We start from the raw sequence: 56373 nt of genomic DNA on the forward strand, positions 1-56373 counted from the left end.
TGGACGTGGCCAAGGTGCGCGACAGCCTGTCCGGCCACGCTGCGGTACTGGACGTGCATGACCTGCATGTGTGGGCGCTGGCCTCCAGCACCCCGGCGCTGACCGCGCACATCGTGATGCGCGACGGCACCGATGCCGATGCGCTGCGTCGTGATCTGGGCGGGCGCCTGCACGATGACTTCGGCATCGAGCACGTGACACTGCAGATCGAAGCGGACCACTGCGGCGAAGCCTGTGGTGAGCCGGCGCCGGCCAAGGCCGGCGAGCACGAGGGCCATGAAGGCCATGACCACGGCGAGGACGCGCAGGGCCATCGCGGCCACGTGCATCGCTGATCGAGGATGGCGACCGCGCCGGGTGATGCCCGGTGCGGTCATTCGTCCCGTCGCGAGGCCAGCCGGTCTGCCAGCCGCGTCGGCTCCGGCAGCCGGTAACCGCGCAGCGTGCGCTGCACCCAGTCCAGCGCGGTATCCGCACTGACCCGATGGCCACCGGCCACGAACAGCGGCTTGCAGCGAATCTTGCTGCGCAGCACCCAACCCAGTTGCTCATCGCCGTCCAGCAGCGGCGTATGCGCACCGGCCTCGGCACCCGGTTCGACGAACCGGCCCACCAGTTTCGACTTGGCGACGCCGATGCTTGGCAGGTCGGTGACCACACCGAGGTGAGCGGCCACCCCCAGCCGGCGCGGGTGGCTGATGCCATGGCCATCGACGAACACCAGGTCCGGCGTGCGCGGCAGCAGCGCCAGCGCGGCCAGCAGTGCCGGCAGCTCGCGGAAGCTGAGCAGGCCGGGGATATAGGGCATCACAGTGGGGATGCGCGCGATCTCCTGCGCCACGGGCTGCAGCGTCTCTGCGTCCAGCAGTACCGCCGCGGCGCGGGTGATGGCGCCATCGTCCTCGAAGCCGACATCCAGCCCGGCCAGCCAGCGCACGTTGCGTGGCAGGCGGTCCTGGCGCTCCACGCGGCCGGCCAGCTGGAGCTGCTGCGCGCGTGCAGCGGCGACGCTGCCTTCCCAGCGCCCGGGGTCGATCACCGTATTCATTGGTCACAGCATCGCATGCGCGGTGCCACGGCCCGGTGAGCGGCGCCCGGGGCTACAATGGCGGCCTGCCTTTCCTCGCGTTGGAGACCCTGCAGTGACCCGTAAACTCGTACTGTTGCGCCATGGCCAGAGCCAGTGGAACCTGGACAACCGCTTCACCGGCTGGGTCGATGTCGACCTGACCGAGCAGGGGCGCCGGGAAGCGGCCGCTGCGGGTCGCCTGATGCGCGAGGAAGGCCTGCAGTTCGACGTCGCCCACACTTCCGTGCTCAAGCGCGCCATCCACACCCTGCAGGGTGCACTGGCCGAGCTGGAACAGGACTGGCTGCCGGTGAACAAGTCCTGGCGCCTCAACGAACGCCATTACGGCGGCCTGCAGGGCCTGGACAAGGCCGAGACCGCCGCCAAGCACGGCGAGGACCAGGTCAAGGTGTGGCGTCGTTCGTACGATATCCCGCCGCCGGCCATGGACCTGGAGGATCCGGGCCACCCGATCCATGACCGCCGCTACGCTGGCCTGGACCGCAACGCGCTGCCGGGCACCGAATCGCTGGCCACCACGCTGGACCGCGTGCTGCCGTACTGGCACGACGCCATCGCGCCGCAGCTGAAGGACGGCAAGACCGTGCTGGTCACCGCCCACGGCAATTCGCTGCGCGCGCTGTACAAGTACCTCAACAACGTCTCGCGCGAGGAAATCCTCGAGCTGAACATCCCGACCGGCATCCCGCTGCTGTTCGAACTGAACGACGACCTGACGGTGAAGTCGTTCCGCTACCTGGGCGACCCGGAAGCAGCGCGCAAGGCCGCTGAAGCCGTGGCCAACCAGGGCAAGGCGAAATAAAACAGAAGGCCGGCGCAAGCCGGCCTTCGCTTTTTGTAGAGTCGAGCCATGCTCGACTGCTGTTGGCCTCTTGCCGCAAGGACAATAAACCCGGAACGGAGAGCAGTCGAGCATGGCTCGACTCTACATAAGCGCGTCCTGTGACCTTTGGCCGGTCCCACCGCAGGCCTCCCCGGCTACCCTGTGAAATTACCCGCAGGAGAGCCTCATGAACGTCCGCAACCTGGTCCCGCTGGGCCTGACCATCGCCATCGCTGCCTCGCTGGCGGCCTGTGGCAAGAATGAAACCGCGCCGGCGGCCAGCGCCGACGCCAAGCCGGCCTTCGACCTGTCGCAGATCAAGACGCCGCTGATCTCGCTCAACAGCGCCGACCTGGATCCGGCCATTTCGGCCTGTACCGACCTCAATGGCTTCGTCAACAGCAAGTGGCTGAAGGCCAACCCGGTGCCGGGCGACCAGACCACCTGGGGCAGCTTCGAGATCCTGCGCGAGCGCTCGTTGGAAGTGCAGCACGCACTGGTGCAGCAGGCCGCGGCCAGCCAGGCCAAGGCCGGCTCGGTGGAAGCCAAGATCGGCGACATCTGGAAGACCGGCAACGATGAAGCCAAGATCGAAGCCGCCGGCCTGGCGCCGCTGCAGCCGCAGCTGGACAAGATCACCGCGCTGAACGATACCGCCGCCATCACCCAGTACCTGCGCGACAGCCAGGCCGAGGGCAAGGGCGTGCTGTTCTCGCTGTTCGCCAATGCCGACTACAAGGATTCGGCCAACGTCATCGCCTATGTCGGCCAGGGCGGCCTGGGCCTGCCGGAGAAGGGCTACTACTTCGATGACGCGCAGGCCAAGATCCGCGACGCCTACGTGGCCTACATCGCGCAGGTGCTGACGCTGTCCGGCGTGGACGCGGCGCAGGCTGCCGAGCAGGCCAAGGCCGTGATGGCCTTCGAAACCCGTCTGGCCAAGGCCTCGATGTCGCGCATCGAAATGCGTGACCCGGCCAAGCGCTACAACCCGCTCAGCGCGGCTGACGCCGATAAGCTGACCCCGAACTTCAGCTGGACCGCGCTGTTCGACACCCTGAAGGTGCCGGCCGCGCAGAAGTTCTCGCTGGCGCAGCCGGGCTTCTTCGGTGAAATGGACAAGATGCTCGCCGATGTGCCGGCCAGCACCTGGCAGGCCTACCTGCGCTTCCACACCATCGACGACGCCTCGCCGTACCTGAGCAGCCAGTTCGAGAAGGCCAACTTCGAGTTCTATGGCAAGACCCTGCGCGGCCAGCAGGAAATGCAGCCGCGCTGGAAGCGCGTGCTGGAGTCGGTCAACGGTGGCATGGGTGAAGCCCTGGGCCAGCTGTACGTTGACGCCGTGTTCCCGGCCGAATCCAAGGTGGCCATGCAGCACCTGGTGGAGAACCTCTCGGTGGCGCTGAAGGCGCGCCTGGAGCAGCTGCCGTGGATGGGCGAAGAAACCAAGAAGAAGGCGCTGGAAAAGTGGGCCAGCTTCACCCCGAAGATCGGTTACCCGGACAAGTGGCGCGAGTGGACCGGCCTGCAGACCAACGGTGACAGCTACCTGGGCAACATGCAGGCGGCACGTGCGTTCAATTACCGCTACATGCTGGACAAGATCGGCAAGCCGGTGGACAAGACCGAGTGGGGCATGACCCCGCAGACCGTCAACGCGTACTACAACGCCACCAAGAACGAGATCGTGTTCCCGGCGGCGATCCTGCAGGCGCCGTTCTTCGACGCCAAGGCCGATCCGGCGCTGAACTACGGCGGCATCGGTGCGGTCATCGGCCACGAGATGATGCACGGCTACGATGACTCGGGCAGCCAGTTTGCCGCCAACGGCAACTTCGACAACTGGTGGACCGACGCCGACCGCAAGGCCTTCACCGAACGTACCGACCAGCTGGTCGCGCAGTTCGATGGCTATGAATCGGTGCCAGGCGTGTTCGTGAAGGGCAAGCTGACCCTGGGTGAGAACATCGGCGACCTGGGCGGCCTGACCGTGGCCTACGACGCGCTGCAGATGGCGCTGAAGGAAGATCCGAAGGCGAATGTCGAAGTCGATGGTCACAGCCAGGACCAGCGCTTCTTCATGAACTGGGCCACCGTGTGGCGCCGCAACTTCACCGACGGTGAGCTGCGCGTCCGCTTGAACACCGACCCGCACGCGCCGGCCAACTTCCGTGCCAACGGTGCGCCGTCGAACATGCCGTCGTATGCCGCTGCGTTCCAGTGCAAGGCCGGCGACGCGATGGTGCGTGCCGACGACAAGCGCGTAGTGATCTGGTAATCGATCATCCGTGATGCGTGAAGCGAAAGGCCCGGCGAACGCCGGGCCTTTCGTCTGTCCGCTCGGAGGCGCCGGGACGTGCCCGGCGGATCTCAGGCCAGCGCAGGCTCCTGCGCCAGCATGCGATGGAAGCGCTGCAGCACATAGGGATCGATCAGGCCGCCGGACTGCTCGTCGATGATGCGCAACGCGGTCTCGCGTTCCATCGCTGCGCGGTAGGGGCGCACGCTGGTCATGGCATCGTAGGCATCAGCAACGGTGACGATGCGTGAGCCCAGCGGAATGCTCTCGCCACGCAGGCCGTCGGGATAGCCGCTGCCATCGAAGGCTTCGTGATGGGCGCGGATCAGTCGCGCGACCGGTGCTGCATCGCTGCGGCCGGTGGCCAGGAAGATGTGTTCGCCGCGCACCGGATGCTCGCGCATGATCGCGCGTTCCTCGTCGGTATGCCGACGCGGTGTCAGCAGTACATCGTCGGGGATGCCGATCTTGCCGATGTCATGGAAGCGCGCGGCCAGGCCGATCTGCGAGCAGGCATCGTCATCGAGATCGCAGTGCGTGGCCAGGCGCTGCGCGAGCAGTCCGACGCGGTCGCAGTGGTGGCGGGTGTAGGCGTCGCGCATCTGCAGCGACATCGAGAGGGCATCGATCAGGCAGGCCTGCGCGTGCAGCAGGTCGGGGGCGGGTACGGCGTCAGGAAACATGGTCATCCGCCCGCACCGGGTGGGGACCGGTGCGGGGTGTTCGGGGGGGCGATCAACCCGGGGCGAGGGTGGTCAGAAGGGCGCGGGCCGCATTGAAGCGGTCTTCCGGCAACGGCAGCGGGTGCTTGATGCGCAGCTTGTCAGGCCCTTCCATGGCGTAGAGATTGGGTTGTTTCTGGATCAGCTGGATCACCGCCATCGGGTCGATGTTCGGCTTGGACTCGAACACGATGCGGCCACCGTTCTCGCCCAGGTCCAGCTTGCGGATGCCCAGCGTATTGGCCTTCAGCTTCAGCTCGGCGATGGCGAACAGGTGCTTGGCCGCATCCGGCAGCAGGCCGAAGCGGTCGATCATCTCCACCTGCAGTTCGCGCAGCGCATCACTGTCGCGCGCGCTGGAAATGCGCTTGTACAGGGTCAGGCGGGTGTGCACGTCCGGCAGGTAGTCTTCCGGAATCAGCGCCGGCACATGCAGCTCGACCTCGGCACCGCGCACTTCCTCGCCGGCATCCAGGTCGGGCAGTTTGCCCTGCTTGATGCTGCGCACCGCGCGCTCCAGCAGCTCGGTGTAGAGGCTGAAGCCGACCTCGGCCATCTGCCCGCTCTGGTCCTCGCCCAGCAGTTCACCGGCACCGCGGATTTCCAGATCGTGCGTGGCCAGGGTGAAGCCGGCACCGAGCTCGTCCATCGACGCGATCGCTTCCAGGCGCTTTTCCGCATCCGGGGTGATCGAGCGGCGGTCGGGCGCCACCAGGTAGGCGTAGGCGCGGTGGTGCGAACGACCGACGCGGCCACGCAGCTGGTGCAGCTGGGCCAGGCCGAAGCGATCGGCGCGGTTGATGATGATGGTATTGGCGTTGGGGATGTCGATGCCCGATTCGATGATCGTGGTCGACAGCAGTACGTTGAAGCGCTGCTTCTGGAAATCAAGCATCACCTTTTCCAGCTCGCGCTCCGGCATCTGCCCGTGGGCGATGCCGATGCGCGCCTCCGGCACCAGCTCGGACAGCTCGCGCTGCATGCGGCCGATGCTTTCCACGTCGTTGTGCAGGAAGTACAGCTGGCCACCACGCGCCAGCTCGCGCTGGAAGGCTTCGCGCAGCAGCGCATTGTCCCACTGGGTGATGAAGGTCTGCACCGCCAGCCGGTTCGGCGGCGGCGTGGCGATGATCGACAGGTCGCGCAGGCCGGCCATGGCCATGTTCAGCGTGCGCGGGATCGGCGTGGCGGTCAGGGTCAGCAGGTGCACGTTGGCGCGCAGCGCCTTCAGCGCTTCCTTCTGGCGCACGCCGAAGCGCTGTTCCTCGTCGACGATGACCATGCCCAGGTCCTTGAACTTCACGTCCGGCTGCAGCAGGCGATGGGTACCGACGATGACGTCGATGGTGCCGGCGGCGACCTTTTCCAGCTCGGCCTTGATTTCCTTGGTGGTCTTGAAGCGCGACAGCACCTCGACCTTCAGCGGGTAATCGGCGAAGCGATCGCGGAAGTTGCGGTAATGCTGTTCGGCCAGCAGCGTGGTCGGCACCAGCACGGCCACCTGCTTGCCGGCACTGGCGGCGGCGAATGCCGCACGCACCGCCACCTCGGTCTTGCCGAAGCCTACGTCGCCGCAGACCACGCGGTCCATCGGCTGGCTGCTGGCCAGGTCGCGCAGGGTGGCGTCGATCGCGGCCAGCTGGTCCGGGGTTTCCTCGAACGGGAAACCGGCCGCGAACGGTTCGTACATCGCGCGGTCTACCTGCAGCGCCAGGCCAGCACGGGCCTGACGGCGGGCTTGGATCTCCAGCAGCTCTGCAGCCACGTCGCGCACCTTCTCAGCGGCCTTGCGCTTGGCCTTGCTCCACTGTTCGCCGCCCAGCGAATGCAGCGGCGCGGTTTCCGCCGAAGCACCGGAGTAGCGGCTGATCAGGTGCAGCTGGGCGACCGGCACATACAGGCGGTCGCCCTTGGCATATTCGATTTCCAGGAACTCGCCGGGCATGCCGCCGACGTCCATCGCAATCAGGCCGCGGTAGCGACCGACGCCATGGTCCTCGTGCACGATCGGCGCACCCTCGGTCAGTTCACCGAGGTCGCGGATGATCGCTTCCGGCTCGCGGCCGGCACGGCGCGTGCGGCGGGTGCTGCCGGCGCGCTCGGGGAACAGCTGGCGCTCGGTCAGCACCGCGATGCGCGGATCGTCCAGTGCGAAGCCATCCTCCAGCGGCGCCACCGCGATCGCGAAGCGCGCATCGTCGGCGAGGAAGCTGGGCAGGTCGGCCACCACCGGCGGCTTCAGCTCGGCGGCCTGCAACACTTCCAGCAGCGCCTCGCGACGCCCGGGCGAATCGGCGGCAATCAGCACCCGGCCCGGATAATGGCCGAGGAAGGATTTCAGCGCGTCGCCAGCGGGGGCCTCGCGCGCGGCCACCGGCAGCGGCGGCAGCGGCTGGTCGCCCAACGCATGGGCATCGGCGATGCGCGCGTGGTCAGCCGACCACACTTCGATGCGCGGGGCATCGTTCAGACGCTCGCGCAGCAGCTCCGGCGACAGGTACAGCGCCGACGGCGGCAGCAGCGGCCGTTCCACATCGTGGCGGCGCTGTTCATAGCGCTCGCCGGTCTGCGCCCAGAACGCCTCGGCGGCTTCGCCGGCCCCGGCGCAGACCACCGGCAGGCTGCCGTCGGGCAGGTAGTCGAACAGGGTCGCGGTGCGTTCGAAGAACAGCGGCAGGTAGTACTCGACGCCGGCCGGGGCCAGCCCGGACTTCAGATCCTGGTACAGCGCGCTGCGCCGGGTATCGACATCGAAGCGTTCGCGCAGCGTGGCCAGCACGCGGGCGATGCTGGCATCGTCCATCGGCACTTCGCGGCCGGGCAGCATGTGCACCGACTCGACCTTGTCCAGCGAGCGCTGGCTTTCCGGGTCGAACGCACGAATCGAATCAATGTCCTCGTCCAGCAGTTCCACCCGCAGCGGCTCGTCGGCGCCCATCGGGAACACGTCGAGCAGGCCACCACGCACGGCGAAATCGCCCGGGTCCATCACCTGCGGCACGTTGCGGTAGCCGGCGCTTTCCAGACGGCGCTTCTCGGCTTCCAGGTCCAGGCGCTGGCCGACCTTCAGGTCGAAACTGCCACCGATCACGTAGCTGCGCGGGGCCAGCTGCTGCAGCAGGGTCTGCACCGGCACGATCACCAGGCCGCGCTTCAGCGTGGGCAGGCGGTGCAGGGCGGACAGGCGCTGCGAAATGATGTCCGGATGCGGGCTGAAGCGGTCGTAGGGCAGGGTTTCCCAGTCCGGGAAGGCCACCACCGGCAGGGCCGGATCGCCGCCGAGCAGGGTCTGCAGGTCGGCTTCGAGCTGGTTGGCACCGTGGTTGTCACGGGCGATCACCAGCAGCGGGGCGTCGTGCGCACGCGCGGCCTGGGCCAGATACCAGGCCAGGGCGGTCGGCGATGCGGGGGCGCGCCACCAGGCGCGGAGCTGGCCGGCGCGCGGCAGCGGCGGGGCGGGGTATGAGGTACGCGACATGGACCCCGGATTTTAGCAGAAGCCCGATCGAAGCCCGGTGAGTCGTGCCGGCCGCTGGCCGGCCGCCTCATGTGCCGTTGGGGTAGCGCAATGCCGGCCAGCGGCCGGCACTACCGGGAGGCATCGCCGGGCAGAGCCCGGCGCATCCGTCAGTTGTCCAGCTCCAGCACCATCCGCACCAGGCCTTCGGCACCGGTCGGGTGCGGCACCGGCTTGAAGCCCAGCGAGGCGGCCAGCTGCTTCATCGGCTCGTTCTCGGCGGCAACGTCGCCGTACAGACGGTCCAGGTACTTGCCGCGGCCCCACTTCACCAGCTTGCGCATCAGCTGCCGGCCCAGGCCCTGGCCAATGAGGAAGCGGCTGATCAGGATCGCGTACTCGGCTTCACGGGTACCGGGGATGATCGAGGCCCGGGCGACCGCGCCGACCACCGCCTCACCGGCGGGCAGGGATTCGGCAGCGACCAGGGTGATCTCGGTCTTGGGATTCGGGTGGGTCAGGCGCTGGGTGGTTTCCGGCGACAGCTCGGTCACCGCCTGCAGGAAACGATCACGGATTTCTTCCGGCCCGAACAGGCTGAACGCCGCTTGCAGCGGTGCGCCATCTTCCGGGCGGATGGGGCGGATCAGCAGCTCGTGGCCGCTGGGAGCCTTGAAGATCTCATGCCAGGGCGGCATGCGGTTGCGAGTGGCCATACCGGGTGATTCCTTGGTGGTCCATCGATTGTGGCATCACCGGGGCTGCATTCCGTGAACGAAAGGCTCACGGCGGTACAGCCTCGTGAAGGCCGTTATTCGGGTGCTTTGAGCCAATCCAGGCGGGTGCTGGCCCCGGGTTCACCCAGGTGCTGGCGCAGCGCCGGCAGGGCCGGGCCGACCACCCGGTCGAACTGCCAGGGCGGGTTGAGCAGCAGCATGCCGCTGCCGTTGAGGCGCAGCGGTGAGTCGTCCGGGCGCACCAGGAACTCGATCGTCATCGCCGATTTCACCGGCAGGGCGGTGGCCTTGCGCAGGAAATGCAGGATGGTGCGGCGCTGCTTGATCGGGAACCAGACGGCACACGTGGCCTGCGGCCAGCGCGCCAGGGTCTCGCCCAGCGCGGCCAGGACCGCCTGGTATTCGGCGTCCTGGGCCTCGTAGGGCGGGTCGATCAGCACCAGGCCACGGCCGATCTTGCTGCCGTTGAACTTCGGCGGCAGCAGCGAACGCAGCAGCGCATAGCCATCGCCCGCCCGCACGTCGACGCGGCTGTCATGGGCGAACAGGGCCTTCAGCGTGGCCGTTTCGGCTTCCTGCAGCTCACAGACCGCCATGCGGTCCTGCGCACGCATCGCCTGCGCGCTCAACAGCGGCGAGCCGGGGTAGTTGGTCAGCGCGCCGACCGGATTGTCGGCCTGCACCGCCTTCAGGTAGCGCTCGACCACCTCGGGCAGCTTGGGCTGGGCCATCAAGCGCATGATCCCGGACTCGGCCTCCAGGGTCTTGCGGCTCTCTTCGCTGGCCAGCAGGTAGCGGCCGGCACCGCCGTGGGTGTCGAGCACGAAGAACGGGCTGTCCTTGCGCTTGAAGCTGTCGATCAGGGCCAGCTGCACGATGTGCTTGAGCACATCGGCGTGGTTGCCGGCATGGAAGGCGTGGCGATAGTTCATGGGCGGCAGTGTACGGGGCGGCGGCCGCAGCGGCTATGCTGCGCGCCATGACAGCTCCTGTTGCCCATGTCCTGGTGGTCGAGGACGAAGCCGCCATCGCCGAAACCGTGCTCTATGCGCTGCGCAGCGAGGGCTATGCCGCCAGTCACTGCCTGTTGGGCGGTGAGGCCCTGCAGCGGCTGCAGGCCGGCGATATCGATGTGCTGGTGCTGGACGTGGGCCTGCCCGATCTCGGCGGCTTCGAGGTCTGCCGGCGGCTGCGTGCACAGCCGGGGCCGGCGGCGCAGCTGCCGGTGATCTTCCTGACCGCGCGCAACGACGAAGTGGACCGCGTGCTCGGCCTGGAGCTGGGCGCCGACGACTACATGACCAAGCCGTTCTCGCCGCGCGAGCTGGTGGCACGGGTGCGTGCACGCCTGCGCCGTGCGGCGCCGGTCGTCGCAGCGCCCAGCGCCGATGCGGGCTGGCAGGAACATGGCGCGTTCGCCATCGACCGCGAAGGCCGGCGCATCCGCTTCCGCGGACAGGCGCTGGACCTCACCCGCTACGAGTACGCACTGCTGGAAGCATTGCTGCAGCGCCCGGGTGCCATCCTCAGCCGCGCGCAGTTGATGGACCGGGGCTGGGACAGCAGTGCCGACAGTGCTGACCGCACCGTCGACACCCATGTAAAGACGCTGCGCGCCAAGCTGCGAGCGGCGGGGGCCAGCGACGATCCTATCCGCACCCACCGTGGCCTCGGCTACGCGCTGGAGGTCTAGCCGATGCGCCTGGTGCTGAAGCTGTTCCTCGGCTTCTTCCTGATCACCGGCATCGCGGCCTTCTTCGTGATGCGCGTGTTCGTCAACGAAGTGAAGCCGGGTGTGCGCCAGGCGATGGAATCGACCCTGGTCGACGCGGCCAACGTGCTGGCCGAGATGGCCGCCGCCGACGTCAAGGACGGCACCATCCGCAGCGGCAGCTTCACCCGCAACCTGGCCAAGGCACGGCAGCGCGACCTGAAGGCGATGGTCTGGCGTTTTCCCAAGCGCTCGCTGGATTACCGGGTGACCATCACCGATGCCAAGGGCATCGTCATCTACGACTCGCTGGGCCGTGACCTGGGGCGCGACAATTCGCGCTGGAACGATGTCTACCGCACCCTGCGTGGCGAGTACGGTGCCCGTTCCAGCCCCGAGATTCCGGGCGAGGACGGCGATACGGTGATGCATGTGGCGGCGCCGGTGTACGACCCGGCCGACGGCCGCACGCTGATCGGCGTGCTCAGCCTGGCCCAGCCGAACCGCAGCATCGATCCGTTCATCGCCGCCAGCCAGCGCGCCATCATCGAGCGCGGTGCGTGGCTGATCGGGCTGTCGGCGCTGGTCGGCGTGCTGGTGACGATGTGGCTGACCACCGGCCTCGGCCAGCTCAGCCGCTATGCACGCGCGGTCAGCGCGGGCGAACCGGTGCCACCACCACGGCGCCGCCGCGATGAGATCGGCGATCTCGGCCAGGCGCTGGAAACGATGCGCCAGAAGCTCGAAGGCAAGGCCTACGTCGAGCAGTACGTGCAGTCGCTGACGCACGAGATGAAGAGTCCGCTGGCGGCGATCCGCGGTGCCGCCGAACTGCTGCAGGAGCCATTGCCGGAGGCCGATCGCGTGCATTTCGCCCGCAGCATCGTCGACCAGCAGGAGCGGCTGACCGAGACCATCGACAAGCTGCTGGCGCTGGCCGAAGTGGAACAGCACGGCTGGCTGCAGACGCGTGACCCGATCGCGCTGCCGGCATTGCTGGCCGATGCGGCGGCGGCCGCGCAGGTGCGCGCGCAGGCGGCCGGCGTGCAGGTCCGCATCGGCAGCGTGCCCGACCTGCGGGTGCAGGGCGACGCCTACCTGCTGCGGCAGGCACTGCACAACCTGATCGACAACGCGATTGCCTTCTCGCCGGCCGGCGCGGAGATCGCGCTGCAGGCCGAGGTGGACGGGCAGGGCGTGCGCCTGCAGGTGGCCGACCGTGGCGCCGGCATTCCCGACTACGCGCGTGAGCGGGTGTTCGAGCGCTTCTATTCGCTGGCCCGCCCCGGCAGCGGGCGGCGCAGCTCCGGCCTGGGCCTGCCGTTCGTGCAGGAGGTCGCGCGCCTGCATGATGGGCGCGCCAGCGTGGATATCCGCGAGGGCGGCGGCACCGTGGCCAGCCTGTGGCTGCCTTTGGGTGTGCCAGGCCAGCGCCCGCGCCGCTGACTTCACACTCGCTTCAAATTCGCCACAAACCCTGCTCACCGCGGCGGTCCATCCTGCAGCCCTCTCCAACGAGGATGGACCATGAAATCCCTGAAGATGCTGCTGCGGTTCGCCATTGTCGGCGGGCTGATCCTGCTGCTGCTGGTGCCGCTGACCATGATCCGCGGGGTCATCAACGAACGCAGCGCGTACCGCGACGAGGCCTTCTCGCGGGTGGCCGACAGCCGCGCCGGTGCACAGCAGCTGGTGGGCCCGGTGCGGGTGGTGCCGTGGGTGGAACGCAAGCAGGTTGAACTGGTCGACCCGCTGGGCGTCAAGAAGACCGAGGTGCAGGTCACCGAGGGGCACTGGCTGCAGATGCCAGCGTCGCTGGAGGTGGGCGGCGAGATGCTGCCGAGCCAGCGTGAGGTCGGCCTGTTCAAGGTGCCGGTATACAGCTGGAACGGCCAGATGAAGGCGACGTTCGCTGCAGACGACTATCCGGTGAAGGCCGGCCGCAGCTACGGCCAGCCGTATGTGGCGGTGGGCATTTCCGATGTGCGTGGCCTGGTCGGTACGCCGAACCTGCGCGTGGATGGCAAGCAACTGCGCCTGCTGCCGGGGGTTGGTGCGGCCAGCGAGGTGGGCCGCGGTCTGCATGCACCGGTGGCCGGATTCGCCGAAGACCATGGCGGCACGCTGGCTGCCAGCACCGTCGAACTCGAGCTGCGCCTGGATGGCAGCCGCATGCTGTCGGTGGTGCCGGTGGGCGATGACACCAAGATCGCACTGCGTTCGAGCTGGCCGCATCCGTCATTCAGCGGTGCGTTCCTGCCCAACGAGCGTCGCGTCGACGCACAGGGCTTCGATGCGCGCTGGGCGGTGTCTTCGCTGGCCTCCGATGCACAGCGACAGCTGCGCAATGATGGTGCGGTCGAGTCGCAGGCGGTGACGGTGTCGCTGGTTGATCCGGTCGATGCCTACACCCAGGCCGACCGTGCCTCGAAATACGGCGTGCTGTTCGTGCTGCTCACCTTCGTCGGCTTCATCCTGTTCGAGCTGATCAGGTCGCTGCGCATCCACCCGCTGCAGTACCTCATGGTGGGCCTGGCGCTGGCGATCTTCTTCCTGCTGCTGATCAGCCTGTCCGAGCACATCGCGTTCTGGAAGGCCTATCTGGTCTCGGCGGTGGCCTGTATCGGCCTGCAGGCGGTGTACCTGGCCAACGTGCTGGGCCACTGGAAGCGCGGCCTCGGCTTCGCTGCGCTGCTGACCGTGTTGTATGGCGCGCTGTATGGCCTGCTGGTGTCGGAGAACAACGCGCTGCTGATGGGTTCGCTGCTGCTGTTCGTGATCCTGGCGCTGGCGATGTGGGTGACCCGCCGGGTGGACTGGTACGCGCTCGGCGCGGACCTGAAGTAAGGAGTACGCCATGGGCTGGCGCCAGGGATTGCGGCAACGGGCACGGCAGGGCATTCCGGCCCTGCTGGAAGTGGATGCACTGCTGCAGGCACATGGCGTGCTGGCGGCCCTGCCCGGGGCACGGATCGCCCCCGGTCTGGTCCGCTTCCAGCTGGCAGCGGTGACCTGCGAGGGATTGCAGGGCCAGGGACTGGCCTGGCTGCACGGCGCGCGGCAGGGACGCGGCGCGCTGGCTGGCCGGGTGCCGCGCTACCGGCCATGGAAGGCCGGGGCGGAGGCGCTGGCCGAGATCGGCATCGGCGGCCTGCCCGAGGACTGGCCCGCGCATGCGGCGGTGTACGGCTGCAGCAGCATCGACCGGCGGCACTGGTTGCTGCTGCTGCCGGAACGGGCGCAGTTGTGGCTGGGATGGAGTGGATGAGGTGGCGTGGCAGGTGCGAACCAACCACTCTCCTGTGGCTGCGAACCAACCACCTCTCCTGTGGGTGCGAACCTTGGTTCGCACGCTTCCGCGCTGTCCATGACCGATGGGACGGTATCGGCGCGCCCCTGCTGGCTAGACTCGATGGGTTGATGATCGAGCCGAAGGGCAGGGGTGCGATGTGTTGAAGTGGGGCATGCTGGCCGCAGCGCTGGCGATGGGTGGCAATGCAGGCGCGCAGCAGCGCGAGCCGGTGGACCTGGACATGGTCAGCCGCATCCGCCAGGAGGCCTTCCACCGTTCGCAGGTGATGGACACTTTCAGCTACCTCACCGAACGCATCGGCCCGCGACTGACCAACTCGCCGGCGATGGGCCGCGCCAATGCCTGGACCCGCGGCAAGTTCAACGAATGGAAGCTGGACAACGTCCACGACGAAGCCTTCGACGACTTCGGGCGCGGCTGGGAGTTCACCTCGGCCAGCGTGGAGATGCTGGGGGACCGTGTACAGCCGCTGCATGCACTGCCGAAGGCGTGGACGCCGGGCACCAAGGGACCGGTTGAAGGCGAACTGGTGCAGGTCGAGATCAAGAAGCCCGAGGACATCGAGAAGTACCGCGGCAAGCTGCGCGGCAAGATCCTGCTGCTGGGCGAGGCGCGCGAGTACAAGCGCGGCACCGAGGCGGATTCGCACCGCCACGACGCCACCTCGCTGGAGGGCCTGCAGGAGTTCACCCTGCCCAAGGACAAGGACGCCACCGCCGAGCGTGCCAAGCGGGTCAAGGAATACCAGGAACGCCAGCAGCTGGCGACCAAGGTCAATGCGTTCTTCGTGGAAGAAGGCGCGCTGGCCTCGATCAGCATCAGCAGCTGGGACAACGGCATCATCCGCGTTGCCGGTGGCGGCTCGCGCAAGGCCGGTGAATCGGTGGGCATCCCCGAACTGGCGATGATCAGCGAACACTTCAATCCGCTGGTGCGCGCGCTGGAGGCCAAGCAGACCGTGCGCCTGCGCGTGGATGTGGCCGCGCGCTTCACCGACGAGGCCGACCAGCCGGGTTACAACACGCTGGCCGAGATCCGTGGCAGCAGCAGGCCCGATGAAGTGGTGATGATCGGCGCGCACCTGGATTCCTGGCACAGTGGTACCGGTGCGGCCGACAACGCGGCCGGCGTGGCGGTGATGATGGAAGCGATGCGCATCCTCAAGGCCACCGGCGCCAAGCCCAAGCGCACCATCCGGGTGGCGCTGTGGAGCGGCGAGGAGCAGGGCCTGATCGGCTCGCAGGCCTATGTGGCCAAGCACTTCGGCCGTTTCCCGGAACCCACCGACCCGGCGCAGAAGGCGCTGCCAGCCTCGCTGCGCGAGCCGACCGGCGCGCTGCAGAAGACCCGCGACTACGGCAAGTTCCAGGTCTACTTCAACATGGACAACGGCTCTGGCCGCTTCCGTGGCATCTATGCACAGGAAAACCTGGCGGCGATGCCGATCTTCGAAGCCTGGCTGGCCCCGTTCCATGACGTCGGCGCCACCACCGTGGCCACCCGCAACACCGGCAGCACCGACCACATCAGCTTCGACCGCATCGGCCTGCCGGGCTTCCAGTTCATCCAGGACCGGCTGGACTACTTCACCAATGTCCACCACAGTCACCTGGACACCTGGGACCACGCCGAACCGGAAGACCTGAAGCAGGCCGCAGCCATCGTCGCCTCGTTCGCCTACAACGCCGCGATGCGCGAGCAGTCCTTCCCGCGCAAGGTAGAACCGTAAAAGGGGACGGAGGGGATTAAGTCGTTTCTCCCCTCCGTTTCCCGGTTGCAGGCCCAGCGACTGGGCAATCGCGACTTAATCCCCTCCGTCCCCTTTTTCCGTCGGGGGCGGCGGGCTGGTAAAATCGGGGGATTCCCGTTCCTCGAGCCGTCCATGACCTGCCGCACCCGCTTCGCCCCCAGCCCCACCGGTTATCTGCACATCGGCGGTGCCCGCACCGCGCTGTACTGCTGGCTGGAGGCCCGCCACCGTGGCGGCGAGTTCGTGCTGCGCATCGAGGACACAGACCGTGAACGCAGCACCCAGGGCGCGATCGACGCGATCCTGGAGGCGATGGAGTGGCTGGGCCTGGACTATGACGAAGGCCCGATCTACCAGACCGACCGCGTCGCCCGTTACCTGGAAGTGGCCGAGCAGCTGGTGGCGGACGGCAAGGCGTACTACGCCTATGAGACCCGCGAAGAGCTGGACGCGATGCGCGAGGCCGCCATGGCCAAGCAGGAGAAGCCGCGCTACAACGGCGCTGCACGCGAACTGGGCCTGCCGCGCAAGGACGACCCGAACCGCGTCATCCGCTTCAAGAACCCGCTGCAAGGCACGGTGGTGTTCGACGACCTGATCAAGGGCCGCATCGAGATCGCCAACAGCGAGCTGGATGACATGGTCATCTTCCGCCCGGACGGCTACCCCACCTACAACTTCGCGGTGGTGGTGGACGACTGGGACATGGGCATCACCGAGGTCATCCGCGGCGACGACCACATCAACAACACCCCGCGCCAGATCAACCTGTACGAAGGCATCGGCGCGCCGGTGCCGAAGTTCGGCCACATGCCGATGATCCTCGACGAGCAGGGCGCCAAGCTGTCCAAGCGCACCGGTGCGGCCGACGTGATGCAGTACAAGGACGCCGGCTACCTGCCCGATGCGCTGCTGAGCTACCTGGCCCGCCTGGGCTGGTCGCACGGCGACCAGGAGCTGTTCAGCCGCCAGGAGCTGATCGACCTGTTCGACGTGAAGGACTGCAACTCCAAGGCCTCGCGCCTGGACATGGCCAAGCTGGGCTGGGTCAACCAGCACTTCCTGAAGACCGAGGATGTGGCCGCGATCGTGCCGCACCTGGTCTACCAGCTGCAGAAGCTGGGCCTGGACGTGGCCGCCGGCCCCGCCCCGGAGGACGTGGTGGTCGCCCTGCGTGAACGCGTGCAGACCCTGAAGGAAATGGCCGAGAAGGCGGTGGTCTGGTACCAGCCGCTGACCGAGTACGACGAAGCGGCGGTGGCCAAGCACTTCAAGGCCGGTGCCGAGGTGGCGCTGGGCAAGGCCCGCGAGCTGCTGGCAGCGTTGCCGGAGTGGACCGCCGAATCGGTGGGCGTCGCCCTGCACGACGCGGCCGCCGCGCTGGAGATCGGCATGGGCAAGGTCGCCCAGCCGCTGCGCGTGGCCATCACCGGTACCCAGGTCAGTCCTGACATTTCCCATACCGTGTACCTGGCCGGCCGCGAGCAGGCCTTGAAACGCATTGATGTGGCCATCACCAAGGTAGCAACGGCCTGAGGCATCCTTGCCAGGCCCGAACCGGAGAACACGCATGCCCGCCAAGACCGCCACTGCCTGTACCGCCCCGCACCACCACGTCCACGACGCGTCGGATTTCGTGGCGGTGGTCGAGCGTGTCTCGCGCGAACGCGGGCTGCGCCTGACCCCGATCCGCGCCAATGTACTGAAGCTGATCGCCGAGGCCGGCAAGCCGGTCAAGGCCTACGAGCTGCTGGAATGGGTGCGCAACGGCAAGGGCGTGGGCGCTGATGCCCCGCCCACCGTGTACCGCGCGCTGGATTTCCTGATGGCCAATGGCTTTGTGCACAAGCTGGAATCGGTCAATGCCTTCGTGGCCTGCCACCATCCCAGCAGTGCCGCGCACTCGGTGCCGTTCCTGATCTGCAACAGCTGCCACAGTGCTGTGGAGCTGGAAGACCGCGAGATCGTCACCCAGCTGGAGAAGCGCGCCAAGGAGCTGGGCTTCCAGCCGCAGGCGCAGACCCTGGAAGTGCACGGCCTCTGCGCGCGCTGCGCGGGCTGAGTCGCGGCGCATACCCGGACTGAGCCGCACGCTCAGTCCCGGGCGGCGTGCTCTTTCAGACGTTTCAGGACGCTGCGCTGTGCGTCGACCAGTACAGGGTCGTCCACCCGCAACTGCTCGACCCAGGCGAGCGCTGGTACCGGGTCGGCATGGCGCACGAAATACAGTGCCTGCGCCAGGAAATGCACATTGGGCACCCTGGCGTCCCAGATGAGCTTGGCGATACGCAGCATCGACGCCTGCATGCCGGGTGTAACCTCAACGCCGGTCTTCCCCGAAAGCGCAGTATTGAGGCAGTAAATCGCCTGGCAGGGCAGATCACGCGGTGTGCCCGCACGCGACCAGTCAGCGCGTTCGGCAAAGTCCAGCAGGACGGCAATGGCTGCGGGGCCACTCACATCGGCCAGTGTGCCGAGCGCGAACACTGCCAGCTGGGGGTCACCCAGCATATCGCGCAGGCCTTCAACGCCCTGGCGTCCCCAGGCGGTACAGGCCTTGGCCCAGCCGCCGAACGGTACGACCCGGCTACCATCGCCCAGCAGGCCATCATCCGGCCAACCGTGCAGTATCCGCAGCCGCTCAATCTCCTCGCCACCTTCGGCGCCGTGCTCCTGCACGAAGGCGATCAGATCTTCCGCTTCCAGCATGTCCTTGGCCGCCCGCCTGGCCAGTGTCGTGAATTTCATCGTCTTCCAGCGATCCTGATCCAGATCCGCAACGGTAGCGGATCAATGGGGTGAAGGCAGTCAGCAGCCTGCACCCTAGTCCATCGGCTTGGACCGGGTATCCACCCGGACGATCACCGACATGCCGGGCCGCAGCTGCGCGGCCAGCGTCTGACCTTCATTGATCGATATCCGCACCGGCAGCCGCTGCACCACCTTGGTGAAGTTGCCGCTGGCGTTGTCCGGGCGCAGCACGCTGAACTCCGAACCTGTGGCGGGTGCGATCTCCTGCACGCGGCCGCGCAGCACCTGGCCCTGGAACGCGTCCACCGAGAACGTGGCCGGCTGACCGATCGCCATGCCCCAGGTCTGGCCTTCCTTGTAGTTGGCCACCACCCATAGCGTGTCAGGCACCAGGAACAGCAGCTGCGAACCGGCGGCGACGTACTGGCCCACGCGCACGCTGGCTTCGCTGATCTGGCCGTCGCGCGGTGCGTGGATCACCGTGTTGGCCAGGTCGATGCGCGCCAGTTCCAGTTGTGCCTGTGCACTTTCCACCTGGGCCTCCAGGCTCTTGCGCGCCACCTGGGTCGACACCAGCGTTTCCTCGGCGATGCGGATCTGCGCCTGCGACTGCTGCACGCTGGCCTGTGCCGAGGCCTGGGTGGTGCGGAACTTGTCGCGGTCGTTGACCGACACCAGTTGCTGCGCGGCCAGTTCCTCGTAGCGCTTCAGCTCGTTGCGCGAGCGTTGCAGCTCCGCCTGGCCGGCCGACAATGTGGCGTGTGCGGAGGCGATCTGCGCACGGTTCTGCGCCTGCGACTGGTCCGAGTTGGCCAGTGCCGCACGTGCGCTGTCCAGCGTCGCCTGCGCCTGGGCGACACGCTGCGTGTAAATGCGGTCATCGATGCGCAGCAGCGGCTCGCCCTCCCTCACGTGCTGGAAGTCCTTCACCAGCACTTCGGTCACGTAGCCGTTCACCTGTGGCGCCATCACCGTGATCTGCCCGCGCACATAGGCGTTGTCGGTCACCATCACGCTGCTGGTGAACGGCCACAGGTGCCAGGCGCGCAGGATCAGCGCAATGCCCAGCAAGGCCACCACCACCATCACCACCACGCTGCGCGCGCTGGGCTTGAGGTACTTCGGCGCGACCGCAGGTTCTACCGGCGTGGGCGCGGGCGCCGCGTCGGTCGGTGGCGGAGGGGTCACGTTGTCGGTGTCGTCGGGTCGGGGCGGGACGGGAGGCATGGAGGAGGACTCAGCGGGGCGCGGCCGGCGTGACCGCAGCGGGGGAAGTGGGGTGGCGCTTGCGCCATTGCTTGAGCACGGCGGTGCGCAGCGACAGCAGCAGCAACCAGCACAGGAAGCCGATCGCCAGCCATCCGCTCAGCGTGAACACGTCATTGAAGCCTCGCACATTGGCTTCGCGGCGCGTGGTCTGCGCCAGCTGCGCGCTGCCCTGCGCGCTGCGCAGCACCGGGTCGGTGATCTGTGCGCTGTACAGCTGCTGCTGGATGCGCAGGCGCTGCGCCACCACCGGGTCGGCCGGGTCGAGCTGGCTGGTCAATGCACTGGAGTACAGCTGCTCGCGGTGCAGCTGGAAGGTGCCCAGCACCGCCGAGCCGGCCAGGCCACCCAGCGTCTGTGTGATCGACAGCGTCACCAGGAAGGTGATCATGTGGTCCACGCCCTGTTTCAGCGCGGCGGAAATGCCGAGCATGATCAACGGGCCCATGAACATGCCGGCACCCACCGAGGCCAGGAACTGGCTGACGTAGAAGTCGTGCGGCCGATCCATGCTGGTGCGGTGCTGATCGAAGAAGGCGGCAGCGCCGAGCAGCAGGATCGCCATCAGCAGCTGCGCGATCAGCCGCTTCGGGCCGAAGGTCAGCGAGGCACCGGCGATGCCGGTGACCACGCCCGCGAGGATCACTACGAACAGCGGGCGCATCTGGTCCGGGCCCATGCCCAGCGTGCGCATCAGGTTGACCACGCCATAGGACTGCTCGGTGGTCAGGAAGCGGATCAGGAACGCGCCGACGATGAAGTGCAGCACCGGCAGCTTCGACAGCCAGCGGATCTGCAGCAGTGGATTGCGCCGGTAGTGTTCGATGATGAAGGCAGTGGTGGAGAGCACGATCGAGGCGACCAGCGCCCAGCCCAGCCATGGCGTGTTGAGCCACCAGCGGGTGTAGCCCTGCGCCAGCACGATCACCAGCAGTGCGACGGCCGGTGCAAGCAGGGCGAACGTGAGGAAGTCCAGCGGTTCGAACGCCTTCACCTGGATGCCGGGCGGCAGCTTCAGCACCACCACTGCCGCGAACGCGCACAGTGCCAGCCCGGCTTCGAATGAGTAGAGCTGGTGCCATTGGCCGGTATCGACCAGGCCTGGTGAAACGATCCAGGCGATCGGCACCGCCAGCTGCGAAAGGCCGACGCCAACCACCAGCAGATTGCCGGTAAAGCGGCGCGGCAGCGCCTGCAGCATGTAGAGCGTGCCCAGTGTCGAACAGGCCGCACCCGCGAAGCCGCTGGCGGCGCGGGTCAGCATCGTGGTCTCGAAGCTGCCGACGAACAGGTGCAGTACCGCCAGCGCCGCGTACAGGCCCAGCCCGATCTCGGCGAACAGGCGGATGCCGTACTGCTGGCGGAACTTGAAGGCCAGCAGGTTGGCCGTGACGTTGACCATTGCATAGGCCGCCACCAGCCAGCTGCCCTGGGTCGGGGTCAGTGCCAGCTGGCCCTGCAGGAAGGGCAGGTTGGCGGTGACCAGCGCATTGCCGAGGCCACCGGTGATCGCCACCAGCAGCGACACCAGTGCATAGGCCACGCGTCGATACGGTGGGTGCCAGGGCATCGACGCCGAACCGGGCATGGTCGGCTTCTCGTGCTCCTCCCAATCCGGAACCGGCTTCAGATACGGCTGGACCATCAGCGGGCCTCGCTGGTTGCTCCCTGGAGACCCCCGCGCAGCAGCTGCAGGGCACGCCCGGCCAGGTGGGCGCGCTCGTCGCGGGTCTTGCCGCGCAGGGCCGCGCCCAGCATGCCCGAGATCAGTGAAATATCCGTCTTCTCCAGGTCGGCACGGCACAGGCCGGCGGCCTTGGCACGGGCGATCGGTGCTTCCAGCAGATCGCGCACGGTCTCGCGCGCGGTGCGCATGGCCGGCACGTCCGAATCGACTGCACGCCAGTAATCGGCCAGTGCCGGCGAATCGATGATGCGCTGGGCCATACCCTCGAACACTTCGAACAGGGCATCGTCGCGGTCGCCTAGCTGCTCGACCTGGCGCCGGATACGGTCGACCGTACGTTGCAGCAGGGCCTGGATCAGCGCGGTGCGGTCGGGGAAGTTGCGGTACAGGGTGGCGCGGCCCACCTGGGCGCGTTCGACCACCAGGTCCAGCGGGGCGGTGACACCATGTTGGCCGAACACGTGATCGGCGGCATCGAGGATGAGGGCACGGCGGGCAGCAGCATCGGCACGTTGGGCAGTCATGGAATTATTTTCGGACAAAAGTGTCCGATTGGCGAGACTTTGAGTGACGGGATTGTCCGCTTGTTGTGGTACGCACATCTTTGTGACGGGTGTGTGATGGATCCTGCTGGAACGAAGACGGAAGCTCGAACGCTCCTTCAGGACGCAGTAGATCCACGCCATGCGTGGATGAAAAGCTGGCGCAGAAGGGATCTGGCTAGTGGCTGGCTGATCCGCTCATCAAGTCTTCTTCCTGTTCTTGATGAAAGCGATGAACTCTTTCTTGTGGCCCTCGAAGACGCGACGGCCGTACTTCCGGTACTGGGGTTCGAACAAGGCGTAGGCCGCATCCAGATTTCCCGATTCGAACTGGATGGTGGCTGCAAGTTCATCCATGTACTCGCTCGAGGCTTCGCCTTCTCCATAGATGCCTCTGGCGACCATCGCCCACTCTCTGGCCTTTTCAAACTGAGCGGTATCGCGATAGAAGATGGCTATTCCATACGATGAAATCTGGCCGTATTCATAAGCAGATTTCGGCTCCGGAATCATGTCCCAGCTTTCAAGGAAGCGATGCTCTGCCTCCGCAATGTCGCCGGCCAGCCAAGCGGTTCTCCCACGCTTGGCGGTTGCAAGGAAGCGTTCTTCCAGTTCGGCATCGAGACTCATGGCCATGCAGGTGTTTCCGCTCAGTTTGTCTATTGAATTGACGCCTGATTGAGTCTAGCTGCGCAACGGATGGTGTCGCGGAGGCATAGCACCATTTTCACCAGTTCATGCCATATGCGACAGAAAAAGGGGGCCTTCCGGCCCCCTTAGGTAACGTTCCGACGGCGTAGCCCGGTCAGAAGAACGCGCGGATGCCGAATGCGACACCACGGCCCGGCAGCGGCGAGTAATCACGCAGCAGCGAGGTATGCGGACGCACTTCGCGGTTGGTCAGGTTGCTGCCATCCAGGAACACCTCGTAGCTGTTGCTCGCGTTGCGATCCCAGCGGTAGGCCAGATGCGCGTCGACCAGGGTGTAGCCGTCGCTCGGCGCTTCGTTCTGGGCGACATCCTTCTGGCGGCTGTAGCGGACCGCACCGACCGAGGCGCGCCAGCCGTCCTTCGACCAGCGCAGGTCGGCGCCGACGCGGGCCGGGGCGATGCGCGGCAGGTAGCCGGTGTTGGCCAGCTCCACGCTGTAGTTGTGGTTGTGGTCGCCATGCGGCACGGCGATGTCCAGGTTGCGGCTGCCGTTGCCATCAAGCTTGGCCTTCACGTAGTCGCCGAACACGCGCAGGTCCCAATCACCGGCGCCGCCTTCGAACAGATGCACCAGCGCTTCGGCTTCGGCACCGCGGAACACCGCATCCTGTTGCGTCCAGGCGCGGACCGGCAGACCCTCGGTAACGCCGGTGTCGGCCAGGTAGATGAAGTCCTTGAATTTGGTCTGGTAGACCGACGCCGAGAAGTCCAGGCGTTCGCTGTGGGTGTGGATGCCCAGTTCCACGCGCTGGCCGCGCTCGGTCTTCAGGTTGGCGTCACCGATTTCCAGCGAGCGGGTGGCGATGTGTGCGCCGGCGGCATACAGCTCTTCGTTGGTCGGTGCACGCTCGGAGCTGTCCACGCCGATGCGCAGGTCAACGGCATCGTTGAGCTTCCAGATGCCGGCCGCAGACAGGTTGGTGGCGCCGAAGGTGCGGCGGCGATAGTCACCGGTCGGGTCCAGCTTGACCTGGTCGTGGCGGCCGCCCAGTTCCAGCTTGAACGGACCGAACTGCTTTTCCTGCAGCACGAACAGGCCGATGTTCTTCGTGCCGGTATCCGGAACGAACGCCTCTTCGCCCTTGGCACCGAAATCACTGTTGCCGAACTGCAGGCCGAAGGCGCCGTCCCAGCCGCCGATCTGTTGCTGCACGGCCTCCAGGCGCGCCTCGATGCCACGGTTGGTGAAGCGGGTGGACGGCGTGCCGGCTTCCAGCTCCACGTGTTCGTAGTCGGTGTAGGCCACGCGTGCATTGATGTTCTTCAGGAACGAGACCGGGTTGTAGATGCCGGCCTTGGTCTCGAAGCGGTTCTGCACCATGTCGATGCGCACGTCATGCTCGTCGCCGCCTTCCTCTTCATCGCCATGGTCGTGGCCGTGGTCATGGCCATGATCATCGCCATCGGCATGCACGTGCGCGCCATTGGGAATGCCGTAGTTGGTGCGATAGGTGCTGGCCGATACGCCGAAGTAGCCGCCGTCGCCCAGCCAGGTCGCGCCGACGCCGCCGGCGCGGGTGCGGATCGAGCTGTTGTCGAGGCGGCCGCGGCGCGGTTCTTCGCCTTCTTCGCCCGCGTGGTCATGGTCGTGATCGTGATGGTCTTCAAGGCTGTCGATCACTGCATAGCCGGGAATGCGGTAGTCGTCGCCATTGCGCACCAGGCCGTCCACATGCAGCACGACATTGCCGCTGACGCCATCGAGGCGGAACATGCCGCTGCGCTCGTTGTTCACCGAATTGCCGCGCAGCTCGGCGCGGCCGCTGAGCGGGCGCTCCGGCAGCTCGCGGGCGATGCGGCCATCCACCACATTGACCGCGCCACCGATGGCGCCACTGCCGAACAGCAGCGTGGCCGGGCCCTTCAGCACTTCGATCTGGTCGGCCAGGAACGGCTCGATGCTGGTGGCATGGTCGGCGCTGACGGTGGAGGCATCCATGTTGCCCATGCCATTGGACAGCACGGCCACGCGCGGGCCTTCCTGGCCGCGGATGATCGGGCGGCCGACGCCCGGGCCGAAGAAGGTGCTCTGCACGCCGGGCAGCTTGGCCACGGTATCGCCGAGGGTGCCGGCCTTCTGCTCGTCCAGGCGTTCGCCGGCCAGCACCTCGACCGGGCGCGCCAGCGATTCGGCATCGCCCTGCAGCGGCGAGGCAGTCACCTGCACCGACGACAGTTCGGTCAGGTGGCGGTCACGATGAGCGCTGTCATCGCCGGCGGCAAAGGCAACCGAAGGCAGCAGGGCGGCGAGGGCCAGAGCAAGGGAATGCGGCTTCAACCGCGGGGTGTGGGCGGGCATGGAGCGGGTCCTTTGTTACAGTGTATCAATCGCTGGGCGCACGTATCCCGTCAGCGGGACAGGGGGAGGGAAACCGTGCGGGTCGGGAACGGATGTTATATTATTCCATAACGATTCGCCGACCCTGCTGGAAGTCATGTCCCTGTCCTCACGCCTGCGCCACCTGCTAGACCGTTTCGGCGCCACCGGTTCGATGCTGTGCGCGGTGCACTGCGCGGTGATCCCCGTGCTGCTGGCCGCGGCGCCGTCGCTGGGCCTGTCGTTCTGGCTGAGCGATGGGGTGGAACAGGCGCTGGTGGTGTTCGTCACCCTGCTCGGATTGTTCAGCCTGGTCTGGGGCTACCGCCGGCACGGTGCGCTGCGTGCGCTGGGCTTCCTGATTCCCGGCCTGGTCGCGTTGTGGGCCGGCGTGCTGTACGACCCGCTGCACCACAATGCGGTGCCACACGCGGTGGTGATGACCATCGGCGGACTGCTGGTGGGTGTGGCCCACCTGGTCAACCTGCGCCTCAACCACGGTCACGTGCACGACGCCAGCTGCGCGCACTAGGCGCTCCGTGATAGGATTTTCGATCGTGCGCGGGGGCGCCCAGCAAGGCGGCCCCGCCGAACCCGTGTCAGTACGGGGTAACCAGATTTCACATTTGAGGAGTTGAAGACATGGGTAAGGGTGACCGCAAGACCGCCAAGGGCAAGCGCTACAACGCCAGCTACGGCAACGCCCGTTCGCACACCGCGAGCAAGGTCGCCGTAGGCGCCGCTGCTCCGGTTGCCAAGAAGACCGTGGCCAAGGCTCCGGCGAAGAAGGCTGTGGCGAAGAAGGCCGTCGCCAAGGCCTGATCCGGCCCAGGCCGGTTCAACGAAAAACGCGGCGCCTGGCGCCGCGTTTTTTTGTGCCCGCGCGCAGGCCGGCACACGATTCTATGTAGAGCCGAGCCCATGCTCGGCTGCATTCGGCCAGCCGAGCATGGGCTCGGCTCTACAGGAGCGTCAGCGCAGGGTTTTCTTCAGCGTTTCCGGATTGCCATCGTTCGGCGCGGCCGGCACCTGCAGCAGGTGCGCCAGCAGTGGGTAGACGTCGACATTGTCGAAGCCGTCGATCACCAGGCCCTGGCGGAACGACGGGCCGCTGGCCACGAACACCGCGCGCATGGAGGGCAGGGCATTGTCGTAGCCATGCGAGCCGCGATCCTGATGGTCTCGCTTGGCGATCTTTTCCTGATGCAGGGCGTCCCAGCCTTCATCCATCATGCAGACAATGGCGGGAATGCGCGGGTGGGTGCCGTAGTGCAGCCGCGGCGGCAGGTTCTCTTTTTTCCAGCACTCGTAGTGCGCGTGACGACCGAGCAGGGCGTGCTCGGCGGCGGCCTCATGGCCAGCCACCGGCGCGAAGCCCACCGACTGGCCCTGGCTGACATTGCGCGCGATGGCCGGGGCGGCCATTGATTCGGTGGAGATCACCTGGCCGACCGGGACGCTGGCCATGCCATGGTCGGAGACCACGATCACGTTGGTGGTCGCGGCCAGGCCGCGCTGCTGCAGGCCATCGAGCACCTGGCCGACGATCTGGTCCGCGCGCACGATGGCGTTGGCATACTGCTTCGATTCGGGGCCGTAGTTGTGGCCGGCCTTGTCCACGTGTTCCATGTACAGCGTGGTCAGGCGGGGGGCATCGGCGTCGGTCTGTGCAAGCCAATCGAGCACGATGCCGGCGCGCTGCTCCAGCGGTTCCTTGCCGTCGTAGACGCGCCACTGGCTCGGGCGCACACCGCGGATTTCCGATTCGCTGCCCGGCCACGAGGTGGTGGCCGAACGAACCCCGGCGTTCTCGGCGCCGACCCAGATCGGTTCGCCGCCCCACCAGCCGCTGGTGGTGACCGCTTCGCGGTTGCTCAGCTCGAACCGGCCCAGTGCTTCATCGTCCATGCTGTTGTTGACGATGCCGTGGTGGTCCGGGCGCAGGCCGGTGACGATGGTGTAGTGGTTGGGGAAGGTCAGCGAGGGATAGGACGGGGTCATCCAGCGTGCACGCACGCCGCCGTCGATCAGGCGCTGCAGGTTCGGGGTCAGGCCGCGATCGAGTGCGTCGGCGCGCAGGCCGTCGATCGAGATCAGCAGCAGCTTCGGCGGCGCGGCCGCAGCGACGGACGTGGGAACGGAGGCGGTAGGGGCGGGCGTGGTGGTGCAGGCGGCCAATGGCAGCAGCAGCGCCAGCGCGCAGGTCAGGCGTACGGAAGTCATCCGCGCATGATAAGCCGGTGCAATGACGCGCCCAAGACACGGCGCGCTATCGCGCGCCGTGTCCGCGCATTTTTCCTTATCCCCGCGCCTGTCGGCGCGCCCCCTTCAACAAGAAGGGGGCTTTTCTCCAGACATATTCCTGATGCTTCCATCCACGCATGGCGTGTATCTGTCGTGTCGACCAAGGTCGACATCTACCCACAGCCGCGCAGAATGACGTTCGGACAGATCGCAGGAACCTGTCGAAGGCGGGGTGGGTCCGCGCAGGAAGCCCGCTGTTGCTGTTGCTCTAGCCTCTGCGGGTGCCGGGCGCAGCCGGGCCAACCCTCTCAGGCGAACAGCGGTGCCTGGCGTTGTTCCAGTCGCAGCAGCGCGGCCTTGGTTTCCAGGCCACCGCCGAAGCCGGTCAGTGCCCCGTTGCTGCCGATCACGCGATGGCAGGGCAGGATGATCGGCAGTGGATTGCGGCCATTGGCCGCGCCCACCGCGCGGGTCGCGCTGGGCTGCCCCAGGTGCTGGGCCAGCTGCAGGTAACTCCAGGTCTCGCCGAACGGAATCAACGCCAGCGCTTGCCACACCCGCAGCTGGAACGGCGTGCCGCGTGGCGCCAGCTCCAGGTCGAAGCTGCAGCGTTCACCGTGCAGGAACTGCAGCAGCTGTTCGCGCGCTTCGGGCAGTGCATCCGGCGCGTAGTGCCAGTCGTCGCGCCCGCGCGCCGGGTGGCGGTTCTCCGGGAACAGCACATGGGACAGGCCACGCTCGTCACCGGCGATGGTCAGCACGCCGATCGGGCTGTCGAAACGATCGAACAACAGGGTCATGTCGGTTCTCCAACGAAAGTGCCGGACAGGTGCCACAGGTGCAGCACGGCATAGGCGCGCCACGGCCGCCAGGGTTGCGAGCGCGCTTCGGTCGCGCGTTCGCTCAGGCGCTGGCCCTGTGCGTGGCCGAGGACCTGCTGCAGCACCAGGTCGCCGGCAGGGAAGGCATCGGGCTGGCCGAGGCCACGCAAGGCGATGTACTGCGCGGTCCACGGACCAATGCCGGGCAGTGCCACGCAGCGCGCAACGAATTCCTCCAATGCCTGACCGGGCTCGAAGTCGAGCTGGCCGCTGGCGCAGGCGGCGGCCAGTGCGCGTACGGTGGCGGCGCGGCTGCGCGGCAGGCCGATCGATTCCAGCGGCGCCCCAGCCAGCACCTCGGGGGCGGGGAACTGGCGATCGAATTCCGACGGCATGCCCGGCAGGTGCGCGCCATAAGCATCGACCAGTCGCCGCGCAAAGGTCGTGGCTGCGGCAACGGTGACCTGCTGGCCGAGTACGGCGCGCACGCCGACCTCGAAGCCGTCCCAGCCGCCGGGTACGCGCAGGCCGGGGCGCTCGGCGATGCCACGCGCCAGCAAGGGTTCCTCATCCAGTGCGGCGTGGACCTGCTGCAGGTCGGCATCCAGATCGAACACGCGACGCACGCGGCGCACGATGTCGGGGATCAGGCGCGGATCGACCGCGCCCAGCTGCAGGCGCAGTTCCGGGCGCTTCGGGTCGGCGGTGACGCGCAGCAGGGTGGGGCGCTCCGGCGTGCCGAGCACGCGCTGGTAGCTGTCTTCGCCGATCAGCTCGATGCCGGGCAAGCTGCGCTTGCGCAGGAAGGCCAGCATGCGCGGGAAATCCAGCGGTGGCCGGTATGCCAGACGCAGTACCAGGCAGCCATCGTCGGCGGCCAGCGGCTGGTGCTGGCGACGCAGTGCGGTCGGCGCCATGCCGCAGCCCTGCAGGAAGGCCGTGTTGAAACGACGCAGGCTGTTGTAGCCGGCGGCCAGTGCGACGTCGGTCACCGGCAGCGTGGTCTCGGTCAGCAGCTGCTTGGCCAGCAGCAGCCGATGGGTGGCGTGGATCTGCCCTGGCGTTGCGCCCAGATGTTCAACGAACAGGCGCTGCAGCTGGCGCGCGCTGAGGCCGATCTTCTCTGCGAGGTCCGCGACGGGCTGCTCCTGCAGGTAGCCGCCATGGATCAGGGCCAGTGCGCGCTGCACGGTCTGCCCGGCCAATGCCTGCTGCGCCTGCGGTGCCAGCTCGGGGCGGCAGCGCAGGCACGGGCGGTAACCGGCTGCCGCAGCCGCGGCCGTGGTCGGGTAGTAAGTGATGTTGCGCGGCTTCGGTGGCGGTGCCGGGCACACGGGACGGCAATAGATGCCGGTGCTGCGCACGGCGGTGAAGAACACGCCGTCGAAGCGTGCGTCGCGGGCCAGGCGGGCGCGGTCGCAGGCGGCGGTGTCGAGGGCGAGGGCGGTGTCCATGGCGCCAGTCTAGGCGTGTGCGGGCGGGGATACTCGCCGGATTCGGACATGGATGCTGGAGGGGGTTCTGGCAGGGCTTGCAGCCCTGCACCCGCAGAGGCCAGAGCAACAGCAACAGCGGGCTTCCTGCGGGTGGGCGGGGTGGGTCCGGTTGCAGGGGGCGCTGCAAGTACGTCCCTGTAAGCTCGGTCGCGCCATCCATGGCGCTCACGCCCCTGCAACCGGACCCACCCCGCCTTCGACAGGTTCCTGCGACCTGTTGGGACGGCGTTCCGCAATGCTGTTGGTGGGTGGCGACCTTGGTCGGCACGCTTTTTCCCAAGGGTCAGAAGGGGTTCAGTGCCACGCGCTGAATGCGCGCCCTGGACGGGTAGACTGTGGCTCTTGCTCCCATGAATCCCGGTTGCCCGATGTCCGCCAAATTCCGCTGGTTGCCCCTGTTGTGCCTGGCCCTGGCGGGCTGCAGTCAGCTGGAGAATCCGGGCAATGTGACCGCTGCCGACAAGGCGGCGCGGGCGCCGGCCAGCGATGGCGAGAACATGGTGTCGATCAATGCGGCTGACGCACCGCCACCGCCGGCGCCGCCGCGCAGCCGGGCGGATCGGCCGTGGCCGCAGGCGCAGTTGGAGAATGGCCGCGCCTGGGTCAGCTGCAGTACCGAGTACGCCGGTGAGGCGGGCGATGGCGTCGAGCTGGAGGGCCTGCAGCGCGAGCAGATTGCCCAGGCCCTGGCGCCGTGTGCCGAGCGTGGTCTGATGCGGGTGCGTTACGCCGGCAAGATCAATCCGGGCTTCGCCGAAATGATGTGGCGACTTGCCGTGGTCGCCGATGAACAGAAGATCCACAAGCGCATCCTCGATCTGGACTCCAGCGGCGGCCAGGTGGAATCGGCGATCGTCGCCGGTGACAGCATCGGTGAATCGGGCTGGACCATCTGGGTGCGCGAGGGCTCGATCTGCCACAGCGCGTGCGTGTTCGTGCTGGCCGCCGGTGACAACCGCCTGCTGTCGGGCAAGGTCGGCATCCACCGCATGATGCGCATCAGTTCCAAGGCCACCTCGCGCGCCGAGCTCAACCGCGAGCTGCACGAGGTCTACGACAACGTAAAGGACTACCTGCAGCGCAACGGCGTGGCGGTGGGCGTGGCCGATCTGATGATGACGGTGCCCAACCGCAGCCTGCGCCTGCTGACGCCGGACGAACTACGCCAGTACGGTCTGGATGGCACCAACGCGGTGCAGGACGATCTGGAACGGATCAAGCAGATGCGCGCCTGCGGCGATGACTTCGTGCAGCGCAAGGACGCGTTCCTGATCGCCTTCGACCAGCAGTGCAAGCGCGAAGGCGCCGACATGGAATCGATCAACAGCTGCGGCCAGGCACTGAAGCAGCGCTTCGGTTTCCCGGATGCGGTGTGCCCGGAAGAAAGCCCGCTGTCGGAGATCGATGTGGCAACGCTGCCGCCTGCGCCTTCGGAGCCACCGCCGGTGGCCGAACAGGCGCCAGCAGACGCCGGCACGCCTGCCGCGCAGGCCGATGCCGCAGCGGTGGAAGGCAGCGCCCACGCGCGCTGACGAACGGCTCACCGCGCTGGCGTAGACTGCGGTTCTTTCCCGAGAACCGGCGGTGTCCATGAAGCGCGTGCTCCTGCTGCTGTCCCTGCTGCCCCTGACCGCATTGGCGCAGGCACCCGCGCCGGCCACGCCTGCACCGGCACCCGCGCGCCCCGCACCGGCATCGCCGGCGGCTGCGAAACCGGCCACGGCCGGCGCTCCGGCGTTGACTGCCGCGCAGCAGGCGCAGGTGCAGAAGCAGGATGCGGAAATGGGCGCGGCCGCAGTGAAGGCGGCGCAGCTGGTCGATGCCAACCGCGCAGGCGAGTTGTGGGATGGCGCTTCGGCCGTCGCGCGCCGTGCAGTACCGAAGGCCGCCTTCGTCAGCCAGTTGACTGCCGAGCGCACGCGCCTGGGCGCGCTGGCCGGGCGTGGCCAGCCGACCATCACCCGGGTCAAGTACAGCGCCGGTGCCGCGGTGCCGGAGGGGCTGTACATCAACGTCAGCTTCCCGACCCGTTTCGCCAACAGCGCGCAGCCGGTACGCGAGCTCGTCTCGTTCCGTTTCGACGAGGACCAGGTGTGGCGCCTGGCCGGTTACAGCCTGCGTGCGTCGGCACCCTGAGGAGATGATCGATGGCAACTGAACTGACGATGCTGGCCTGGTCGGTGCTGCTGGGCTTTGTCTACATCTTCGCTACCTCCACCGTGGTCACCCGCGAGCGCGGGATGAAGTGGAATGCCTCGGCGCGTGATGGCGAAGCCAGGCCACTCAGCCCGCTGGCCGGGCGCCTGCAGCGTGCGCAGGCCAACTTCCTGGAGACGTTCCCGTTCTTCGCTGCCGCCGCCATCGCAGTGGTCGTGGCCGGGCGCGGCAACGACACCACGGCGCTGGCCGCGCAGGCCTACTTCTGGGCGCGCGTGGTCTACCTGCCGCTGTATGCCGCGGGCGTGCCCTACGTGCGCAGCCTGGTCTGGGCGGTGTCGCTGCTGTCGATCCTGGCGCTGGTGTTCGCGTTGTTGTGATCCCGGCCTGATCCAGATCAAGGCCGGTCAGGTGCGCGGCGCTATGCTGGCCCGGACTGAATCAACGGCAGGAGGCGCGCATGCGCAGGATGGACGTGGTGGTGGTCGGCGCTGGACCGGCGGGTCTGTGCTTCGCACGCGCGCTGGCCGGCAGTGGCCTGCAGGTCGGGCTGGTCGAAGTTCAACCGCGCCAGGCCCTGGCCGAAGCCGCCTTCGATGGCCGTGAGATCGCGCTGACCCATGCCTCGCGGCAGAGCATGGAGCAGCTGGGGCTGTGGCAGCGCCTGCCGCAGGCCGAAGTCGCTGAACTGCGCGATGCCAAGGTGATGAACGGCGGCTCGCCGTTCGCGCTGACCTTCGCCAGCAGCCAGGTCGACGGCCAGCCGCTGGGCTGGCTGGTACCCAACCATCTGATCCGCCGCGCTGCGTGGGATGCCGTGCAGGGGCAGGACGGCCTGGAACTGTTCGACGGGCGCAAGGTGCTGGGCGTGCAGGCCGATGCGCAGGGCCACGTGGTCACACTCGATGACGGCAGCCAACTGCACGCGCGCCTGCTGGTCGCCGCTGACAGCCGCTTCTCCGCCACCCGCCGCATGCTCGGCATCGGTGCGCAGATGCGTGACTTCGGCAAGTCGATGCTGGTGTGCCGCATGCAGGTCGAGCGCGACCATCACCACACTGCCTGGGAATGGTTCGGCTACGGCCGCACCATGGCGCTGCTGCCACTCAACGAGGGCCAGGCATCGGCGGTGATCACGCTGCCGCCGCGGCAGATCGAGGAGCTGCTGGCGATGGACGAGGTGGCCTTCGGTGAGGCCATCAGCGGTTGCTTTGAGCACCGCCTGGGCCGGATGCAGCCGGTGGCCACGCCGCAGGCGTATCCGCTGGTGGGTGTGTACGCGCACCGTTTCGTCGGCGAGCGTTCGGCGCTGATCGGTGATGCCGCCGTCGGCATGCACCCGGTCACCGCGCATGGCTTCAACCTGGGACTGGCCAGCGCACAGCGGCTCGCACAGGGCATCGTCGCGCAGCAGCGACGTGGTGCCGACATTGCCGCCGCTGGCATGCTGGCCAGCTACCAGCGTGGTCACCGGCTGGCGTCGCGGCCGCTGTACGAGGCCACCAATGCAATCGCCAGCCTGTATACCGACGATCGTCGCCCGGCGCGGCTGCTGCGCGCGGCGGGCCTGCGTCTGGCACAAGGCGTGGCACCGTTCAGGCAGCTGATCGCCTCACACCTGACCCAGCGCGTGGCCTGAACCGGTTCAGATCAGCCCGTTCAGATCATCCGGCGGCCAGCACCCGGATCTGGCTGTCGGCGAATTCGACCACCTGGCCTGCGCGGATCTTGCAGGCCTTGCGCAGTTCGACTTCGCCATCGACCCGCACCTGGCCATCGCCGATGACCATCTTGGCCTCGCCGCCGCTGGTGACCAGGTCGGCCAGCTTGAGCAGCTGCTTGAGTTCGACGTAGTCACCGTCGAGGTCGAATTCGAGAATCTGCATGGAGCGGGGTTCCTGGGAAGAGGGCGCAGGCCAGTGGCCGGGCCGGGGAAGAGGGCGCGTATTGTGCGCCAGCGCGGGGCATGACGGCACGCGCACGGAAAGCTGTACGCGTTGTTCAGGATCAATGCGGTATCATTCCGCTCTGAGCGAGTGAAATCTCCTCCGACCGAGCAGCGCCAGGGCACGCGATAAGAAGGGCGCCCAAAGCGCGGACCATCCCTTTTTTATCGCACTGCCAGGAAGACGGCAGTGCCTTCGGAGTTCCCCATGTCCCAAGATTCCCAAGCGCCGCTGCAGTTTGCGCAGCTCGGCCTGTCCGAGCCCGTGATGCAGGCAGTCACTGCCATCGGCTACGAAACCCCGTCGCCGATCCAGGCCGCCACCATCCCGGCGATGCTGGAAGGCCGCGACGTGCTGGGCCAGGCCCAGACCGGCACCGGCAAGACCGCTGCCTTCGCGCTGCCGGTACTGTCCAACATCGACCTGCAGCAGATCAAGCCGCAGGCCCTGATCCTGGCACCGACCCGCGAACTGGCCATCCAGGTTGCCGAGGCGTTCCAGTCCTATTCTTCGAAGATCCCGGGCTTCCGCGTGCTGCCGGTGTACGGCGGCCAGCCGTACGGCCAGCAGCTGTCGGCGCTGCGTCGCGGTGTGCACATCGTGGTCGGTACCCCCGGCCGCGTGATCGACCACCTGGACCGCAGCACCCTGGACCTGTCCGAGCTGAAGACGCTGGTGCTGGACGAAGCCGATGAAATGCTGCGCATGGGCTTCATCGACGACGTCGAAGCCGTGCTGAAGAAGCTGCCGGAGCAGCGCCAGGTGGCCCTGTTCTCGGCCACCATGCCGCCGCAGATCCGCCGCATCGCGCAGACCTACCTGCAGGACCCGGTGGAAGTGACCATCGCGGCCAAGACCACCACCTCGGCCAACATCCGCCAGCGTTACTGGTGGGTGAGCGGCATGCACAAGCTGGACGCGCTGACCCGCATCCTGGAAGTCGAGCCGTTCGACGCGATGATCATCTTCGCGCGTACCAAGGCCGGCACTGAAGAACTGGCCAGCAAGCTGCAGGCCCGTGGCCTGGCCGCTGCCGCGATCAACGGTGACATGCAGCAGGCCCAGCGTGAGCGCACCATCGCCATGCTGAAGGAAGGCAAGCTGGACATCCTGGTCGCCACCGACGTGGCTGCCCGCGGTCTGGACGTGGAGCGCATCAGCCACGTGCTGAACTACGACATCCCGTACGACACCGAAAGCTACGTGCACCGCATCGGCCGTACCGGTCGTGCCGGCCGCAGCGGCGAGGCGATCCTGTTCGCCACCCCGCGCGAGAAGGGCATGCTGCGCCAGATCGAGCGCGCCACCCGCCAGCCGATTGAAGAAATGCAGCTGCCGAGCGTGGAAGCGGTCAACGACACCCGCATCAACAAGTTCACCTCGCGCATCAGCGAAACCCTCGGCGCCGGTGGCCTGGACTTCTACCGCCAGCTGCTGGAGCGTTTCGAGAACGAGCAGAACGTGCCGGCCATTGAAGTGGCTGCCGCGCTGGCCAAGATGCTGCAGGGTGACACCCCGTTCCTGCTGCAGCCGCCGGTGCGTGCCCCGCGTGAAGAGCGCGCACCGCGCGAACGCTTCGACCGTGGTGACCGCCCGGAACGCGGTGATCGCTTCGACCGCAACGAGCGTGGTCCGCGCTTCGAGCGTGGCCCGCGCCGTGACGACGCCGAGGGTGGTTTCGAGCAGCGCCCGCGCCGCGAGGTTCCGCCGCGTGGTGCGCCGGAGCAGGGCATGGAGACCTACCGTATTTCGGTCGGCCACCAGCACGGCGTGAAGCCGGCCAACATCGTCGGCGCCATCGCCAACGAAGCTGGCCTGGAAAGCCGTTTCATCGGCCGCATCGACATCCACGATGACTTCTCGCTGCTGGACCTTCCGGCACAGATGCCGCCGGACGTGCTGTCGCACCTGCAGAAGGTCTGGGTGTCCGGCCAGCAGCTGCAGATGCGTGCGCTGGCCCCGGGTGAAGACACCAACCCGGCCCCGCGTCCGTTCAAGCCGCGCTTTGACAAGCGTGGTCCGGGCGGCCCGGGTGGCCCGCGTCGTGGTGGCCCGGGCGGTCCGGGTGGCCACGGTGGCGACCGCGGCGGTGACCGCGACAGCCGCCCGCCGCGTCGTGACGGCTTCAAGCCGCGCGGCCCGCGCAGCTACTGAGCGGCAACGTAGCGATGACAACGCCAGCCTTCGGGCTGGCGTTGTCCGTTCCGGGGCTGGGAAAGGGGACGGAGGGGATCAAGTCGTATATGGCAGGCCACGCGCTTATGCCGAAAACGACTTAATCCCCTCCGTCCCTTTTTTCGCATGGCCAACACATTGCCGGTCATAGGCTGGGCCGGTTCCAAGGGAGGTTGTCACCGCAGCACATTCGGGGGGATCCGGGATGGGTAGAAGTGGCACGGACCAGCAGAGCCGGCGGGTGCCGATGACCCGTGGCCTGGGATTGCGCTTTGCGTTGTTGACGGGCATGGCGATCGGATTGGTCGCGTTGTCCGCCTTGATTCAGGAACTGCAGGCGGCCTCCACCGCCTGGATCGCCGGCCAGGGCTACTGGTCGCGTGGTCAGCAGGAAGCCACCGCCGCGCTCAGCCGTTATCTGGCGCGGGGGAATGCCCAGGACCTGGACGATGCACGCCAGGCCCTGCAGGTGCCATTGGGTGATCTGCAGGCGCGGCTTGCGCTGGAACAGGCCGAGCCGGATGAAGCCAAAGCCCGGCAGGGTTTCCTGCAGGGCGGCAACGCGCGTGCCGACATTCCGCGGCTGGTGTTCTCCTTCCGCCATGCACGTGACATCGGCGCATTCCGCGAGGCGACCGCGTTGTGGCGGCAGACCGATGGTGACCTGATGGCGGTGCAGCGCCTGGTCGACGAGCTGCAGCTGCGGCATGACGAAAGCGCCTTGCCTGCGCCTGTCCGTGACCGTTACCTGCAGCAGCTGCGCGATCTCGATCGTCGGCTGCAGGTACTGGCGCAGGCGTTCTCGCAGGCGCTGCTGCGGATGGCCACGATGGTACGGATCGCGACGCTGGTGGTCGGTGGCCTGTCGGTGCTGGCGATCAGCCTGATGGCGGTGGCGCTGGCGCGTCGTGTCGGCAAGGATCTGACCGAGCACGAAAGCCGCTTTCGTGCGGCCTTCTACCAGGCCAACGTGGGCATGCTCAAGCTCGACACCGATGGCAAGGTGATCGAAGCCAACCAGGCGATGGCCGATATCCTCGATTATCGACGTGACATGCTGCTGCAGATGTCACTGCACGACCTGCTGATGGAAGGCGAGCTGGTCATCGATGGGGTGGGCCGCATCGACTGGGACCGGCAGCTGCGGCCAAGCGAACTGCGCTTCCGGCGCCGCGACGGCAGCCTGGTCTGGGGGCGTTGGAGTGGTACCGGCGTGCACAGCAGTGGTGGCCTGTCGGTGTTCGCGATCATCGAGGATGTCAGCCAGAACCACGCATTGGCACGTGAGATCGAGCATCACGCCAGCCACGATCCGCTGACCGGCCTGATCAACCGTCGCGAGATCGAGCGGCTGCTGGAACGTTCGCTGCTGCAGGTGCGCAGCGAGGGCGGCACGCATTCGCTGTGCTACATCAACCTGGATCACTTCAAGCTGGTCAACGACAGCTTCGGCCATGCTGCGGGTGACCAGATGCTGCGCAGTTTCGCCGATTACCTGGTGGCGGCGGTGCGTGATGGCGACTGGGTCGGCCGGCTGGGTGCCGACGAGTTCGCGGTGTTTCTCGCCCATGCCGGCCAGGACGAAGCCAAGCGCGTGCTGCAACGGGTGATCCGCAACCTGGGGCAGGCGACCTTCCCGATCAGCGAGGGCAGTCCGCAGCTGAGCTGCAGCATCGGCGTGGTCGAGGTCAGTGCCGATGCGCCGGACGTGAACTGGTTGATGAGTGCCGCCGACAGCGCCTGCTATGCGGCCAAGCAGGCCGGGCGCAACCGCGTGCACTGCTTCAATGAGAACCGCATGGCGCTGGAGGAGCGGCGGCAGGAGGCCGAGCGCCTGCAGGGCGTCAGCCTGGCGATGGCCGAAAACCGCATGCTGCTGTATGCACAGCGCATCGCCCGCGTGGGCGATCCGTCCTACCTGCACTACGAGGTGCTGGTGCGCATGCGTGGTACCGATGGCAGCCTGCATCTGCCCGGCCAGTTCATGCCGGCGGTGGAGCGATACGGCATGGCGGTGGCGCTGGACCGGCACGTGCTCGGGCTGCTGTTCCGCCACCTGCAGGTATGCCCGGCGCACGTGCGCCAGCTGGGCCTGTGCAACGTCAATGTGTCCGCGCAGTCGATCGCCGAACCGGGGTTCCTTGCCTTCGTCTGCGACCTGCTCGAGCGCAACCGCGCATTGGCCTCCAAGCTGTGCTTCGAGATCACCGAGACCGCAGCGATCAGCAATCTCAGTCAGGCCCGGGCGTTCATCGACGCCGTGAAGGCGCGCGGCTGCCGGATGGCGCTGGATGACTTCGGCTCCGGCCTGTCCTCGTTCGGCTACCTGCGCCAGCTGCCGGCCGACATCCTGAAGATCGATGGTGCGTTCGTGCGCGACATGGATACCGACCCGGTCAGCCACGCCACCGTGCGCGCGATCAGCGAGCTGGGACGTGAGCTGCAGATGGAGGTGGTGGCCGAATGGGTGGAGACCGCCGAAGTGGCGGGTGCGCTGACCCGGCTCGGTGTGCAGGGCCTGCAGGGCTACGCGATCGAGCGGCCGCAGCCGCTGGAACGGATGACCCTGGCCGATCTGCGCCCGGTGCGGCTGGTCGCGGTGAAAGGGCCGCAGGGGGCTGGCTGAATGGCTTGGCGGCGACTTTGGTCTACACGTGCGACGCACGTCCGGCTGCGATAATGCGCGCCAGGGGCGACGCGCAGTGGGCGCGGACGTAAGCAGGAACAGGATGTGGCGTGGGCGTCAGGCAGTGGCAGTACGGAACAGGAGCGGTGCTGGTCGTACTGCTGGTGTGGTTGGCGATGCCGTGGCCGCTTCAGGCCGCCGTGGCCGTGTCGGGCCGCGATTATCTGCTGGTGGGGGGCGCCACCGACGAACCGACCCCACATCGAGCATGCACGCCGCAGATGCTGTCCGGTTCCCGCCAGCAGGTGCTGGTACCGGCTCCGCAGGAAGGCTGGTCGGGCCAGCCACAGGCGCTGGATGTATTCAATGTCTTTGCCGGCGAAGTGCGGGTCCAGCACGGCGACCGCGAAATCTGCGGCAACATGCACGACGCCCGCACCCGCGACTCGCGCTTCCGCGCAGGCATCGGCCTGGTTGCGGTGCCGCCGGCGGGCAGCCACGCGCCGTTCCTGGTCTCCTGGCAGACGCCGCTGAAGGCGCGCTGGGTACCGACCCTGCGGCTGGGCGCGCCCAGCCCGGTACAGCAGAACGACACCGCCCGCCTGCTGATGCGTGCTGCCTGCATCGCTGTGGCGATCGCATTGGCGCTGTCGGCATTGATGGCCTTCCTGACCACGCGCGATCGCAGTTTCCTGGTCTACGTTGCCGGCACCACGGTGCTGGTGCTGTGGCAGGCCATCCTCGGCGGCCTCAGTGGCTACCCGGAGCCGTGGCTGCCGGTTGGGGAGCGCGGGGCCTGGTGGCTGCTCTCGCTGACCGCTGCCACCCAGGCGCTGGTACTGCCGGCACTGTGGCGGCTGAACGGCGGTGACCGCGTATGGCCACGATCGCGGCCACTGCAGGCGACCGTGCTGTGGGGCCTGCTGGCGCTGGCCGTACTGGTGCCGTGGCTGCGCTGGGAACAGCTGGCCTGGGTCGCGCAGGGCCTGCAGGTGTCCTATCTGCTGGGGTGTGGTCTGGCATTGCTGATGGGCGTATGGGCCCGCTGGCGTGGCGACCGTTGGGCGCAGGCTGGACTGGCCGCATTGGCACCGATGCTGGTCCTGATCATCGCCGATGCCTGCCGTGCGGAATGGCTGCTGGAGTATCGGGTCGAAGCACTGCAGCTGTCGGTGACCTGGCTGTTGATGATGGCCGCCTATGCCATGAACCAGCGGCTGGGCCGGCTGCGCCAGCAGCGCGATGAACTGCGCCAGCTGGCCGAAACCGACGGCCTGACCGGACTGCCGAATCGCCGCGCCGGCCTGCAGCAGCTGGCCCGTCACCTGGCACAGGTTGACCGTGAGCGCGGCCCGCTGGTGATCGGCTTCCTCGATATCGATCTGTTCAAGGACATCAACGACCGTCACGGCCATGCCGTGGGTGATCAGGTACTGGTGGCGGTGGCACGCGCGCTGCGCGCTGCGGTGCGCAGCCAGGACGAAGTGGTGCGGATGGGCGGCGAGGAGTTCCTGCTGCTGATGCCCGGCATGCCGCGCGAGGCGGCGTCGGCGCGGCTGGACCGCCTGCGCCAGCGCATCACCGAGGCCGGGCGGGCGCTGCAGGTGCCGGGGCTGGAGGTGACCGCCAGCATCGGACTGGCGCAGTGGCGGCCCGGCGAGGACGACCTGGCCGGGCTGCTGCGGCGGGCCGACCATGCCATGTACGTGGCCAAGCGCGCCGGTCGCAACCGGGTGTTCGACGGCGAAGAGCTCGATCCGCCGGCCCCGGCATGAAGCGCAGCGGGCGGCGATGCCGGATAATAGGGCGATGACCACCCGACTCAACAAACATATCGCCGACACCGGCTTCTGCTCCCGCCGCGAGGCCGATCGCCTGATCGCCGCCCGCCGCGTCACCGTCAACGGCCACGCGGCCGGCACCGGTGCGGTGGTGGGCGAGGAAGACCAGGTGCTGGTCGACGGCCAGCCGCTGCGCGCGCGCGTCGCACGCAAGCCCGGCGCCCGCCGCCACGTCTACATCGCGCTGAACAAGCCGGTGGGCGTCACCTGCACGACCGAAACCTCGGTCAAGGGCAACATCGTCGACTTCGTCGGCCATGAACAGCGCATCTTCCCGATCGGCCGCCTGGACAAGGAGTCCGAAGGCCTGATCCTGATGACCAGCAACGGCGACATCGTCAACCAGATCCTGCGTGCCGAGAACGGCCACCAGAAGGAGTACCTGGTGGCGGTGAACAAGCCGGTTACCGACGAGTTCCTGCGTGGCATGGCGCGCGGCGTACGCATCCACGACCAGATGACGTTGCCGTGCAAGACCTCGCGCATCGCCAAGTTCGGTTTCCGCATCACCCTGCAGCAGGGCCTGAACCGGCAGATCCGCCTGATGGCCGCCGAATTCGGCTATCGCGTGACCCAGTTGCGCCGCGTGCGCATCGACAACATCAAGATCGGTGCGCTGAAGCCGGGCCAGTGGCGCAACCTGACCGAGCAGGAGCTGCAGGGCCTGCTGCCGAAGCAGCTGGACTGGTAACGCGCGGTAGTGCCGGCCGCTGGCCGGCTGCACCAGGCATCGAATGAGCGCGGGATGCCGGCCAGCGGCCGGCACTCCCCGTTGTGCGGATTGCGCACCGGCATCAGCTAGACTCCGCAGTGACCTGCCGGAATGTGACGCTGCATGATCAAGCCCGACAAGCCTGCCAACGAAGCCCTTCGGCTCGAGGCGCTGTACCGCTACCGGATCCTTGATTCGCAGCGCGAGAAGTCATTCGACGACCTGGTGGCGATCGCCAAGGCGGTCTGCGGTACCTCGATGGCGGCGGTGACCCTCATCGACGTCGAACGGCAGTGGTTCAAGTCGATCCAGGGCATCGACGCGGCGGAGAACCTGCGCAGCGAATCGATGTGTGGCCACGCCATCCTGCAGCCGCAGGAAATCATGGTGGTCGAGGACGCGTTGCAGGACATCCGCTTCCACGACAACCCGGTAGTGACCGGCGACCCGCACATCCGCTTCTACGCCGGTGCGCCATTGATCAGTTCCGATGGACTGCCTCTGGGCACGCTGTGCGTGTTCGATGCACATCCGCAGCACCTGCCCAGCGACAAGGCCGAGGCACTGGCCGCACTGTCACGGCAGGTGATGCTGGTGATGGAGCTGCGCCGTTTCGCGCTCGACATCCAGAAGCACATGCTGGAACGCGATGACTACGAGCGCCTGCTGTCGGAGTACCAGGACGTGCTGCTGGCGCAGAATGCCGACCTGGCCGAGCAGAGCCGCACCGATGCGTTGACCGGCCTGCCCAACCGCCGCGCGATGGCGGCGGCACTGGAAGAGGCGGTGGTGGAGATCGATGGGCAACCGGGCGTGGCCTGCGTGGCGCTGCTCGACATCGACCATTTCAAGCACATCAACGATTTCCAGGGGCATGCCACCGGCGACCGGGTGCTGGCCGAGCTCGGCGTGCTGCTGCGCTCGCATTTCGCTGGCCGTGGCATGGCGGCGCGCTATGGCGGCGAAGAGTTCGTGGCGGTGATGCCGGGCACCGATCTGCGCACGGCCGAACTGCAATGCGAATTCCTGCGCCTGGCCGTGGCGGATCTTCCGCTGGGTTTCCCGGTCACGATCAGCATCGGCGTTGCCCAGCATCACGCCGGTGAAAGCGTGGACGCGATGCTGGCCCGTGCCGACAAGGCGCTGTACCGCGCCAAGGGCAATGGCCGCAACCGGGTGGAGCTGGCGGGCTGAAACACCGGCGACTCGCGCGCTGAACGCATGCGACGTGCGGATGATTCGATGCCGTTCCAGTAGATCCACGCCATGCGTGGATGCTCTTCCCGATTCACGTCGCGTCGCAGCTCCTGCGATCAGAACCGGCCAGCATGACGTCCCTGTTTCCACGGACACCAGCCATGCTGCAGACCCTGGCCATCGCCCACTATCGCTCGCTGCACGGGCTGGTACTGCCGTTGCAGCAGTTGAACGTGGTGACCGGTGACAACGGTAGTGGCAAGTCCAGCCTGTACCGCGCGCTGCGCCTGCTGGCGGAGACCGCGCAGGGCGGCGTCGCGGCGGTGCTGGCCCGTGAAGGTGGGCTCGGTTCGGCGCTGTGGGCCGGTCCCGAATCCATCGATCGTCGGGTCGCGGCCGGCGAGATCCCGCTGCAGGGAGGGCCCCGGCAGTCATCGGTGGGGCTGAAGCTGGGCTTCACCACCGACGAGTTCGGCTATGCCATCGACCTGGGCTACCCGCCACCCAGCCGTTCGGCGTTTGCGCTGGATCCGCAGATCAAGGCCGAGGCGATCTGGGCCGGGCCGTTCCTGCGCAGCGCCAATCTGCTGGTCGATCGTCGCGGGGCGATGGTACGGCAACGCCATGCGCGCGGCTGGGATCTCGTGGATGACCGGTTGTCGCTGTTCGACAGCCTGTTCACCCAGGTCGGCGATCCGCAGCGCATGCCGGAAACCATCGCCTTGCGTGAGTACATCCGCCGCTGGCGCTTCTACGACCATTTCCGCAGTGATGCCGATGCCCCGGCGCGGCAGCCGGCGATGGCTACGCGCACGCCGGTACTGCACCACGACGGGCGGGATCTGGCGGCGGCCTGGGTGACCATTCTCGAGGTCGGAGATCCGGTCGCGTTGGCACGCAGCGTTGATGATGCCTTCCCCGGCGCCACGGTCGGCTTCGGGGAACTGGACGGTCGATTGGCCCTGCGCTTCCACCAGCCGGGGCTGCTGCGGCCGCTGTCGATGGCCGAACTGTCCGACGGCACGCTGCGCTTCCTGCTGCTGGCCGCTGCGTTGCACACGCCACGCCCGCCACCGCTGCTGGTGCTCAACGAGCCGGAGACCAGCCTGCATCCGGACCTGCTGCCAGCGCTGGCGCGACTGATCATCGCTGCAAGTGCACGCAGCCAGGTGTGGGTGGTCTCACACGCCAGCCGCCTGATCGCAGCACTGGAGCAGGCGCCCGGCTGTCATTCGCTGCATCTGCACAAGGAACAGGGGCGCACGCTGTTGAGCGGGAAGGGCCTGCTGGATGCCCCTGCATGGCACTGGCCGCAGCGTTGATACGGCCATCCACGCCCGGCGCGGAGGCACTCAATCGGCGATGTTGCGTGCTTCGGCCGTACCAAGAATTTCCGGATGCTGCACCGGCTTGCGGCGGTTCAACAACGGATGCAGGAATACCGCGCCGACGATGATCGCCACGCCCAGGTAGAACCACGGGGTGACTTCGTGCTGCTCGCGCAGCAGCACCACCGCCAGCACCACCGCATAGACCGGCTCCAGGTTGGTCACCAGCTGCACCGTATAGGCGCTCAGGTGGCGCAGTGCGACCAGGGCCAGGGCGAACGGCAGCAGCGTGCAGAACCCGGCCAGCACCAGCAGCAGGATGCCGTCGTGCAGGTCCGGGACCACCCACAGTGGGCTGGCCAGCGCCGGCAGCAGGTAGGGCATCAGCGGTGCCAGCAGGGTCAGGGTGAGGGTGCCCGCACCCAGCTCCAGCGCGGTGACCGTGAGCGGATCGGCGTGGCTGACCATGCGCTTGTTGAGCGAGCCGAACACCGCCACCAGCAGCGCCGATATCGCGCCGATCAACACGCCCAGGCGCATGCCATCGGGCACGCCACCGACCACCAGTGCCACGCCCGGCAGCACCGCCAGGCCGAACGCCAGTTCACGCAGCTGGAACGGCCGCTTGGCCACCCAGGGTTCGATGATCGAGGTGAACACCGGGGCCAGTGCAATGCAGGTGGCGGCCACCGAGGCATTGGCCAGTTTCACCGCGCCGTAGAAGGTCAGCCAGTGCAGGGCGACCAGCGCGCCGATGCCGGCATAACCGGCCACCAGTCGCAGTGGCAGGGTACGCAACCCGCGCCAGACCCGCGGCAGCAGGGCCAGCATCGCCGTCACCAGCAGCATGCGCCACCACACCAGCGGCAGCGCCGGCAGGGTGATCAGCTTGCCGAGGATAGCGGTGACGCCCCACAGCAGGACACAGAAGTGGATCTGCCACAGCGCTTTGCGGGTGTCGGGTGTGCTCATCCGCCTATTGTGAGGCAAGGCGATGACCGCAGCGCTATCCGCGTGAGGATTTGCTGGCCCCATCTACCCGCCGCTGCAGGGCCATCGCCGCCGCCGGGTTGCGTGCCTTGCCAGCACCGATGCACAGCAGGTAGACCTCGCGCGGAGTTTCCGGAGCCGGCGCGGCCAGGCAGGGCAGGTCCTCCACCGGCTCGCCCTGTGACCAGCGCGTTGCGCGTTCCACCCAACGCTGCTGCACCGGCGCCGGCAGGCCCTCGTTCAAGCGGGCCTGGCTGCGCTTGATCCGTGCGTAGACGAAACCGGCACTGACGTCACCGTGCAGGGGGGCCTCGTCGCTGTCCTCGATCACCAGCGCCACGCCGTGTCGACGGGCGGCGGCGACCAGTGCCGGGCCATGTGCCTCGGCGTTGCGGACCTCCAGCGCATGCTGCAGCGACACCCCTTCCAGCTGTTTCGGCAGCTGCGCCATCAGCGCGCACAATGCATCGGCATCGGCCGGATGGCGCGGATCGAACTGCCACAGCAACGGGCCGAGCCGGTCACCGAGCGCCAACGCCGCCTCAAGGAACGGTGCGGCCGCCTCCACGGTGCTGGACAGGTCACGGCGCTGTACCAGGTAGCGTGGCGCCTTCATCGAAAACCGGAAGCCTTCCGGCGTCTGCGCGGCCCAGTGCGCACACTGCGCCGCAGTGGGCGTGCGGTAGAAGGTGCCGTTGATTTCGATGCAGCGCAGGGCGCGGCTGGCATGGGCCAGCTCTTCGCGCTGCGGCAGGCCTGGCGGATAGAACATGCCGCCACGCCATTCGGGAAACACCCAGCCACCGATGCCGCAGCGGATCTCCGCCGGACGGGCGGTCGCGGTCACTGGTCGTGGTCCGCGCGCCACGGGTCGTAGCTGCCGAACCACCACAGATAGCCTTCCGGGTCGGCGCAGGCGTAGCCGCGTCCGCCGTAGTCCTGGTCAGCAATGTCGATGACGATGCGTGCCCCGGCGGCCTTGGCCCGGGCGTAGTGCGCATCGGCATCGGTGACGATCACGCAGGCGCTCTGGGTCTGGCGGCCGCCGACCTCGTCAGGCATCGCCGCATGCTGGTTCCACTCGCTTTCCTTGTCGGCCGAGCCGAGCATGATCATGCCGTGGCCGAAGGTGAGCTGCGCATGGAACACCGTATCGCCCTCCGCGTAGACGGCCTGGGCATGGAAGCCGAAGGCGCGCTGCAGCCAGTCGATGGCCGCCTGCGCGTCGCGATAGCGCAGGCATGGAATGATGGTGGATCCGTTGTCTGGTTGGCCGTTCCCGCCCATGGCACCCCTCCTATGGCACAGGGCAGGCTGCGCCGCAGACCGTTACCATCCTGCGAAACCCTGGTGACGGCCTGCACATGGCCGCTACCCCTGTTCGGAGATGGTGCTGGATGAAAACCTGGATTGGAGGAGCCGTGCTGCTGGCATGCACGACCATGGCAAGCGCGGCGACCCCGGCGCAGCTGCAGGACCTGGATGCGACCGTCGAGCGCGTGCGCACGCAGTTCGACGTGCCCGGCGTCGCCGTGGCCGTGGTCAAGGACGGCCAGGTGGTGCTGGAACGCGGCTGGGGCGTGCGCGAGCAGGGCAAGCCGGAACCGGTGCAGGCCGATACGCTGTTCGCCATTGCTTCCAACACCAAGGCGTTCACCGCCACTTCGCTGAACCTGCTGGCCGAGGACGGCAAACTGAAGATGGACGACAAGGTGATCGACCACCTGCCGTCGTTCCGCATGTCCGACCCGTTCGTGACCGGGCAGATGACGATCCGCGACCTGCTGTCGCATCGCAGCGGACTGAGCCTGGGCGCCGGTGACCTGTTGTTCTGGCCGACCACCTCCTACAGCAATGCCGAAGTGGTGGAACGGCTGGGCAAGGTGCCGCTGAAGGGTGGATTCCGCGAGGGCTATGCGTACGACAACATCCTGTACGCGGTCGCCCAGCAGGTGATCGAGCATGTTTCCGGCATGAGTTACCAGCAGTTCCTGCAGACCCGCATCTTCGACAAGGTGGGCATGGTTGGCACGCGCTACAACGCCGACCACCTGAAGCCGGGCGACAAGGCGGCGGTCGGCCACGCCAAGTACGATTTCAAGGACCTGCGCACTGTCGCGCCGCTGACCTGGTCGAACAATGCCGGCGCCGGCGGCATCTATTCCAGCGCGCACGACATGGCGCGCTGGATGCAGGTGCAGCTGGCCGAAGGCAAACTGGCCGACGGCACGCCGTTGTTCTCCGAGAAGAGCCAGCAGCAGATGTGGCGGATGATCACCCCGCAGTCGATCCCGGCGCCGAGCGTGCCGGAGCTGGCACCGGCGCGGGCCAACTTCGCCGGCTATGGCGAAGGCTGGAGCCTGAGCGACTACCGCGGGCAGAAGCTGGTCTGGCACACCGGTGGCTGGCCGGGCATGGTCTCGCGGCTGACCCTGGTACCGGGCGAGAAACTGGGCGTGGTGGTGCTGACCAATCAGGAAGTGGGCGCGGCGTTCAATGCGATCACCCTGAGTGTGCTCGATGCCTACCTGGGCGGTGAAAAGCATGACTGGGTGGACGCCTATGCCAAGGCCGTGGCCAAGGGACAGGACAAGGCCGACGAGGCGTGGGCCAAGCACCAGAGCGCGCGCGACAAGGGCAGCAGGCCGTCGCTGGCGCTGGCCGGCTACACAGGCACGTTCCGCGACCGCTGGTATGGCGACATGCAGGTCAGTGCCGAGGGCAAGGGACTGCGCCTGCGCTTTGCCAAGACCGCGCAGTTGAGCGGTCGCCTGGAGCACTGGCAGCACGACACCTTCATCGTGCGCTGGGACGACCGTTCGCTCAACGCCGACGCGTTCGTGAACTTCAGCCTGGACCCGGACGGCAAGGTGCGCGAGGTGCGCATGCAGCCGATTTCCGACCTGACCGATTTCAGTTTCGATTTCCAGGACCTGCTGTTCACCCCAGTGAAATGACGCCGCCGGGCGTGGCCCGGCGCTGACGTTTGACGAATCCGATGGGTAGTGCCGGCCGCTGGCCGGCAACCTCATGATCCCCGGATGCGTCACAAGGTTGCCGGCCAGCGGCCGGCACGACCGCAGCCGCAGCGATCGTCGGCCGGCGTACACATGCGGCATGGGATACTCCGCCAGCTAAAGATGGCGAGGGAATGCGATGTTCCGTTGGTTTGAATCCCTGATTCCGGTGTTCCCGCCCGTGGACGGGCGGATGCCTCCGCGCAAGGTGCTGCCGTTCTACCTGCACTACCTGCGCCCGGTGTGGCCGGTGCTGCTGGCCACGCTCATCGCCGGCCTGCTGCTGGCGCTGGTGGAAGTGGCGATGTTCGATTACCTGGGCCGCATCGTCGACATGGTCGCCGAGCAGCCCGGTGCCGACTTCTTCAAGCGCCATGCCAACGACCTGGGCTGGATGCTGTTCATCACGGTCATCGCGCGGCCGATCCTGGTCGGCCTGCACAACCTGCTGGTCAACCAGGCCATCGTGCCCGGCCTGAGCAACCGCTCGCGCTGGCTGATGCACAACTACGTGGTGCGGCAGAGCCTGAGCTTCTTCCAGAACGACTTTGCCGGCAGCGTCGCCAACCGGGTGATGCAGACCGGTACCTCGCTGCGCGAATCGGCGGTGCAGATGGTCGATTCGCTCTGGTACATCGTGGTCTACACCGGCACCGCGCTGTACCTGTTCGCGCAGGCCGACTGGCGGCTGATGGTGCCGCTGATCCTGTGGCTGCTGGCCTATGCGGTGATCCTGGTCTACTTCGTGCCGCGCGCGAAGGAACGGGCCTGGATTGCGTCCGAAGCGCGTTCCAAGGCGATGGGCCGCATCGTCGATGGCTACACCAACATTCCCACGTTGAAGCTGTTCGCCCATGGCGGGCGCGAGCAGGCCTACGTGGCCGAGTCGATCCAGGAACTGGCGGTCAAGCACCGCGCGCAGACCCGGGTGACCACCGGCATGGACCTGACCATCGCCATCGTCAACGGTTTCCTGATCGCCGGTACCTGCGGGCTGGCGCTGTGGCTGTGGAATGGCGGCCACATCACCGTCGGTGCGATCACCCTGGCGACCGGTCTGGTGATCCGCATCCACAACATGTCCGGCTGGATCATGTGGACCATCAACGGCATCTTCGAGGACATCGGCACGGTGCAGGACGGCATCACCACCATCGCGCAGCCGCTGACGGTGCAGGATCGCGAGGATGCGGTCCCGTTGCAGGTGACCCGTGGTGGCGTGCACTTCCAGGACATCCATTTCCACTACGGCAAGAAGGGCGGCGTGATCGCCGGCCTCGACCTGGTGGTGAAGCCGGGCGAGAAGATCGGCCTGGTCGGTCCCTCGGGTGCCGGCAAGTCGACCCTGGTCAATGTGCTGCTGCGCCTGTACGACCTGGAAAGCGGCCGCATCCTGATCGACGGCCAGGACATTGCCTACGTCACCCAGGAAAGCCTGCGCCAGCAGATCGGCGTGGTTACCCAGGACACGTCGCTGCTGCATCGCTCGATCCGCGACAACCTGCTGTACGGTCGCCCCGACGCGACCGATGCGCAGTTGCGCGCAGCCGTGGCCAAGGCGCGTGCCGAAGCCTTCATCGATACGCTGGTGGACGGGCAGGGGCGTCGTGGCTACGACGCACATGTCGGCGAGCGCGGCGTGAAGCTGTCCGGTGGCCAGCGCCAACGCATCGCCATTGCCCGCGTGCTGCTGAAGGACGCACCGATCCTGGTGCTGGACGAAGCAACCTCGGCACTGGACTCGGAAGTGGAAGCGGCGATCCAGGACAGCCTGGATGAGCTGATGGGCGGCAAGACGGTGATCGCGATCGCGCACCGGCTGTCGACCATCGCGCGCATGGACCGGTTGGTGGTGATGGACCAGGGACGCATCGTCGAGACCGGCACCCATGCCGAGCTGATTGCAGCCGGTGGCCTGTACGCACGGTTGTGGGCGCGGCAGACCGGTGGATTTGTTGCTGCCGATCAATGATCGCTTCGGGGTCGGATCCCTTTCCGCAGGAAAGGGCTCTGACCCCAGCGTGTTTCCGGAGACCTGCATGATCCGCCCCCTGCGCTCCCTGTTGCTGGCACTCAGCCTGGTTGCCACGGTTGCCACGGTTGCCACGGCTGCGCCGGCACCCATGGACGGCGACCAGCTCAAGCAGGTCGTCCTGCTCAGCCGTCACAACCTGCGCGCGCCGGTGGTAGCCTCCGGCGCGCTGGCCAATGCGACGCCCGAGGCCTGGCCGCGCTGGGAGGTGGCACCGGGCGAGCTGACTACCAAGGGAGGCGTGCTGGAGGTCTACATGGGCCGCTACATCGCCCAGTGGCTGCGCCAGGCGCAGCTGTTGCCGGTGTCGGGTTGCCCGCAGGAGGATGACTTCCACGCGTACGCCAACAGCCTGCAGCGCACCCAGGCCACCGCGCAGTTCTTCGTTGCCGGTGCCTTCCCGGGCTGCCATGTTGCGGTCGAGCAACGCATGCCGCTGGGCACGATGGACCCGCTGTTCAATCCGGTGATCCACCGCGATGACGCGGCGTTCCGCGCACGTGCGGCATCGGCGATGCAGCAGGCGCTGTCCGCATCCGATCTGGCACCGGCACTGTCCGTGGTGGAGGAGATCACCCGCTATCCGCAGTCGGCGGCATGCAAGGGGCACAACGACTGCCATCTGGCGCTGTCCGACACCACCTTCAGCGCGGAACCGGGAAAGGAGCCACGCGTCTCCGGATCACTGGCTCTGGCCAGCGGGCTGGTCGATGCCTTGTTGATGGAGCACTACCAGGGCAGTGGCATCCCCCGCGAAGGCTGGGGCCGGTTGACCACCGAGGCGCAATGGCAGGCGCTGGCGCAGATCCGCAACCGCTACCAGGACATCCTGTTCGGAACGCCCGAGGTGGCGCGGGATGTGGCCGGACCGTTGCTGGCACGCGTGGATGCGTTGCTGGAAGATCCCGCATCGCCGAAAGTGAGCCTGCTGGTCGGTCACGATTCCAATATCGGTTCGGTGCTGGCGGCGTTGGGAATCAGCGACTACAGCCTGCCGGGCCAGTACGAGAAGACGCCGATCGGCGGCCTGCTGCAGTTCGAGCGCTGGCGTGATCGCCACAGCGGGCTGGAACGGATCCGCCTGGCCTACGTCTACCCGACCACCGCGCAGCTGCGCGATGCGCTGTCGCTGACCAACGCGCAGCCGCCGGGCCGCGTCGCGCTTCGTGTGCCGGGGTGCGCGGCTCAGGGGTGCACCGTCGCCGAGTTCCAACGCCTGCTGCATCCGGCATCGCGCTGAGGCACGCTGCTAACGCAGCGGCGTGCGCACGATGCCATGCGTGGCCATCAGCGTAAGGTCGCCGCCGAGCCGTGGCGAGTGGAACGGGCCGCGTGCATGCGCGGCATTGAACAGGCCGCCATCCGGTGATCGCAACCGGTAGAACTCGACCCAGCCGCTGGCCTGCAGGGGCAGCTGTGCAACGCCGGTGTGTTCGTTGAACCATGCAGGGTCCTTGCTGCCTTCGATGACGCGGCGGGCAAGGCGGTCGATGGCGTGATCCCCGCTGGCGTACCCGTCCTGGCCGTGCAGCCGCGCCAGCTCAGCCATCATCACCAGCGGCGCCAATGCGTAGTCGTGGTAGTGCAGGGCACGCTGTCCACGGGTCATCTCCAGCGGCAGGCTGCCATCGTCCTGGATGTCATCGATGCCCTTCTGGAAGGCGGCGTGGCCGGCCTGCCACAAGGCCTCGTCGTCGGTGGCCAGGCCGGTGGCCAGTACGCCCAGACCGCCCCAGTAGTAGTGGTTGTTGCGGCGCCGTTTCGGGTTGTCCCAGTACGCCAGGTTGGCCCGTGCCAGCTTCTGCAGCCACGGATCGATACGCGCGCGCTGCTGCGGGTTGGCCTGGTCATGCACCTTCAGGTAAGCCATGGCTACCGCATCGAGCATCCACTGCCGCATGTAGAACGACTGATCGTTGTTGACCCGGATCATCTGCCCGAGCATGGCGCCATCATCGGCCCACGCACCCAGCCAGCTCAGCGTGCACTGTGCCGCTGCCGGGTCACCGGTGCGCAGGTAGTCATCGCTCATGCGCGCCACGTCGGCGGCATAGCGGTCCAGCGGCGCAGTGGCGTCCTTGTTCTGCTGGTGCAGTACCGGGTCGATCACCGATCCAGCCTTGTCGGTGTAGTAGCCCAGGGCGCGGATGTCGGGGTATCCAGCCGGTGGCGGGGGGCAGGCGGCGTAGGCAGGGGCGGCCGCCAAGGCAGCGGAGAGGAGGCCAAGGCGTAGCACCAGGGAGGGCATGGGAACCTGCAGGGACGGGGAGGCGATGCGAACGATGCGCCCGGAGTCGTTTGCCAGTTGTGAGGCCGCACAGGCCCGGTTTGCAGGTGTTCAGGACCGGAGTGGCGCCTGAAGCTCAAGAGTCGGCTAGTCTGTCGTCATCAATTCAGCCGGAGGGAGTGGCGATGAGAATCACTGATTTTCTCGTGATGGACGGTGAGGGTGACGAGATCCCTGCTGATCCGCATGGCAACCATGTGGCTTTCAACTGTTTCGAGTGCGGATACCCGGTAGTGGCTGGCTCATTGGAAAACGAGCGGGGCAGCGATGAGGATTGCCCTGCAGCCTGTCGTGGCTGTGGTGCCGAGTACTTCGTGGATCTGCGGCTGGGCTCAAAGAAAATGTACATCCATCTGCTCTGACCCGGCAGTAGCCCAAGCAGGGGCGAATAAAAAAAGCGGCCCGGGTTTCCCCGGGCCGCTCCGCTTCATCTCACACCGTCCCGATCACTCGATCGGCTGGTCCAGCATCAGCTGGCGTGCGAAACGCACCGGCGGGGCGCCGTAGGACAGCACCTGGTCGTGGTAGGCCTTCAGGTTGAACTTGTCGCCCAGCTTCTCCTGCACCGCCTTGCGGGTGTCGAAGTGTTCCTGCGCACCGACGAAGTAGGTCGGCAGCTGCGCCGACGTCAGCTGCGCGCGCACCCACTTGCCGGCGGCTTCGCTTTCCTGCTGGAACGCGTCGTGGGTCATCAGGTGCATCGCCTTCTCGCGATCCCAGTTGTCCACGTGCACGCCCTGGTCGAGGATCGCGTTGGAGATCGTGCGCAGGTAGAACTTCAGCTGTACCAGGTGGAACAGCGGGTCGTTGTTGAGGTAACCCTGCTCCTGCATCATGCGCTCGGTGTAGACCGCCCAGCCTTCGGCGAACAGGCCCGAACGCAGCACCGCACGCAGGGTCGAGGGGAACTTGGCCGAGTGCCAGCCTTCCAGGTAGTGGCCCGGGGTGCCTTCGTGGATGCTCAGCAGGTGGATCATGCGCGAGTTGTATTCACGCAGGAACGAGTCGACCTGCTTCTCGTTCCAGTCGTCCGGAATCGGCGACACGGCGTAGAAGGTCTTCAGGTTCTTGTCCAGCGGGCCCGGCGAATCGCAGTAGGCCACGGCCACGCCACGCTGGAATTCCGGCATCAGGATGATGTCCACCGGCGCATCGGGCAGGGTCACCAGGTCGTGCTCGCGCACGAACGCGGTGGACTGCTCCAGCGCGGCCTTCGCATCGTCGACCACCTTGTCGCGCGCTGGCTTGTCGGCGTAGGCCAGTTCCAGTGCCGCCTCGATCGCCTTCTGCTGCTGCTCGTCGGTCGGCTGGGCCGGCATTTCCGGCGCACCCGGCTTGTCCTTCAGCACGGTCTGCGCGATGCCGTACATGTCTTCGCGCACGCGCTTGAGTTCGGCGCGTGCACGCTCACCGATCTCCTGGCGCGACAGCGAGGAGCTCAGCGCGAACTTCAGCTTCTGGTCGTACTTTTCCGCACCGATGCGGAAGTCGCCCTTGGCATTCGGCACCAGGGTCTTGTCCAGCCAGGTCTGCTGTTCGTCCACGGCCTTCTTCAGGCCGTCGATGGCGGCCTGCAGGCGCTGCTGGTCGGCCTGCGGCAGTTCACCGATGTGCGGGGTGATGAAGGTATCGACGATGCTGAGGATGCCCTTGTTCTGCTTGGCCACCGTCTCGGCATGGATCTTCGGCACGCGGGCCGGATCCAGGTTCTCGCGGGCCTGGGCGAAGATCGCCGGCAGCTTTTCCATGCGTGCGGTGGCCGACTTCAGGCGCTCCGGCAGCGGCGCGAACTCGCGCGCCATCAGGCCGTAGATCGCGCTGCCGGCGATGCCGTTGTACAGCTGCGGGTCCCACTTGCCGGACTGCAGCACTTCGGCGTTCCAGATTTCCGACTGCAGCTGGTTGCGCAGGATCGCTGCGTCCACCTGGTTCTCGCGGCCCAGCTTGGCCACCTCGATCTTGTCCAGCTCGCCCAGCAATGCCTTGTAGGCGGCCACGGTCTTCTGCTGGCCGGCGGCGCTCAGGTCGTCCAGCTCGCTGTCGTAGCGGTGGTCACCGATCTGGGTGGCGCTGACCGGCGAAAGCTGCATCCAGGTGTCCAGGGCGCGCTTGGACAGGTCGGCGAAGGCGGCATCGACCGCCGCGTCACCGGCCTGCTGGCTGGCGGCCGGGGTGGAACCGTTGGTCGGGGCGTCGGCCGGCTGGCAACCGGCCAGGGCGGCGACCAGGGCGAGGGCAAGGAGATGCGGGCGCATCGGCGTTCCTGTACAGGGTCAAACCCCGAGCATAGGGCCCCGGGGCTGCTTTGTCCCCGTGCCATAGGATTACCATGGGCGCAGACAGGGACTCTCCAGCGGAGCGCAGGACATGGAATACCAGGGAAGCTGCCATTGCGGCAGGATCGCATTCACCGTACAGGCCGAGGCGCCAATCAGCGATGTCATCGACTGCAACTGCTCGATGTGCCGCCGCCGCGGCAGCCTGCTGTGGTTCGCCCCGCGCGAGGCGTTCCAGCTGACCACCGATCCGGCGGACGTGGCCACCTATCATTTCAACAAGGCGCATATCGATCACCACCACTGCCGCGAGTGTGGCGTCGCGCCGTACAGTGAAGCGGTGGATCCGCGCACCGGCACGCCGATGGTGGCGGTGAACGTGCGCTGCGTACCGCAGGTGGATCTGGCCACATTGGCCGTCATGTCCTACGACGGAGCGGCACTGTGAGGCCGCTGCACGCGTGGACGCGCGTGGTGGCGATGCCGGTGCTGCTGCTTGCATTGGCAGCCTGCGCCAAACACGGCGATGTGGCGGCCGATGCAGGCGCTACTGCCGCCGAAGCGGCCGTTGCTTCACCGGAGGGCGCATTCCTCGCCTACGAACACGACGTGCAGGTGCAGCTGGAAGCGGCGCAGATCGCACCCCGCATCCAGCAGGTGGCACAGGCCTGCCAGAGCGCGAAGTTCGGTGACTGCGCGGTGCTGCAGGTCGACCAGCGCAGTGGCGAGCAGCCCAGCGGCGAGGTCAAGGTACGCATCGCGCCGAAGGGCGCCGAGCCGTTGATCGCGATGGCCGGTGAAGGTGGCAAACTGCAGTCGCGCAACACGCGTGCCGAGGACCTCGCGCAGGCGGTGGCCGATACGGCACTGACCAAGGCGCGGCTGGAGAAGGAACACGCGCGGCTGCTGTCCTACCAGGACCGCAAGGACCTGAAGATCGAAGACCTGATGGCGATCACCACGCGGCTGTCGGAGATCGAGGCGGGTGTCGAGCAGGCCAACAAGGATGCCGCGCAGCAGCGCCGGCGCATCGATACACAGCTGGTCACGATGCACTTCGACACCACCTCGGGCCAGCGCAGTCGCAGCGAGATCGGTGAGGCGCTGAGCGAGTCGGGCAGCATCCTCAGCACCAGCGTTGCGTTCCTGATCCGCGCGGTCGCAGCGTTGCTGCCGGTGGGCGTGCTGGCCCTGGTCGTGGCCTGGGGTATCCGGGCGTGGTGGCGTCGCCGCCGTCGCACGCTGCCGCCCACCCTTTGAGGAAAAGGTCGATGCCGGCAGCCCGCCGGCATCAGCCCTCGTCGGTCTCGTACTCGACGAACACATCCAGCTCCAGCGCCAGTTCCTGCACCGCATCGCGCACCTTCTGCGCGGTACTTTCGTTGCCGACTTCCACTTCCAGTTCGTGGATGCCCGGGCCGATGTCATCGGACAGCCCGGCCGAACTGGAATCGTCGTCGTCCATGTGCGGCATCAGGTCGTCGGTTTCCTCGACATGTTCGATGCCCTCCAGGCCGAGCAGCAGGTCGCTGATCGCGCGGGCGTCGTCTTCGGTTCCGGTGATGCGCAGTCGCAGCATGGCCATGGCGTTGATACGGTGTGGGGTTGCCTGCAGCCTAGCCAGCGTGAAGCAAAGAGCGGGTGAGGGCGCAGTCAGCCGTGCGTGGCCGGGCGCCCGAGCAGGCTTTCCGGCAACGCGGGAATCGGCGTGCGTTCGTCCTGCGCCTGCTCCAGCAACCAGTCGATGAACAGGCGCGCGGCGTGGCTCGGCGGTTGCCCTTCGGCGTGCACTACGTGATACGCATAGCGCGCTTTCAGTGCCGGGCCGGGCAGGCGTACCACTTCGTAGCGCTGCAGGTAGGGCTGCGCGATGTGGGTGCGTGCCAGCACCGCGCCCATGCCGTACACCGCAGCACGCATCGCATCGGTACTGTCGGCGAAGGTGTGCATCGGCGGCAGTGGCGACGGCGGGCGCACGCCGGCATGGCGGAACCAGTCACGCCAGCCCTGCGGCGACAGATCGGTCAGCAGCGGCAGGTCGGCGATGCG

General features: G+C 67.3%; 50 protein-coding genes (2 of these 50 running past the window's edge). 28 read left to right on the top strand and 22 right to left on the bottom strand.

Annotation, left to right across the window (positions count from 1 at the left end):
* Positions 1 to 335, top strand: partial view of a cation diffusion facilitator family transporter gene (locus D5301_RS21725; RefSeq protein ID WP_107432646.1) — the 3' end only. The gene continues 646 nt to the left of window position 1, outside the view; the window shows 335 of its 981 coding nt (coding positions 647–981); its start codon lies off the left edge, out of view; it ends in the stop codon at positions 333 to 335.
* A 38-nt stretch (positions 336 to 373) separates the two neighbouring features.
* Here D5301_RS21725 and nfi read toward each other — a convergent pair whose 3' ends face one another.
* Entirely contained in the window at positions 374 to 1048 is a 675-nt protein-coding gene (gene nfi / locus D5301_RS21730) for a deoxyribonuclease V (protein ID WP_153856864.1), read from the bottom strand.
* A 94-nt stretch (positions 1049 to 1142) separates the two neighbouring features.
* On the opposite strand from nfi, the gene gpmA reads away from it, so the two are divergent.
* Complete coding sequence (gene gpmA / locus D5301_RS21735) at positions 1143 to 1892, top strand: 2,3-diphosphoglycerate-dependent phosphoglycerate mutase (protein ID WP_004150217.1); 750 nt, start codon at positions 1143 to 1145, stop codon at positions 1890 to 1892.
* Positions 1893 to 2100: 208 nt separating this feature from the next.
* Entirely contained in the window at positions 2101 to 4194 is a 2094-nt protein-coding gene (locus D5301_RS21740) for a M13 family metallopeptidase (RefSeq protein ID WP_153856865.1), read from the top strand.
* 92 nt (positions 4195 to 4286) lie between these two features.
* Here D5301_RS21740 and D5301_RS21745 read toward each other — a convergent pair whose 3' ends face one another.
* From D5301_RS21745 to rlmJ, 4 genes are all read right to left on the bottom strand, one after another.
* A complete protein-coding gene (locus tag D5301_RS21745; RefSeq protein WP_032127517.1) occupies positions 4287 to 4904 on the bottom strand; it encodes an HD domain-containing phosphohydrolase in 618 nt (205 codons plus the stop codon).
* A gap of 46 nt (positions 4905 to 4950) precedes the next feature.
* Positions 4951 to 8415, bottom strand: coding sequence for a transcription-repair coupling factor (gene mfd, locus D5301_RS21750; protein ID WP_153856866.1), 3465 nt, complete (start codon positions 8413 to 8415; stop codon positions 4951 to 4953).
* A gap of 149 nt (positions 8416 to 8564) precedes the next feature.
* Complete coding sequence (locus D5301_RS21755; protein WP_004150340.1) at positions 8565 to 9110, bottom strand: GNAT family N-acetyltransferase; 546 nt, start codon at positions 9108 to 9110, stop codon at positions 8565 to 8567.
* 95 nt (positions 9111 to 9205) lie between these two features.
* Positions 9206 to 10063 carry a 23S rRNA (adenine(2030)-N(6))-methyltransferase RlmJ gene (rlmJ, locus tag D5301_RS21760; RefSeq protein WP_014036453.1) on the bottom strand — a complete coding sequence of 286 codons (858 nt, stop codon included), beginning with the start codon at positions 10061 to 10063 and terminating at the stop codon, positions 9206 to 9208.
* A 35-nt stretch (positions 10064 to 10098) separates the two neighbouring features.
* On the opposite strand from rlmJ, the gene creB reads away from it, so the two are divergent.
* The 7 genes from creB (at position 10099) to D5301_RS21795 (ending at position 17967) form a co-directional block, all read left to right on the top strand.
* Complete coding sequence (gene creB, locus D5301_RS21765; protein WP_110711666.1) at positions 10099 to 10824, top strand: two-component system response regulator CreB; 726 nt, start codon at positions 10099 to 10101, stop codon at positions 10822 to 10824.
* Between the two features lie 3 nt (positions 10825 to 10827).
* Positions 10828 to 12288 carry a two-component system sensor histidine kinase CreC gene (gene creC, locus D5301_RS21770; protein ID WP_153856867.1) on the top strand — a complete coding sequence of 487 codons (1461 nt, stop codon included), beginning with the start codon at positions 10828 to 10830 and terminating at the stop codon, positions 12286 to 12288.
* Positions 12289 to 12369: 81 nt separating this feature from the next.
* Positions 12370 to 13689 carry a cell envelope integrity protein CreD gene (creD, locus tag D5301_RS21775; RefSeq protein WP_094000229.1) on the top strand — a complete coding sequence of 440 codons (1320 nt, stop codon included), beginning with the start codon at positions 12370 to 12372 and terminating at the stop codon, positions 13687 to 13689.
* A gap of 10 nt (positions 13690 to 13699) precedes the next feature.
* On the top strand, positions 13700 to 14110 hold the full coding sequence (locus D5301_RS21780) for a hypothetical protein (RefSeq protein WP_071228476.1): 411 nt from the start codon (positions 13700 to 13702) through the stop codon (positions 14108 to 14110).
* A 196-nt stretch (positions 14111 to 14306) separates the two neighbouring features.
* Complete coding sequence (locus D5301_RS21785; protein ID WP_121503870.1) at positions 14307 to 15884, top strand: M20/M25/M40 family metallo-hydrolase; 1578 nt, start codon at positions 14307 to 14309, stop codon at positions 15882 to 15884.
* Between the two features lie 153 nt (positions 15885 to 16037).
* Positions 16038 to 17441, top strand: a complete 1404-nt coding sequence (gene gltX / locus D5301_RS21790) for a glutamate--tRNA ligase (RefSeq protein WP_153856868.1) — start codon at positions 16038 to 16040, stop codon at positions 17439 to 17441.
* A gap of 34 nt (positions 17442 to 17475) precedes the next feature.
* A complete protein-coding gene (locus tag D5301_RS21795; protein ID WP_004150412.1) occupies positions 17476 to 17967 on the top strand; it encodes a Fur family transcriptional regulator in 492 nt (163 codons plus the stop codon).
* Between the two features lie 32 nt (positions 17968 to 17999).
* On the opposite strand, the gene D5301_RS21800 is transcribed toward D5301_RS21795, so the two are convergent.
* From D5301_RS21800 to D5301_RS21825, 6 genes are all read right to left on the bottom strand, one after another.
* Positions 18000 to 18653, bottom strand: a complete 654-nt coding sequence (locus D5301_RS21800; RefSeq protein ID WP_153856869.1) for a hypothetical protein — start codon at positions 18651 to 18653, stop codon at positions 18000 to 18002.
* 75 nt (positions 18654 to 18728) lie between these two features.
* Positions 18729 to 19883: an HlyD family secretion protein gene (locus D5301_RS21805; protein ID WP_153856870.1), complete on the bottom strand. Its 1155-nt coding sequence runs from the start codon at positions 19881 to 19883 to the stop codon at positions 18729 to 18731.
* Positions 19884 to 19893: 10 nt separating this feature from the next.
* The gene (locus D5301_RS21810; RefSeq protein ID WP_153856871.1) at positions 19894 to 21567 is read right to left on the bottom strand and encodes an MFS transporter; all 1674 of its coding nucleotides are present in this window, start codon (positions 21565 to 21567) and stop codon (positions 19894 to 19896) included.
* Complete coding sequence (locus tag D5301_RS21815; protein ID WP_010483118.1) at positions 21567 to 22133, bottom strand: TetR/AcrR family transcriptional regulator; 567 nt, start codon at positions 22131 to 22133, stop codon at positions 21567 to 21569. Before D5301_RS21815 ends, D5301_RS21810 begins: the two co-directional genes overlap by 1 nt.
* Positions 22134 to 22352: 219 nt before the next feature.
* The gene (locus D5301_RS21820) at positions 22353 to 22787 is read right to left on the bottom strand and encodes a hypothetical protein (protein ID WP_153856872.1); all 435 of its coding nucleotides are present in this window, start codon (positions 22785 to 22787) and stop codon (positions 22353 to 22355) included.
* Between the two features lie 169 nt (positions 22788 to 22956).
* The gene (locus D5301_RS21825) at positions 22957 to 25161 is read right to left on the bottom strand and encodes a TonB-dependent receptor (RefSeq protein ID WP_153856873.1); all 2205 of its coding nucleotides are present in this window, start codon (positions 25159 to 25161) and stop codon (positions 22957 to 22959) included.
* Positions 25162 to 25297: 136 nt separating this feature from the next.
* Here D5301_RS21825 and D5301_RS21830 point away from each other — a divergent pair, with 136 nt between their 5' ends.
* Both D5301_RS21830 and D5301_RS21835 read left to right on the top strand, forming a co-directional pair.
* Entirely contained in the window at positions 25298 to 25711 is a 414-nt protein-coding gene (locus D5301_RS21830) for a MerC domain-containing protein (protein ID WP_008264835.1), read from the top strand.
* 110 nt (positions 25712 to 25821) lie between these two features.
* Entirely contained in the window at positions 25822 to 26001 is a 180-nt protein-coding gene (locus D5301_RS21835) for a 30S ribosomal protein THX (RefSeq protein WP_004150462.1), read from the top strand.
* A gap of 150 nt (positions 26002 to 26151) precedes the next feature.
* On the opposite strand, the gene D5301_RS21840 is transcribed toward D5301_RS21835, so the two are convergent.
* From D5301_RS21840 to D5301_RS21850, 3 genes are all read right to left on the bottom strand, one after another.
* Complete coding sequence (locus D5301_RS21840) at positions 26152 to 27402, bottom strand: ectonucleotide pyrophosphatase/phosphodiesterase (protein ID WP_153856874.1); 1251 nt, start codon at positions 27400 to 27402, stop codon at positions 26152 to 26154.
* Positions 27403 to 27731: 329 nt separating this feature from the next.
* Positions 27732 to 28223, bottom strand: a complete 492-nt coding sequence (locus D5301_RS21845) for a methylated-DNA--[protein]-cysteine S-methyltransferase (protein ID WP_110711676.1) — start codon at positions 28221 to 28223, stop codon at positions 27732 to 27734.
* Positions 28220 to 29698: a DNA-3-methyladenine glycosylase 2 gene (locus D5301_RS21850; RefSeq protein ID WP_153856875.1), complete on the bottom strand. Its 1479-nt coding sequence runs from the start codon at positions 29696 to 29698 to the stop codon at positions 28220 to 28222. The genes D5301_RS21845 and D5301_RS21850 overlap by 4 nt, the downstream gene beginning before the upstream one ends.
* Before the next feature lie 410 nt (positions 29699 to 30108).
* Here D5301_RS21850 and D5301_RS21855 point away from each other — a divergent pair, with 410 nt between their 5' ends.
* The 4 genes from D5301_RS21855 (at position 30109) to ubiM (ending at position 33536) form a co-directional block, all read left to right on the top strand.
* A complete protein-coding gene (locus D5301_RS21855) occupies positions 30109 to 31272 on the top strand; it encodes a hypothetical protein (protein WP_153856876.1) in 1164 nt (387 codons plus the stop codon).
* 58 nt (positions 31273 to 31330) lie between these two features.
* The gene (locus D5301_RS21860; RefSeq protein ID WP_032128358.1) at positions 31331 to 31876 is read left to right on the top strand and encodes a DUF4019 domain-containing protein; all 546 of its coding nucleotides are present in this window, start codon (positions 31331 to 31333) and stop codon (positions 31874 to 31876) included.
* Positions 31877 to 31887: 11 nt separating this feature from the next.
* Positions 31888 to 32277, top strand: a complete 390-nt coding sequence (locus D5301_RS21865) for an MAPEG family protein (RefSeq protein ID WP_032128357.1) — start codon at positions 31888 to 31890, stop codon at positions 32275 to 32277.
* Positions 32278 to 32357: 80 nt separating this feature from the next.
* Positions 32358 to 33536: a 5-demethoxyubiquinol-8 5-hydroxylase UbiM gene (gene ubiM / locus D5301_RS21870; protein WP_110711681.1), complete on the top strand. Its 1179-nt coding sequence runs from the start codon at positions 32358 to 32360 to the stop codon at positions 33534 to 33536.
* A gap of 25 nt (positions 33537 to 33561) precedes the next feature.
* On the opposite strand, the gene D5301_RS21875 is transcribed toward ubiM, so the two are convergent.
* Positions 33562 to 33783, bottom strand: coding sequence for an RNA-binding S4 domain-containing protein (locus D5301_RS21875; protein ID WP_010486399.1), 222 nt, complete (start codon positions 33781 to 33783; stop codon positions 33562 to 33564).
* Between the two features lie 267 nt (positions 33784 to 34050).
* Between D5301_RS21875 and D5301_RS21880 the strand changes: the two genes are divergently transcribed.
* From D5301_RS21880 to D5301_RS21905, 6 genes are all read left to right on the top strand, one after another.
* Entirely contained in the window at positions 34051 to 35997 is a 1947-nt protein-coding gene (locus D5301_RS21880) for a DEAD/DEAH box helicase (RefSeq protein WP_075674956.1), read from the top strand.
* 226 nt (positions 35998 to 36223) lie between these two features.
* Positions 36224 to 38644 carry an EAL domain-containing protein gene (locus D5301_RS21885; RefSeq protein ID WP_153856877.1) on the top strand — a complete coding sequence of 807 codons (2421 nt, stop codon included), beginning with the start codon at positions 36224 to 36226 and terminating at the stop codon, positions 38642 to 38644.
* 110 nt (positions 38645 to 38754) lie between these two features.
* Positions 38755 to 40419 (top strand): diguanylate cyclase, encoded by a 1665-nt coding sequence (locus tag D5301_RS21890; protein ID WP_324187372.1) that lies wholly within the window; start codon positions 38755 to 38757, stop codon positions 40417 to 40419.
* Positions 40420 to 40453: 34 nt separating this feature from the next.
* On the top strand, positions 40454 to 41176 hold the full coding sequence (locus D5301_RS21895) for a pseudouridine synthase (protein ID WP_049424580.1): 723 nt from the start codon (positions 40454 to 40456) through the stop codon (positions 41174 to 41176).
* Positions 41177 to 41320: 144 nt separating this feature from the next.
* Positions 41321 to 42391: a sensor domain-containing diguanylate cyclase gene (locus tag D5301_RS21900; protein WP_110711684.1), complete on the top strand. Its 1071-nt coding sequence runs from the start codon at positions 41321 to 41323 to the stop codon at positions 42389 to 42391.
* Between the two features lie 164 nt (positions 42392 to 42555).
* Positions 42556 to 43716 (top strand): AAA family ATPase, encoded by a 1161-nt coding sequence (locus tag D5301_RS21905; RefSeq protein WP_153856878.1) that lies wholly within the window; start codon positions 42556 to 42558, stop codon positions 43714 to 43716.
* Between the two features lie 30 nt (positions 43717 to 43746).
* On the opposite strand, the gene D5301_RS21910 is transcribed toward D5301_RS21905, so the two are convergent.
* The 3 genes from D5301_RS21910 to D5301_RS21920 are packed head-to-tail and all read right to left on the bottom strand — an operon-like array spanning position 43747 to position 45999.
* Positions 43747 to 44694: a DMT family transporter gene (locus D5301_RS21910; protein ID WP_032128349.1), complete on the bottom strand. Its 948-nt coding sequence runs from the start codon at positions 44692 to 44694 to the stop codon at positions 43747 to 43749.
* Between the two features lie 34 nt (positions 44695 to 44728).
* Complete coding sequence (locus tag D5301_RS21915) at positions 44729 to 45559, bottom strand: DUF72 domain-containing protein (RefSeq protein ID WP_180847627.1); 831 nt, start codon at positions 45557 to 45559, stop codon at positions 44729 to 44731.
* Positions 45556 to 45999, bottom strand: coding sequence for a VOC family protein (locus D5301_RS21920; RefSeq protein ID WP_110711687.1), 444 nt, complete (start codon positions 45997 to 45999; stop codon positions 45556 to 45558). The genes D5301_RS21915 and D5301_RS21920 overlap by 4 nt, the downstream gene beginning before the upstream one ends.
* Positions 46000 to 46109: 110 nt before the next feature.
* Between D5301_RS21920 and D5301_RS21925 the strand changes: the two genes are divergently transcribed.
* The 3 genes from D5301_RS21925 to agp all read left to right on the top strand — a co-directional run bounded on the left by D5301_RS21925 (position 46110) and on the right by agp (position 51001).
* Positions 46110 to 47669, top strand: a complete 1560-nt coding sequence (locus tag D5301_RS21925) for a serine hydrolase (RefSeq protein ID WP_153856880.1) — start codon at positions 46110 to 46112, stop codon at positions 47667 to 47669.
* A 199-nt stretch (positions 47670 to 47868) separates the two neighbouring features.
* Positions 47869 to 49701, top strand: coding sequence for a multidrug efflux ABC transporter SmrA (smrA, locus tag D5301_RS21930; protein WP_110711689.1), 1833 nt, complete (start codon positions 47869 to 47871; stop codon positions 49699 to 49701).
* Positions 49702 to 49768: 67 nt separating this feature from the next.
* Positions 49769 to 51001 (top strand): bifunctional glucose-1-phosphatase/inositol phosphatase, encoded by a 1233-nt coding sequence (agp, locus tag D5301_RS21935; RefSeq protein ID WP_153856881.1) that lies wholly within the window; start codon positions 49769 to 49771, stop codon positions 50999 to 51001.
* Positions 51002 to 51010: 9 nt separating this feature from the next.
* On the opposite strand, the gene D5301_RS21940 is transcribed toward agp, so the two are convergent.
* On the bottom strand, positions 51011 to 52009 hold the full coding sequence (locus D5301_RS21940; protein WP_153856882.1) for a polysaccharide lyase: 999 nt from the start codon (positions 52007 to 52009) through the stop codon (positions 51011 to 51013).
* Positions 52010 to 52173: 164 nt separating this feature from the next.
* Between D5301_RS21940 and D5301_RS21945 the strand changes: the two genes are divergently transcribed.
* Positions 52174 to 52410, top strand: a complete 237-nt coding sequence (locus tag D5301_RS21945; RefSeq protein ID WP_049399572.1) for a hypothetical protein — start codon at positions 52174 to 52176, stop codon at positions 52408 to 52410.
* Positions 52411 to 52494: 84 nt separating this feature from the next.
* On the opposite strand, the gene D5301_RS21950 is transcribed toward D5301_RS21945, so the two are convergent.
* Complete coding sequence (locus tag D5301_RS21950; RefSeq protein ID WP_014036483.1) at positions 52495 to 54303, bottom strand: DUF885 domain-containing protein; 1809 nt, start codon at positions 54301 to 54303, stop codon at positions 52495 to 52497.
* Between the two features lie 112 nt (positions 54304 to 54415).
* Here D5301_RS21950 and D5301_RS21955 point away from each other — a divergent pair, with 112 nt between their 5' ends.
* Positions 54416 to 54772, top strand: coding sequence for a GFA family protein (locus tag D5301_RS21955; protein ID WP_110711692.1), 357 nt, complete (start codon positions 54416 to 54418; stop codon positions 54770 to 54772).
* A gap of 32 nt (positions 54773 to 54804) precedes the next feature.
* Positions 54805 to 55584, top strand: coding sequence for a DUF4349 domain-containing protein (locus D5301_RS21960; protein WP_153856900.1), 780 nt, complete (start codon positions 54805 to 54807; stop codon positions 55582 to 55584).
* A 31-nt stretch (positions 55585 to 55615) separates the two neighbouring features.
* Here the strand turns inward: D5301_RS21960 and D5301_RS21965 are convergent, their stop codons facing one another.
* On the bottom strand, positions 55616 to 55909 hold the full coding sequence (locus D5301_RS21965) for a hypothetical protein (protein ID WP_005408721.1): 294 nt from the start codon (positions 55907 to 55909) through the stop codon (positions 55616 to 55618).
* A 68-nt stretch (positions 55910 to 55977) separates the two neighbouring features.
* A protein-coding gene (locus D5301_RS21970; RefSeq protein ID WP_110711693.1) for a LysR substrate-binding domain-containing protein crosses the window boundary here: on the bottom strand, positions 55978 to 56373 show its 3' portion. It continues 549 nt past the right edge of the window; only the last 396 of its 945 coding nucleotides appear in the window; the start codon falls outside the window, past its right edge — the gene reads right to left on this strand; it ends in the stop codon at positions 55978 to 55980.

Origin of the sequence: Stenotrophomonas sp. MH181796 (genome assembly GCF_009659995.1) — a bacterium.
In the GTDB taxonomy this organism is placed as follows: Bacteria; Pseudomonadota; Gammaproteobacteria; order Xanthomonadales; family Xanthomonadaceae; genus Stenotrophomonas; species Stenotrophomonas riyadhensis.

What these genes read in the sequence shown, in the direction of transcription:
- nfi (WP_153856864.1), bottom strand. Translation starts at nt 1,048, where the DNA reads ATGAATACGGTGATCGACCCCGGGCGCTGGGAAGGCAGCGTCGCCGCT.
- D5301_RS21740 (WP_153856865.1), top strand. Translation starts at nt 2,101, where the DNA reads ATGAACGTCCGCAACCTGGTCCCGCTGGGCCTGACCATCGCCATCGCT.
- D5301_RS21745 (WP_032127517.1), bottom strand. Translation starts at nt 4,904, where the DNA reads ATGACCATGTTTCCTGACGCCGTACCCGCCCCCGACCTGCTGCACGCG.
- mfd (WP_153856866.1), bottom strand. Translation starts at nt 8,415, where the DNA reads ATGTCGCGTACCTCATACCCCGCCCCGCCGCTGCCGCGCGCCGGCCAG.
- D5301_RS21755 (WP_004150340.1), bottom strand. Translation starts at nt 9,110, where the DNA reads ATGGCCACTCGCAACCGCATGCCGCCCTGGCATGAGATCTTCAAGGCT.
- rlmJ (WP_014036453.1), bottom strand. Translation starts at nt 10,063, where the DNA reads ATGAACTATCGCCACGCCTTCCATGCCGGCAACCACGCCGATGTGCTC.
- creB (WP_110711666.1), top strand. Translation starts at nt 10,099, where the DNA reads ATGCTGCGCGCCATGACAGCTCCTGTTGCCCATGTCCTGGTGGTCGAG.
- creC (WP_153856867.1), top strand. Translation starts at nt 10,828, where the DNA reads ATGCGCCTGGTGCTGAAGCTGTTCCTCGGCTTCTTCCTGATCACCGGC.
- creD (WP_094000229.1), top strand. Translation starts at nt 12,370, where the DNA reads ATGAAATCCCTGAAGATGCTGCTGCGGTTCGCCATTGTCGGCGGGCTG.
- D5301_RS21780 (WP_071228476.1), top strand. Translation starts at nt 13,700, where the DNA reads ATGGGCTGGCGCCAGGGATTGCGGCAACGGGCACGGCAGGGCATTCCG.
- D5301_RS21785 (WP_121503870.1), top strand. Translation starts at nt 14,307, where the DNA reads ATGCTGGCCGCAGCGCTGGCGATGGGTGGCAATGCAGGCGCGCAGCAG.
- gltX (WP_153856868.1), top strand. Translation starts at nt 16,038, where the DNA reads ATGACCTGCCGCACCCGCTTCGCCCCCAGCCCCACCGGTTATCTGCAC.
- D5301_RS21795 (WP_004150412.1), top strand. Translation starts at nt 17,476, where the DNA reads ATGCCCGCCAAGACCGCCACTGCCTGTACCGCCCCGCACCACCACGTC.
- D5301_RS21800 (WP_153856869.1), bottom strand. Translation starts at nt 18,653, where the DNA reads ATGAAATTCACGACACTGGCCAGGCGGGCGGCCAAGGACATGCTGGAA.
- D5301_RS21805 (WP_153856870.1), bottom strand. Translation starts at nt 19,883, where the DNA reads ATGCCTCCCGTCCCGCCCCGACCCGACGACACCGACAACGTGACCCCT.
- D5301_RS21810 (WP_153856871.1), bottom strand. Translation starts at nt 21,567, where the DNA reads ATGGTCCAGCCGTATCTGAAGCCGGTTCCGGATTGGGAGGAGCACGAG.
- D5301_RS21815 (WP_010483118.1), bottom strand. Translation starts at nt 22,133, where the DNA reads ATGACTGCCCAACGTGCCGATGCTGCTGCCCGCCGTGCCCTCATCCTC.
- D5301_RS21820 (WP_153856872.1), bottom strand. Translation starts at nt 22,787, where the DNA reads ATGGCCATGAGTCTCGATGCCGAACTGGAAGAACGCTTCCTTGCAACC.
- D5301_RS21825 (WP_153856873.1), bottom strand. Translation starts at nt 25,161, where the DNA reads ATGCCCGCCCACACCCCGCGGTTGAAGCCGCATTCCCTTGCTCTGGCC.
- D5301_RS21830 (WP_008264835.1), top strand. Translation starts at nt 25,298, where the DNA reads ATGTCCCTGTCCTCACGCCTGCGCCACCTGCTAGACCGTTTCGGCGCC.
- D5301_RS21835 (WP_004150462.1), top strand. Translation starts at nt 25,822, where the DNA reads ATGGGTAAGGGTGACCGCAAGACCGCCAAGGGCAAGCGCTACAACGCC.
- D5301_RS21840 (WP_153856874.1), bottom strand. Translation starts at nt 27,402, where the DNA reads ATGACTTCCGTACGCCTGACCTGCGCGCTGGCGCTGCTGCTGCCATTG.
- D5301_RS21845 (WP_110711676.1), bottom strand. Translation starts at nt 28,223, where the DNA reads ATGACCCTGTTGTTCGATCGTTTCGACAGCCCGATCGGCGTGCTGACC.
- D5301_RS21850 (WP_153856875.1), bottom strand. Translation starts at nt 29,698, where the DNA reads ATGGACACCGCCCTCGCCCTCGACACCGCCGCCTGCGACCGCGCCCGC.
- D5301_RS21855 (WP_153856876.1), top strand. Translation starts at nt 30,109, where the DNA reads ATGTCCGCCAAATTCCGCTGGTTGCCCCTGTTGTGCCTGGCCCTGGCG.
- D5301_RS21860 (WP_032128358.1), top strand. Translation starts at nt 31,331, where the DNA reads ATGAAGCGCGTGCTCCTGCTGCTGTCCCTGCTGCCCCTGACCGCATTG.
- D5301_RS21865 (WP_032128357.1), top strand. Translation starts at nt 31,888, where the DNA reads ATGGCAACTGAACTGACGATGCTGGCCTGGTCGGTGCTGCTGGGCTTT.
- ubiM (WP_110711681.1), top strand. Translation starts at nt 32,358, where the DNA reads ATGCGCAGGATGGACGTGGTGGTGGTCGGCGCTGGACCGGCGGGTCTG.
- D5301_RS21875 (WP_010486399.1), bottom strand. Translation starts at nt 33,783, where the DNA reads ATGCAGATTCTCGAATTCGACCTCGACGGTGACTACGTCGAACTCAAG.
- D5301_RS21880 (WP_075674956.1), top strand. Translation starts at nt 34,051, where the DNA reads ATGTCCCAAGATTCCCAAGCGCCGCTGCAGTTTGCGCAGCTCGGCCTG.
- D5301_RS21885 (WP_153856877.1), top strand. Translation starts at nt 36,224, where the DNA reads ATGGGTAGAAGTGGCACGGACCAGCAGAGCCGGCGGGTGCCGATGACC.
- D5301_RS21895 (WP_049424580.1), top strand. Translation starts at nt 40,454, where the DNA reads ATGACCACCCGACTCAACAAACATATCGCCGACACCGGCTTCTGCTCC.
- D5301_RS21900 (WP_110711684.1), top strand. Translation starts at nt 41,321, where the DNA reads ATGATCAAGCCCGACAAGCCTGCCAACGAAGCCCTTCGGCTCGAGGCG.
- D5301_RS21905 (WP_153856878.1), top strand. Translation starts at nt 42,556, where the DNA reads ATGCTGCAGACCCTGGCCATCGCCCACTATCGCTCGCTGCACGGGCTG.
- D5301_RS21910 (WP_032128349.1), bottom strand. Translation starts at nt 44,694, where the DNA reads ATGAGCACACCCGACACCCGCAAAGCGCTGTGGCAGATCCACTTCTGT.
- D5301_RS21920 (WP_110711687.1), bottom strand. Translation starts at nt 45,999, where the DNA reads ATGGGCGGGAACGGCCAACCAGACAACGGATCCACCATCATTCCATGC.
- D5301_RS21925 (WP_153856880.1), top strand. Translation starts at nt 46,110, where the DNA reads ATGAAAACCTGGATTGGAGGAGCCGTGCTGCTGGCATGCACGACCATG.
- smrA (WP_110711689.1), top strand. Translation starts at nt 47,869, where the DNA reads ATGTTCCGTTGGTTTGAATCCCTGATTCCGGTGTTCCCGCCCGTGGAC.
- agp (WP_153856881.1), top strand. Translation starts at nt 49,769, where the DNA reads ATGATCCGCCCCCTGCGCTCCCTGTTGCTGGCACTCAGCCTGGTTGCC.
- D5301_RS21940 (WP_153856882.1), bottom strand. Translation starts at nt 52,009, where the DNA reads ATGCCCTCCCTGGTGCTACGCCTTGGCCTCCTCTCCGCTGCCTTGGCG.
- D5301_RS21945 (WP_049399572.1), top strand. Translation starts at nt 52,174, where the DNA reads ATGAGAATCACTGATTTTCTCGTGATGGACGGTGAGGGTGACGAGATC.
- D5301_RS21950 (WP_014036483.1), bottom strand. Translation starts at nt 54,303, where the DNA reads ATGCGCCCGCATCTCCTTGCCCTCGCCCTGGTCGCCGCCCTGGCCGGT.
- D5301_RS21955 (WP_110711692.1), top strand. Translation starts at nt 54,416, where the DNA reads ATGGAATACCAGGGAAGCTGCCATTGCGGCAGGATCGCATTCACCGTA.
- D5301_RS21960 (WP_153856900.1), top strand. Translation starts at nt 54,805, where the DNA reads ATGCCGGTGCTGCTGCTTGCATTGGCAGCCTGCGCCAAACACGGCGAT.
- D5301_RS21965 (WP_005408721.1), bottom strand. Translation starts at nt 55,909, where the DNA reads ATGGCCATGCTGCGACTGCGCATCACCGGAACCGAAGACGACGCCCGC.